The sequence below is a fragment of the Alteromonas aquimaris genome (assembly GCF_026183695.1).
Classification (GTDB): Bacteria; Pseudomonadota; Gammaproteobacteria; order Enterobacterales; family Alteromonadaceae; genus Alteromonas; species Alteromonas aquimaris.
Genome location: NZ_JAPFRD010000009.1, coordinates 115,344 through 173,014 on the forward strand (window position 1 = coordinate 115,344; position 57,671 = coordinate 173,014).

Genomic DNA, 57,671 nt, shown 5'->3' on the forward strand with positions numbered 1-57,671 from the left:
AAATAGTGGTTAACTCGAGTACATGATCACTGGTTTTACCATACACCAACGAGCCTTGCCCCGACGCATCAGTATTGATCATCCCGCCCACTGTGGCCCGATTACTGGTGGATAGATCAGGCGAAAAAAAGTAACCATACGGGCGCAGGGCATCATTTAACGCATCTTTTATCACGCCAGCCTGCACCTTCACCCACCCCTCTTCGGGATTAATTTGCAAAACTTTGTTCATATGGCGTGAGATATCCACCACGATCCCGTCAGTTAAACTTTGACCATTCGTACCCGTACCACCGCCGCGCGCGGAAAATTTAACCGCAGGATGCGCGTTGGCCAGTTGACCAATGATTTGCAGATCGCTGGTAGTCTTTGGAAAAACCACCGCTTGCGGTAATTTCTGATAAACCGAATTATCGGTAGCCACAGCTAACCGACTGCCGTAACTATACTCAATGTCACCGGAGAATGAGGAAGTAGAAAGCGCAGATAAGTACGTACGGTAATCTGATTGGACGCTGCTTTGCGGGACAACTCGTGGAAAACTCAAGAACACACATCTCCTTTCTTACGTTAGCTCCTAGTATAACTGGCCCACCACCCCTACTCCAGCCTAATGTTGAAACCGACAGACACATTTAATTACATAGTAGATATTGCAATTCATGGATGCAGCATTAAGCTAAGGGGAACACAAAAGGAAAAAGAATGAAATTAGCAAGAACAATAATCGGCGGTACGCTCGTGCTTGGCGGCATAGTGTTGACGATTCTTCCCGGTTCGACCTTTTTAATCCTCGCAGGTCTGGTTTTGCTTAGCGTTGATTTTCCACGCGCCCGAATGTGGCTTAAGCGCTGCCAGACGGGCATGAGTAACGGTGCACGTAAACTTGACCGATATTTGCTAGCCAGGAAGCTTCGTTAAGCTTCCTGTCGGTTTAGCTGAAACCCCATCCAGCCTACCATGGCACTCATCGCGGTGAGAATAATCCCCCATCCCCAGTCAACCATTGCAATCTTAAGATCGTAATCTTCTATGACGCTGAAATTAGTAAGGTTATACGCCCCATAACTGGCAAGCCCTAATAATGCACCATCAATACCGGCGTAATAAAGCGGTTTATCTCGGTTTGCCACCACCGCCAGCACAAAAATGGCACCAGCATAAATAAGATAAAATACCACCCATGGCCACACGATAAACTCTTCTCTAAGTAACTTACCTAAACTGGCGCGATACCAATCCCCGGCAATTAAAGTAAACCAGATACTCTCAAGAATGCCAAAGCAAATAAAAATAGCCAACATAGATAAGATAATGTTGCCTGAAAAACGAATGATATTTGCCAGCACTGAATGACTCTCCCAAAACGAATACATCAATTTTTTCCTGCCTATAAAGCACGATAAATTAGGTGGTTTTGCTTTTCAATCTATAAAACATTGAATTACGGTGAAAACCGATTACTCTGAACACATCCTCTGATTAAAATAAAAGCAAACGCGAAGATTCAGACATGACGTTCCTTGATAGTGCTATTTTCATTATTTATGTCATTGGCCTTATCGCTGTGGCGATGTGGGTATCACGTACGGAAAAAGATCATGTTCGAGATACTAGCGATTACTTTTTAGCGGGAAAGTCGTTACCCTGGTGGGCAATTGGCGCATCATTAATTGCGGCTAACATTTCTGCTGAACAAATTATTGGTATGTCTGGCTCGGGCTTCGCGATTGGGCTGGCGATTGCATGCTACGAATGGATGGCGGCCATTAGTTTACTCGTAGTAGGTAAATACTTCCTGCCTATTTTTCTTGCACAAAAAATCTATACTATGCCGCAGTTTCTCGAGCAGCGTTTTGATCATCGAGTAAAAACCATCATGGCCACCTTTTGGTTGGGAGTGTACGTATTTGTCAATCTCACCAGTATCTTGTGGCTAGGTGCATTGGCAATTAATTCCATAGCTGGCATCGATATGGTGTATGGCATGGTATTCCTGGCCTTGTTCTCTATTGCATATTCTTTATATGGCGGCTTAAAAGCGGTTGCCCTTACCGATATTATTCAAGTGGTGATGCTTGTGGCTGGGGGAATTATTCTGGCGTATTTAGCATTAGATGCAGTAAGTGAAGGTAAGGGTGCTATTGCAGGTTTTGATCGTTTACTGACTGCTCTACCAGAGAAATTTGACCTCATTCTTGAACCTGATAACGAGCACTATATGAGCCTGCCGGGGATTTCCGTACTAGTAGGCGGTTTGTGGATAATGAATCTGTCTTACTGGGGCTGTAATCAATATATTATTCAACGTGCACTGGGCGCGAAGAGTATCAACGAAGCGCACAAGGGGATAGCGTTTGCGGCATATCTGAAACTCTTTATGCCCATTATTGTTGTGCTTCCGGGCGTAGCAGCGGCGCTGCTATATCCAGCGCTGTCTAAACCGGATATGGCCTACCCTGTAATGATGAATCTGATGCCGGCTGGTCTTAAAGGGTTGGTGTTCGCTGCACTTATTGCCGCCATTGTTTCGTCTATTGCGTCAATGACCAACAGTATCGCCACCATTTTCACCATGGACATCTACACCCGTTTCAAACCAAATAAGTCGCAACATCACTATGTGAATATCGGCCGTATGGTAAGTTTCACATCCCTGCTCATCGCATTGATGGTGGCGCGCCCCCTGTTAGGCCAATTCGATCAGGCATTCCAGTATATTCAGGAATTTACGGGTTTCTTCACCCCAGGGATTGTGGCCATTTTCCTTATGGGAATGTTCTGGAAAAAAGCGACCGCAAATGGCGCGTTAGTGGCAGCTCTGGCCTCAGCCGTTCTGTCATTGGTATTAAAGCTTGGGTGGCCTGCACTGCCGTTTATCGATCGTGTGGGGCTTGTATTCTTACTGTGTTTAGGTGCGGGCATTATGGTTTCGCTGCTTTCCCGACAAGTTTCAAGCAAAGCCATCGACCTCAATAAAGTGTCCTTTATCACGCATTCCGGGTTTAATATTGCATCTATTGGTGTGATCCTGATCGTGGGTGCTCTTTACACCGTGTGGTGGTAGGGTTACTAAATACAAAAAAACCCGCAAATGCGGGTTTCTTAACTTTTTCTTCTTATGTGTAGGGTAAGAAGTAAAAAACTATTTTTGGTTTTCTGCCAAGTATAACCAGGTTTCCACCACAGTGTCAGGATTAAGCGATACCGAGTCAATCCCCTGCTCCACCAACCACTGAGCAAAGTCTTCGTGATCAGACGGGCCTTGTCCACAGATACCCACGTATTTGCCACGCTTCTTGGCCGTTTGAATAGCCATGGCTAACAGTGCTTTTACTGCTTCGTTGCGCTCATCAAATAAATGGGCAATCAAACCAGAATCACGATCAAGGCCAAGGGTCAACTGAGTCAAATCGTTGGAACCGATTGAGAACCCATCAAAGATATCCAAAAATTTATCGGCTAATAGGGCATTCGATGGTAATTCACACATCATAATAATGCGCAATCCATTTTCCCCTTTAACCAACCCTTGCTCAGCAAGTAATTCGATAACCTTTTCGCCTTCTTCCAGCGTGCGTACAAACGGGATCATGATTTCAACATTGGTCAGCCCCATCTTGTTACGTACACGCTTGATCGCTTCACACTCCAGTGCAAAACAATCGCGAAAGTCTTCAGAAATATAACGGCTGGCGCCACGGAAGCCCAACATAGGGTTTTCTTCATCCGGCTCGTACTGATATCCACCCACTAAGTTAAAGTACTCATTTGACTTAAAGTCAGACATACGCACGATGACTTTTTCGGGTGCGAATGCCGCCCCGATGGTGGCAATCCCTTCGACCAACTTTTCAATATAGAACTCAGTCGGTGAGTCATAGCCAGCGATCATATCGCTAATCTCTTCTTTTAACTCTTCAGGCTGACTGTCGAAATTGAGCAGGGCTTTCGGATGTACACCAATCATACGGTTGATGATGAATTCCAAGCGCGCGAGACCAACACCTTTATGCGGCAGACGGGCAAAATCAAACGCGCGATCAGGGTTGCCTACGTTCATCATGACCTTTAGTGGAATATCTGGCATTGAATCAATGCGCGAAGTAGTCACGTCAAACTCAAGCTCGTTGCCATAAATAAACCCTGTATCACCCTCTGCGCAGGACACTGTAACTTTATCGCCGGTCTTAATAAGATCAGTGGCATTTCCACAGCCGACTACCGCTGGGATACCTAATTCACGGGCAATAATAGCGGCATGGCACGTGCGGCCCCCACGGTTAGTGACGATTGCAGACGCTTTTTTCATGATCGGTTCCCAATCAGGGTCCGTCATATCTGTGACTAGCACGTCGCCTGCCTGAATTTTGTCCATTTCTTCAATCGACGCCAATACCTTTGAAGTACCCGCGCCAATCTTATGACCAATGGCACGTCCTTCGCAGACGATATTACCCTGCCCTTTCAGCTGATATCGTTCGATGCTCTGACTGTCTTCTCGGCTGCGCACCGTTTCAGGTCTTGCCTGCACGATATATAGCTTGCCGTCAGTACCATCTTTCGCCCATTCAATATCCATAGGACGTTGGTAATGTTCTTCGATAATTAATGCTTGCTTCGCTAATTCCTGCACTTCGTCATCAGTGAGCGAGAATTTCATGCTCTGGTCACGGTCGATATCAACAATAGACACCTGCTTACCATGCGACTGATCATCCGAATAGATCATTTGTACAAGTTTACTGCCCAGATTACGGCGCACAATCGCAGGTTTTCCTGCTTTCAACGTGGGCTTGTGCACATAAAACTCGTCCGGGTTTACCGCTCCTTGCACCACCATCTCACCTAAACCATATGAGCTGGTGATAAAGACCACATCTTCGAAACCTGATTCGGTATCTATAGAGAACATAACGCCCGAAGATGCAATATCACTACGCACCATACGTTGTACACCAGCTGATAACGCCACGCCTTTATGGTCGTAGCCCTGGTGGACACGGTAAGAAATAGCGCGATCGTTAAACAAAGATGCGAAAACATGTTTGATGGCCACCAACACACTTTCATATCCTTTTACATTCAGGAAGGTTTCCTGTTGACCGGCAAACGAAGCGTCCGGCATATCTTCAGCCGTTGCGGATGAACGCACAGCAAATGATGCTTCGTTACCCGCGTCTCCCTGGAGGGTCTCAAATGCAGATTTTATTGCCTCTTCAAGCTCTGGCTGGAAGGGTGTATCGATAATCCACTGACGAATATTTTTGCCTGCTTCCGTAAGCGCACTGACGTTGTCTACGTCTAGCGTATCCAGTACTTCATGGATTCTTGCTTCCAATCCGCTTTGTTCAAGAAACTTATTAAATGCATCTGCTGTGGTAGCAAAGCCACCGGGGACCTGTACCCCAGCGTTCGCAAGGTTAGAAATCATTTCACCTAATGATGCGTTCTTGCCCCCAACACGACCAACGTCATGCATTCCCAATTCCTGATACCAAAGAACGTAATCTTGCACTGCCGAAGCCTCCAGCTAAAAAATGGTTTCGTTCACATGAAATTAAGGTGAACATTTACATGTTGTCTTACGCCAATTTTACAGGAAAGTTCTGCAATACTGGCTTTTCGACGAAACCATCATAGAATGGGCAAAAAATGAAAGTAAAATTTTTATTACTTTTGTAATTAATTTACAACAAAAATGAAGGACGAGTTGTGCGTACAGCTTTTTATATTTCAGATGGCACCGCCATTACTTCAGAGGTATTTGGCCACGCTTTGCTGTCAAACTTCCCTATTCAGTTTAAACATATCACGATTCCATTCGTGGAAACGGAAGAGGAAGCATATAAAGTATTAGAAAAAATTTCTGAAAGTTTTCAAGATAGCGGCGAACGCCCGCTCGTTTTTTATACAATTGTGAATGTGGATGTTCGGAAAATAATTTCCCGTTCTGTGGGGATTAACTATAACTTTCTTGATCAGTTCGTGGCGCCGCTGGAAAAAGTCCTTGGGGTCTCATCAAAACCAGAAAAACATCGTACCCATAGCATTCACGAAACTACTTACGATATACGTATCGAAGCGGTGAACTATGCCCTGGCCAACGACGATGGGTCTAACATTAAAGAATACAAGCAAGCAGATATCATTTTAGTCGGCGTTTCACGCTCGGGTAAAACGCCCACGAGTCTGTATTTGGCGCTTCAATACGGTATTAAAGCAGCTAACTATCCTTTTACTGAGGAGGACATGGGCGATATTCTTAGATTACCCCCAGCGCTTCGCCAATACAAAGATAAGTTATTTGGTTTAACCATCCACCCGGAGCGTTTGCATCAGATTCGGTCTGAACGCCGAGCCAACAGCAAATACGCGTCACTGCAACAGTGCAGGATGGAATTACGAGAGGTGGAAAACCTATATCGCCGTGAAAAAATTCCATTCTTGAATAGTACCAAATATTCTGTGGAAGAAATTTCAGCAAAGATTTTAGCGGAAACAGGTTTGCAACGCCGTAAATATTAATAGCGTATAGCAAAGTCTGGAGAGGTGAATTTTTATCCTGATTATGTCAACGCATAATATAAAAACAGCGGACGCGGGTGAACGGGTTTCCTTGCAACTTGGATTAATATAGAGGAGCATAGACCTTAATCGTAATCGAAGGGTTATGTCGTTAAATAAGGTTAAATTTTATCTGATGCGCAAAGAAGAAGAATTATTAGTAGCCCTGCGCAGGGTTATGCGAGCAGTTGACTTACGTAGCAAGCAATTGAGCAAGGATGTCGGTTTAACCGGACCGCAGTTGCTGGTGATGCAAAACATCGATCAAAAGCCAGGTATTATGGTGCGTGAAATTGCTGAAAATATTAATTTAAGCCCTGCTACCATTACCAACATTCTGGACCGCCTGGAAGCAAAAAACCTAGCCAACAGAATTCGCAGTACCCAGGACAAACGCCGAGTAGGCGTATTTCTTACCGAAACGGGTCAAGCAGCCATTGAAGATGCCCCCCGTCCTCTCCAAGAGCATTTCATTGAACGTTTCCACCAGTTAGAAGAATGGGAACAAAGCCAAATGGTTGCTACGGTACAACGAATTGCCGCCATGATGAATGCGCAAAGCATTGACGCCTCACCCTTTTTGGAAGTGGGTAGCTTGGCAGATAAGCTGCCAGAATCCTGAATTTGAGTTAATCGCGGAAATTAGTAACGAAATAGTCTGATTGATATGTCATATGTCTTTCACTTCAACTGCTTCGTTCTACGAGCCCTATATTTTCATCTGCGCATCGATTACATATAAATGGGGGTAATAACGCACGGCTTATACCGCGCATTTCCTCTTGTGGTGCTGCGACTGGCAATCTGAATCTTACAAGAGTTCCTGCCCCCTAATTATCGAAACCAATAGCCTGAATTTCTAGCAGTTATCCAAGCGGCTTGATTATTGTTCGGCCCACCCTGAGCTATCTCTTCTTACAAACGTATGACCATTTACGTTCCTTATTGATTTGAATTTTCAATTCAAATCAAAATGTTAAATTTTGGACTACACTTAGAGCAACGTTAATCTTAAATTAAATTTTAGCGTACTGGATGAGTATAAAAGTTAATAATACGGGTTAGGTGAACCTCTATGTACTTAAATAAACTCACGTACGTTGTGGCATTAGCGCTGGTTTTCCCAGCGCTCGCAAATAGTCAGACCACCCAGATTGATGAAGAAGAGCTTTCCATTCTTCGCCAGCAAATAGAAAAGCTACAACAACGCTTAACCGAGCTTGAGCAAATCCAGCGACAGCAAGAGCAAAAAATCGTGCAGGCAGATCTGTCGCAACAATCTAAAGACACAGATATTGAAACTGAAGTAGAAGAGAAGCGTACAGTGAGTTTCGGCGGGGCAATCCGCACAAACTATAGTTATACCTCGTACGATGATGATAGCAAAAATCGAGGAGGAGACTTTGATTTCGATATCTTTCGTATCAACATGGATGTGAATATTGATGATGTCTTTTTGGCGGGCGAAATTCGATTTTTTGATTACATGACCACCATAAAATACGCCTACGCGGGCTATGATTTTAACGATGACTGGCAAATCCTGCTGGGCATTACCCCCGTCCCGTTCGGTAACCGGCCTTATAATTCACAAAACTGGTTCTTTAGTACAAATTACTATTTAGGATTAGAAGATGATCATGATTTAGGTCTTCTTGTGCGTCGAAAATTGACTGATAACTGGCAACTGGATTTAGGTTTCTTTAAAAACGATGAACTTGGCGGTGTAGATGGGTTCGTCGATAATAGAGCGGATCGCTACTCGTACGATATTGTTGGGATCCGCGCGGTTGAAGAAGGTATTTTTGCTGAGCCCGAGACTCCCGTGGGCGAATATAATACGTTTAATGGCAGACTTGCTTATCAATTTAATGCGCTGGGAATTAATTCCCAAATCGGAGCCTCTTTGCTGACTGGCGGAATTCATGGCACTGATGAAAAAGTTGGAGACTACCACGCCTGGGCTATTCACTGGGAGGCGGATTGGGACAACTGGCTAATGCAACTTCAACACACGCAATACGAATACGATGTCAATGGTGCAACCCGTATGGCGGTAGGCGCTTATTCTTTCTTTGATACCATAGCAGCCGAAGCAAAATCGACCACCTTTAATCTTGCTTATACTTTTTCGGTTGACTGGGGCCCGATCAGCAGCTTGCAGATATACAACAACTACGGCCTCGTTTACGACAAATCGGATCGTTCCCGCGATACGCTAATGAATGTGACAGGGCTAGCACTGTCTGCGGGCGGACTTTATACCTACTTTGATGTAGTAACGGCCCGCAACCAGCCGTTTGTGGGGGGTACTGCGGTAGGAGATTCAGACGAAACCGAGCACCGGTTTAATATCAACGTTGGCTACTATTTTTAATGACAGTACCCTCTCGTAACTACAACCAGTAACAGGCATACCGGAGAATGTATGAAGCAGCCAAATGATCCTTTGCGTCCCGATGGCAAAGTCAATCCTATAGATACGGATTATCAGGTAGGCCAGGACAATATTGTCGTTAATCTAGGCCCATTCGGTCTTGATATCCATAACCGGGTGTTCGCTATTTCAGGTCTAAGCGTCATTTTGTTTGTCATTCTGACACTCGTATTTCAAACCGAAGTAGGGCCTTTGTTTGAAGACATAAGAGGGTGGCTTACTACCAACTTAGACTGGTTTTTCTTAAGCGCTGCAAATATTTTCGTCATCATTTGCATTGGCATAGTGGTATCCCCGTTAGGAAATGTGCGACTGGGGGGAACCGAAGCCACTCCTGACTATGGCTATTTAGGCTGGTTTTCCATGCTCTTTGCTGCGGGTATGGGAATAGGTTTGATGTTTTATGGGGTGTCAGAACCTATCTCCCATTTTTCCAGTAGTATTGGCGGCGTTGTGGATGGCGAGGGCTTGCGTACTGATTGGTCCCCCCTAATGGGTGCAGCGGATGACCCCGAAGCGGCCCGCAAGCTGGCCATGGCCGCTACGATTTATCATTGGGCGCTTCATCCTTGGGCTATTTACGCCATTATGGCGCTTGGCTTAGCCCTTTTCTCCTTTAATAAAGGGCTTCCGCTGACAATTCGTTCAGTTTTTTATTCCGTATTAGGTGAGCGTGTATGGGGATGGCCTGGACATGTTATTGATATCCTGGCGGTATTTGCCACCTTGTTTGGTTTGGCTACCTCATTGGGCTTGGGTGCATCTCAGGCGGCCTCTGGTCTGCATTTCCTGTTTGGCTTACCGTTAGGCACGACTACTCAGGTTGTACTGGTTATTTTTATCACCGCAATTGCTTTAATTTCCGTGGTGGCGGGTCTGGATGCGGGCGTCAAAAGACTTTCCGAATTTAATATGATTTTGGCCGCTGCCTTGCTGTTGTTCATTATCATTGTCGGGGCGACCTCTTCTATCTTAACCGGATTCTTCGAGAACTTACTCTCTTACATAACATATCTTCCTGCGTTGTCATCTCCGCTTGGTAGAGAAGATATTAATTTTTCTTCTGGCTGGACTGCATTTTACTGGGCTTGGTGGATATCCTGGAGCCCCTTTGTTGGCATGTTTATCGCGCGAGTATCACGTGGACGTACTGTAAGAGAATTTATCATATCAGTATTGATTATTCCTTCTTTGGCATGCGTATTATGGATGACCGTATTTGGTGGCACCGCCATAACCCAACTCGTTGATGATGGCTACCAAAAAGTTGTGGAGGCGGAGCTACCTTTGCAACTTTTTTATATGCTCGACGCCTTACCGCTGGCCAGTATCACCTCATTTATAGCCATTGTTCTGGTTATCGTGTTTTTTGTCACCTCTTCCGATTCAGGCTCTTTGGTGATTGATGTAATTGCTGCGGGGGGCAAAGTAGAATCGCCTACCCCACAACGTGTGTTCTGGTGCACATTTGAGGGGTTAGTGGCGATTTCATTAATTCTTGGCGGGGGATTGGTAGCACTACAGGCGATGGCCGTGTCCACAGGGCTTCCATTTACCTTGGTATTGCTGGTCGCAACCTTTTCGATACTTAAAGGGCTGGCGAATGAACCTAAGATAAAGTGACCATTATGCAAGCTAACAATTCATAGGTTGCGGCAAGCACAAGTTATGCAAGCTGACTTTCCTGAGCTATTAGGTTTTTTAAAACAACACCCACCTTTTAATGAATTGCCCGAGCAAGCATTAGAAGAATTGGGTGGGCATGTTGAGATCGCGTATTTTAAAAAAGGATCGGAAATCCTACCCCTTGGTGAACACAACGATAAATGGTGTGTGATCCGACAAGGCGCGGTAGAAATATTCAGACGCGACGGAACCCTGCATAACAGACTTAGCACAGGTGGCTTCTTTGGCGAATTAAGTTTGTTGCAAGGCAAGCCGGTCAGGTTTCCTGTGAAGGCGCTGGAAGATACCCTGTTATATTTAGTTAGTGCAGAAGAATTTCACCATCTTTTCGACAATTACGATTCGTTCGCGGATTTTGTGGAAGTAGAAGATCGCAGACGCTTGCGCCATGCCGTTCAAAAATCTCAAAACGTACAAAATTTACTGACCGCCAGGGTGAGTGAAATACTTAGTTCCACTTTAGCACCACTTTCTCCGGATACTACGGTGCAAGAAGCGGCAGTTTACATGTCAAAGGAAAACTCTTCCTCTGTATTAATTGAAGGACGCATTGATGACAATGAAATGATAGGGGTATTGACCGATGCTGATATTCGCGAAAAAGTTGTTAGTAAAAACTTGCCCCTAACTACGCCAGTATACGAGGTAATGCAGAGTGACTTTCCTAGTATCGCTGCTGATCGTTTTATATATGAAGCGATGATGTCGATGCTGAAAAATAACGTTCAGCATCTGGTCATTTTACCTGAACGGACGCAACCTGAACCTAAGGAATCCGTGTCTGCTGCTATTGACGTCTCCCACCACGGTACGCATTCTCCACTGGGTATCATCAGTAATCTGGATCTCATTCGCTACGAATCGCAAAACAGTTTATTTGTGGTGAGTAATATTTTCGCAGCAGACTCAGTAGAAGCCTTACAGGTTCTTAGAGAAGACGTGGTAGCCAGTTTTTTACGCATGGTCAATGAAGACGCTAATTCCGCAATGATAGGCGCGGCGTTGTCAGCTATCGGTCGAAGTTTTAAACAACGTCTTTTAGAATTAGCAGAAGCTCGCCTTGGCCCGCCCCCCATTCCCTACTGCTTTATCGCGATGGGATCCATGGCGCGCGAAGAACAATTATTGGTTACTGATCAGGATAACGGCATTATTTTAAGCAATGATTTTGTCGAAAAGCAGCATGACACTTATTTTGCCGAATTAGCGCATTTTGTGTGCGATGGATTGGATAAGTGTGGGTATCCTTACTGCAAAGGGGATATCATGGCCACCAACAAAAAGTGGCGACAACCGTTAAGCCAATGGCAAAGTTATTTTAAAGAATGGATAGAGCATCCCACGCCGGAGTCTTTACTCAACAGTAATATCTTTTTCGATCTCAGCGGCGTGTTTGGCAAACTAGAGTGGGCTGAAGAGTTAAACCGTTTTGTTCAACTCAGTGCTTATAAATACCCTCGTTTTTTGGCTAGCATGACCCGCAATGCGCTAAGACGCACTCCTCCCCTGGGCTTCTTTAAAGATTTTGTGATGGAATCTGATGGCAGACATTCCAAATCAATTGATATGAAAAAGCGCGGTACTTCGCCAATTTCCGATCTAGTTAGAATTCATGCACTGGAAGTTGGGTCGCTAGCTACAAATACTAATTCGCGTTTGCAGGATGTTATTCGAGCGCAAATATTACCTAATGGTAGAGGAGAAGATTTGCGTGATGCGATGGAATTGATTGCTATGGTTCGAATTCGACACCAGGCAATGGATGTTAACCAGGGAATACAACCTGACAACAATATTGAGCCTGATAACCTATCGGAATTTGAGAGAAAGCATCTAAAAGACGCATTTGAGGTGGTCACCAACGCTCAACGCTATCTTAAGTTTCGCTATCAAGCGGGTCGCCAGTTTAGTCGATGACTTACCTTCCTTTTCACGAATAGGACAGACGCCTAAGCAAGCATGTTTTATCTATCAAAAAAAGACATCCAACATAAGCCGGTCGCCGTGCGCGATTGGGGCGCCTATTTTGACCAACAGCGAGACAACATCAGTAATGTAGTGTTAAAACGCTTTTATTCGCAGCCCCCACCCGCCCCAAATGCAGACATTTCACTAGTTCCTCTGGTCGCTCTTGATCTGGAAACCACTGGCTTGAATTGGCGTACAGACAGTATCGTGAGTATGGGACTTGTAGAATTTAGCACCCGGCGAATTCGCCTCAACTCCGCCAGATATTGGGTAGTTAAACCAAGTACCCAGCTGAAAGAACAATCTATCTTAGTACATAATCTGACGCATACCGAGTTTGGCTCCGCACCGTCGGTATCAGCTATATTAGAGAAGATGATACCCCTGCTGGCGGGAAAGGTTGTGATAGCGCACCACGCTGCTATCGAACGAAACTTTCTTTTACGATCGGTAATGAATGCCTACCACTGCGAGTGGTACTTCCCCATGATTGATACGTTAAAATTGGAACGCAGGCTTGTGTTTGAAGAGCAACCATGGTGGAAACGATGGCTGATATCTAAGCAAACATCTCTTCAGTTAAGAGACTGCAGAGCACGCTATGGTTTACCTGCTTATCGCCAGCATCATGCATTGAACGATGCGATCGCTTGTGCGGAGCTATTTCAAGCGCAAATTTCATACCTTGGGGAACACATCCCATTAGCAGAACTTTTGGACAATTGATTTAACTGCGTAAGGTTTGTTTATTATTTTTTAATTAGGGCCGCGCGCAATTTAAGCACCGTCACGATAAATCGCTCTCAGGTAATAAGAAAAAAGATTAAGGCTTGATGGCTTTTAAACCTTGCCTTTTGCGTACGTGAATAACTTCATTTTTCTTCCAGGCAAGACAAAACGTGGTTAAATTTTAAGATTATTCACCACGATGGCTTTTAAGAGGATTGGGTCTTCCGCCGGTGACTTTGTCTGCTCGGCCTTCCTGTTTGGCCTTTTCTGCACGGCGCTTACGCACTTCTTTTGGATCAGCTATCAAGGGGCGATAGATTTCAATGCGATCCCCATCTTTTACTTCATCTTTTAATTTGGCTACCCTGCTCCAAATTCCTATTTTTTGTTTATCTAAATCGATATCAGGATAAAGTGTTTGAATATTTGACAGTTCAATTACCTTTTCCACGGTGGCACCCTGTGCGATAGACACTTCTACAATAGATTGCCTGTCAGGTAAGGCGTAGGCGACCTCTACTTTGATCATGCTCATGCATACACCCTACGCGCACGCTCAATAAACGCGTTAACCATGCTGGTGGCTAAAGAACTAAAAACCTTACCAAAGGCCATTTCTGCCAATTTGTTACTAAACTCAAATTCTAGATTTAACTCTATCTTACAGGCCGACTCTGATAACGCCGAAAAGGTCCAGCCGCCCTGCAATTGCTTAAAGGGTCCATCTACTAACGTCATCTCAATGCGCTTTGCCGGATGCAATATGTTGTGGGTAGTAAACCACTGCTTTACGCCGGCTTTAGTCACTAACAAGGAGGCCCGCATTTTGTCCTCGTCAGCATCAAGTACTTTACTGTCTGCACAACCGGGCAAAAACTGGGGATAGGATTCAACATCATTGACCAATTCGAACATCGCCTCGGCGCTATACGCTACCAACGCACTACGTTGAATACTCGGCATACACTCTTATCTCTTAAACTATATAAAGCAATACTCAAATCTGCGCTGAGTGTACCACGAGAATTTTCTGCCACCTACCCTTCTGTTTTAGTGGGACATCCCCATAATGCTTTTTGTAATCACCTAAAGACTTTAGCGAATGAGTGAGTATAATAAGGCGCATGAAAAAGAATAAAGACAACAAAAACAGTTCCGGTACTATTGCGCTAAACAAAAAGGCTCGTCACGACTATCATTTAGAAGATAAGTTCGAAGCGGGCATAGCGCTGCAGGGCTGGGAAATTAAAAGCCTGCGCGCAGGTAAAGCAAATATAACCGATGCTTATGTCATCATTCAAAATGCCGAAGCCTACTTAGTGGGTGCCCGCATTTCACCCTTAACGCAGGCTTCTACCCACGTTATCTGCGAGCCTGAACGTTCGCGCAAATTGTTGCTTAACAAGCGAGAAATCGATAGGTTAATGGGTGCGCGTGATCGCCAGGGCTACAGTATCGTTGCCACGGCTATGTACTGGAAAAAATGTTGGGTTAAACTGGAAATCTATCTGGCAAAAGGCAAGCAGGAACACGATAAGCGTGACACGATTAAAGATCGAGATTGGCAGCGGCAAAAAGAACGCGTGATGAAAAATTCGCTCTAGCGCACTATCTCATGTGAACAGGTATGTTAATTAGCCGGCACTAAGAATGAGAGAGATGTAGAGGTTATAGTATGCGATTGTACATTCATGCTGGAACGTTTAAAACAGCTAGCTCTGCGATCCAGAACAGCCTATATTCCAGACGTGAGGCGTTACTAAAACATCACATTCTTTATCCCGAAGCTGGTATTTCGAAAAAGATGTCAGAAGAAGTGGGCTTTCGACACAGCCGGATTGTTTATCATTACGGCAAATCGGACTGGGACAATATTGTTGCGAACTTAAAAAAAAGCCTGTTTCATCACAATCCTCACACCGTCATCCTTTCGAGTGAAGCCTGGTCTACTCCGGGTGCATCGGAAACGTTATTCAGTCTTATTGAACATCTGCAAGAATTTGATGTAGACAAGATTGATATCGCGTTTGTGGTCAGGAATGTTTTTGACTATTCAATCAGTCATTACCGTGAGTTTGTTAGGCGCTGGGGATTTAAATACGATTACCTCGAATATGTTGAAAAACGCCTTGATTACTTTGATTACAACGCCCTCTTTTCTCCCTTTTTAGAAAACAACAAAGTCACCGTCAAATTTATCCCATATAGCAAAAGTTGTGTGGATGCGGTACTAAAAGATATGAATGCTGCGCCGACTGGATTCTGGAATAAACCTGAAAAGAAAAAAGTAAACAAAAGTTTGTCAGCGCTGGATATAGAGATTCAGCGCAAGTTTAATATCCTGCACGGCGGAAAAGGTTACGTCGCGCCACAAGCCACAGAACTTTTAGCCCGTATTGGATTAAAGCCCACTGGTGAGAAAATTTTAGAAAGCACGCCGCCAGTTTTGTTATCTGACTCTTTACCGATCTGTATAAAGAAAAGTTTACCGAGCTGACCAGATTACCCCCTATGTTATTGGAGGTATCCGGCTCTACTTACTTTGCGGACAGCTATATTACATTAGATAAGCTATCGCTATTTTTGGACGACCTGACCAGAGAATATTATCAATCTCACCCCATAAGCAACGATGAGCTTAGCAAGACTTATTCAAATAAAAGTTAGCTGTTTCTATAGCCTGGCTTTCTTGTAACCAAATGTAGTTCTTAACCGTATTAAAAGCACCTGTCAGGTCGAACTTACCCTTTAAACAAATGATTCTGCACCCCTTAGCAATATATTCGCTTCAATTTTTTAATAGCTTAACGCTACTTAGCCTTCAATTGATTGTTTCTGGAAGTTATTGCGCGATTGTTGATGCCCCTTTCTTACCTCGCCATTCGATTACACCTAGCCAAAACAACTATGACGGCGAAAAAGCAGCGAGGACTTAAGGAATGAAATGAATTTAGTAAAATGTTTTGTATAAGCAAACTGACAGGACGTACTATGCCTGCACACAAGGGGTAGTCCGATAACGAGTTTATCAAAAGGCACAAGGAAAAATTGAGGTAATTAAAGCGATATGCATGTATACATACACGCCGGAACCTATAAAACAGCAAGTACTGCCATCCAGCAAACCTTGTATTCCTTGCGCACGAATTTAATAAAGCAAAAAATCCTCTACCCTACAGCTGGTATTTCCGCGCAAGCAGAAGAAATAGGTTATCGGCACAGTCGTTTTGTTTATGAGTACGGGCTGTTAGCCTGGGACGCTGAAGTAGATAAATTAAAAGCTGAAATTCGCACACACAAACCTGATTTACTTATTTTGTCCAGCGAAGCCTGGTCTAAACCGAAAGGTACTAAGCGATTGCTAGCGTTACTGGAGAAGCTGGAAGCTTTTAACGTTACCCGCGTAGATGTTACCTTTGTAGTGAGGAATGCATACGACTATTCCGTTAGTTTTTACCGCGAATTTGTCAGACGCTGGGGGCAACGCCGGGGTTATTCAGATTACACTAACAAACGCATACCATACTACGACTACAATAACCTGTTCTTACCGTTTATAAGTGAACCCAAATTCAGGATGAACTTTCTTCCTTACTGCGACGATAGCGTTTTGCACGTTTTGTCAGCTATGGGTATTGAGCAGCATACACCGAGTATTGCGCGCGCAGTTAATTCTAGTCTGTCCACATTAGATGTAGAAATTCAGCGGCGTATCAATATTTTGACCAGAAGCAAGGCCCACCCTTCCCCTTCGGCTAATGAACTGTTCAGTAACATTGGCGTAAAACTGGTTCAGGATAAAATTATCGAAGATACTCCACCCGCGTCACTCAACCATCTTTATTCCGATGCCTACCAAGATAAATTTACCGCTTTGACAGGGTTAAGTCGCGACTTATTACGAATTGAGCAATCACGCTATTTCACTAACAATAAGGTACCACTAAGGTTATTTGAACCAATATTAGATCACCTGCTACCGCTACCAGCCAAACGCTAAAAAATTTGTTCGTTCTCTATTATTATATTGCGACAACATGTGGTAAACTTAGCGGTCTGAAATAAAACTGTTTCACCAAACCTGGGGCTGATTAGGATTCGACAGGATCTAGGAAGCTGGAGGTGCATGCAGAGGTGCGGTTTGCCTCTTAAAAAAGCCGCATTTAAATAGTCGCAAACGACGAAACTTACGCACTAGCCGCTTAATAACCGGTATAGGCCCTTCCACCACAGCTTTGTTTGCTAGCGTGGATTCGGAAGGTCATATAAGCAAACTAGCGAGGGAAACTCTCCTGAGGTTGAACCGCGAAACAGTATCAGGACCGCTACGAGGAATCCTGTTTGCCGGAGTCCGAAGTAGTTAAAGAAAAGACAAACTAAGCATGTAGTACCAAAAGTAGACATTTTCTGGACGCGGGTTCAAATCCCGCCAGCTCCACCATCTTGTAAATAGCCCTAATGAGCCCTCAGCAGCCATTTGGGCTTTTTATTAACCCACAACTTTACTATCAGGAATTTAGTGCTGATGCGGGAAGTTACGTACTAACTCACCATCAAACAGCTTCAAAAGTACTCTTTCTTAAGCAACTGGCCTCATACTCCAGCACATCCTCTCGTCTGTACCTGACTTGGCCAACCAATTTCACGTAAATTGGACCAATGCCCTCCGACCGCCATCGCTCCAGTGTCGCCTCACTTACCTGCCACTTACATAGCTCTCTTTGTGTCATAAGTACTTGATATTCATTCATATTGACTCTCCTATATATTTTAGTTGATAAGGTCCCATTTTGGGACTATTATTAAGTCTATGAGAATCATTGCCCTATCGACACTGAAAGCTTTCTGGGAAGAACACCCAGAATACATGGATGCCAAGGAACCTACGCTTGCTTGGTATCGGCATGCCTTAGCGGCTGATTGGAACGCACCAGCTGACGTAAAGCAGGGCTTCAGAAATGCCAGCATCCTCAAAGATGGGCGTGTGGTTTTCAATATTGCGGGTAACAAGTACCGTTTGGTCGTGTGGATCAACTATGCCTATCGCGTGGTGTACATCCGGTTTATCGGCACCCATGCGCAATACGACAAAATTGACGTGCAAACTATTTAATTGCCCCCCAGATAGAAACGAGAGGTAAAAATTATGGACATCAAACCGATCAAAACTGATGCCGACTACCGAGCGGCATTAAAAGAAATTGAAAGCCTGATGATGGCTGGCCCTGACACACCTGATGGCGAAAAGCTGGATGTCATGGTTACGCTTATCGAAGCTTATGAGGCCAAGCATTTCCCTATGGAACTGCCTGACCCTGTTGAAGCTATCAAGTTCGAGATGGAACGTAAAGGTTTAACAGTGAAAGACCTCGAGCCCATGATTGGTAAAAGCAACCGAGTCTATGAGATTCTCAATCACAAACGCTCGCTCACGCTAAAAATGATCTGGAAGCTGCATGAAGGCTTGGGTATTCCTGCTGAATCCTTAATCAAACCACCTCAAGCGCATGCTTAAGAGTGATGGATTTCAAAGCACAGCCGAGATTGATGCTCGGCTCGCAGAGCTTGAGCAAGAGAAAAAGCAACTTTTAGCTCTCAGAGAACAACTTCAACAACCCCCATCAAATACATCTGACTCGCCCCTATATTCACCAGAACAAAAGATTGCCATTTTTAGGGGATTGTTTCGGGGCCGAGCCGATATTTTTGCTACCCGCTGGCAAAACAAACAAGGTCGCAGTGGTTACTCTGTTGCCTGCAATAACGAGTGGGTACAAGGAATCTGTCATAAGCCTCGCATCAAATGTCAGGATTGCAATCACCGTCAGTTCACAGAGTTAAATGACCAGATCATATATCGCCACTTAGCCGGGCAACAAGTGGTCGGTCTCTATCCTTTAATGCACGATAACACTTGCTACTTTCTTGCGGCTGATTTTGATAAAGGCCAATGGCAAGAAGAAGTGAAAGCAATGTCGAAGGCTTGCCGTAAATTTGCAATACCACATGCCATTGAGATTTCTCGTTCTGGCAATGGCGCACACCTTTGGATTTTCTTCAACGAGAAAGTACCAGCCAAAGAAGCTAGGCTACTGGGATTTGGCCTGCTCGACAAAGCGATGGAATTTTATCCGAATCTATTGTTTGATTCCTATGATCGCCTTTTCCCCAACCAGGATATTTTACCCGAAGGCGGATTTGGAAATTTAATCGCTCTACCACTTCAGAAGGAAGCGCGATTGTCGGGCAATAGCTCCTTTGTCGATAACGAACTTAATGGCATCCAAGGCCAATGGCAGTACCTTGCCAATATTAAGCGTGTTTCATGCAGCACACTGACAAAGCTATTGACACAGATTTCGCCAAACTCAGCGTTATTTAAAGAACAAGAGGTTATAGAGAACCGTCCACCCTAGGAGATGACCGCCAAGGCCTTACCTCTCTTATTGGAAAATCCACCAGAAAAGATAACCGCCACTCTCGCAAATCATGTCTATTTTGATTTAAGTGAGCTACCAACTGCATTAGCGGCAAGGTTAAGGCGACTCGCGAGCTTTTCCAACCCTGTTTTCTTTAAAACACAGGCATTACGATTTTCAACTCATGGCATACCGCGGTTTATCTCCTGCGCTCGTATCGAGCAAGGCTATTTGGCAATACCCCGCGGCTGCTTAGACGAAGCAATAGAGTTGTTAACCGAGAATCAGATTGAAGTTCAATTAGACGATCACCGTGAACGTGGCACTAAACTTATATCCACCAAGTCACTCGTCAAGCTCAGAAAGAATCAGCAAGCAGCAGTCCGCGCCATGAGTAAGCACGATGCTGGTATTCTGCATGCACCGACTGCATTTGGTAAAACAGTTACCGCTATTGGCATGATTACTAAGCGCAAAACTAATACGCTAATTTTAGTCCACAGTCGACAACTGCTCGACCAATGGAGAGAACGATTAAAATCGTTTTTACCCGATACGGATGTCGGCATCATCGGCGGCGGCAAGAAAAAGCCAACAGGTGTCGTCGACTTCGCAACCTATCAAAGTCTAATCAACAAAAAGGACAACACCGTATCTGAGATCGTTCAAGATTATGGACATGTAATCGTTGATGAGTGCCATCACGTTTCTGCGCCGCGCTTAGAAATGGTGTTAAACGAAGTTCGAGCTAAATACGTACTCGGCTTGACCGCCACCCCGGAACGACAGGATGGCCACCAGAAAATCATCTTTATAGCCGCAGGGCCTATTCGTCACAAGGTTAAAAGCACAGCAGAAGAAAAATTTGAGCAACAAGTTGTTGTTCACCAACTCTATGACAACCCTCCAAGGCAGTTAATCAATTCAGAAGAGCGGCCTAAAATCTCAGACGCTTATCGATGGATCATGGAGAATAATGAAAGAACACAACGAATAATCATTGATGTTTTAGCCTGCCTTAAACAATCAAAACACCCAATAGTTCTGACCGAACGCAGAGAACATGCTGAAACAATCAATGCCATACTGCTCGATAGAGATATCGATTCAGTCGTTTTAACAGGCGCAATGCGCGCGTCTGAGCGCAAGGCCGTTGAGGAACAGCTACCCACCGCGCAAGTCGTCGTTGCCACTGGTAAGTATGTGGGCGAAGGTTTTGATTTGCCAAGACTAGACACGCTGTTCTTAGCCATGCCCATTGCATGGAAAGGTTCACTGGCTCAATATGCCGGGCGTATTCACCGAGAGTCTGATGGCAAAGACCGTGTCACCATTTACGATTATGTCGATTGCTCGCTCCCTATGTTGCAACGAATGTTCAACAAACGAGAGAAAAGCTATAAGGCAATGGGATACCAAATTTCGTTTAATAGCAAAGCGCCAGCGCACAGCCAATTGTCAACCGAGTTTCTGCTAGCTTCTGACAAACGACGTTCCGAAGCTCCTGCGTAAGCATAGACCCGCATTGGCTTACTGCAGCAATTGAGGGACTAATTCAGTTCCTATTGAGGGAACCAAACCGGCGTCCCGCTCCACCACCACCTTGTAAATAGCCCTAATGAGCCTTCATCAGCCATTAGGGCTTTTTATTAACCCGCAAACTTTACTATCAGGAATTTAGAGCTAATGCGGGAAGTTGCGTACTAACTTACCACCAAAGAGCTTCAAACGTACTCCATCTCGTGAATCGATACCAATAGTTAAGGTACTTCTCAGCCCATCCTATAAGAAAATAAACTGCGATGCAGCGTGGATGCGAAGCCTTTTAAGCTCATTTATCCGAAGCAGCGAATCCCCAGCTACTACCAAGTTCGGCAACTAATGGCTTCAAATGCAGGGGAAATTAATTAGTCTCTTCAATTCGATTCCGGCCATTCTCTTTTGCTTGATACAACGCTTTGTCAGCCAAGTCGATTAGTATGCTACTGCTTAGCTCGTTACTGCACTTTTGTGTGGTGATACCGATGCTTATGGAAAGCACATTGTTACCGGGTGAGCCTTCGAAAGGAATTGCCAATTTATTCATTTTTTGCATGATAAGTTCGGCGATATAGTGGGCTTGCTTGGCATCCGTATTGGGAAGAATGACGGCAAATTCTTCGCCACCGTAGCGGGCTGCCAGGTCATCATAGCGTCGACAGCACTCATCCAATGTACGTGCTACTAGTTTCAACGCTTCATCCCCGGCACTGTGTCCGTAGGTATCATTAAACTGCTTAAAGAGATCCACATCGATAAAAAGTAGACTTATTAAGTCATTGTCTCGTATGCCACGGCGGATCGCGCTCTCTAGTTTAGTGTCAAATTGTCTGCGATTTGCAATACCGGTTAAACCATCAGAATTGGCTAAATGGTCCAACTGTTTGTTAGCAATGGCCAATTCGTTAGAGACCTGCTCGAGCGATTGTTTATTGGACATAGCAGCCAATGTATTACTGACAATTTCACCAATGAGTTTCAAATATCTGACATCGTGATCGCGCCATTTATACGTACTTCCGACAATGTCGCAACCTATAAAGCCAAAAAGCTTTTCGTCCAGATAAATAGCTACACATAATACTGCACCAATCCGTTCGCGCTCAAACTCTTGCTTCTCCAGGCTGGCCGCCGCTGGTAGTGTATAAATATCGTCTACTTTGAATAAATGTTGGGTTTTGATTACCTCGTGAAAGTAGGGTAAATCGTCCGCGCTGAGCCCTTTTAATTCTTCTTTATGCGGGGTGATGCCGGGTGCAACCCACTCATGGGTATTGTCCATCAATTTACCGTTTTGATAAAACTGAAAAATATAACAACGGTCGACACCGCTAAACTCCCCAAAGGCACCCAACTTCTTCTCAATGAGCGAATCTAAGTTTTCTGCATTGAGATTGATAAGTTTTGAAGAAATTTTGGATAACAGACGATTAAACGCTAAGTGATTGTCCAGGGGGGAATTTTTTGCAGCTCGCTGATCAGTAAAGTCATTACTTTGAGCATTACTTAAATGCAGCACTACCCATTGTTGATCCTTGTTACAGATCAACGAACCTTTAACCTCGCACGTTAAATTCCTTACTGGACTGCAAATACGTACATTAACGTCGACGGTCCCTTTTGAAAGACACCTTTCAAAAGGATCAGAGGCTTCACTCAAAAGAGCGCCCGACTCCACATCATAGAAGCGAAGGTTCTGCGGGAAATCTCTATTAGAGGTATCTACTCCAAAAAGGTTGAAGCAAGCTTCGTTTGCGTTAATTACGTTGTCATTAACGCGTTTAAATAGCAGGCTGGCAGGTATTTGCCCTAACAATTCCATGTCACAATTAGTGATCAATTCGCCACCTTAGTGCTTAACGTCTTGGATACAAATAGTATAGTTAACAAACCAATCTTAACTTTCAAATATAGTAAAGATTGTATAAGTATAGATGTTAGCAGATAAATCAATTTAATATCTCCCGCTTTGTGTCTTAATTCGAAATTTTAGTATAAACAGCGTCATTTTTTGTTCTGTTACAAATTAACTTTCCACAATAAACTTTGGGAAGAATTAGCCGAGTTGGGAATAAAAAATGATTTATTTAAGGCGCGCCGACGAGCGAGGTTTAGCTGATTTTGGCTGGCTGTGTAGCAGACATTCGTTTTCCTTTGGCCATTACTATGACCCCGTGCATTTGGGTTTCTCTGTATTACGCGTACTGAACGAGGATGTTGTTGCTGGGGGAACGGGATTTGAGTCCCATGGGCATCGCGATATGGAAATTATTTCGTATGTCCTTGAAGGTGCCATTGAACATAAAGATAGTGAAGGAAATGCCTTCATAGTGCCTGTAGGGGATATACAGCGCATGAGTGCTGGCACGGGAATCAAACATTCTGAATATAATCACTCCAAAAGCGACCAACTGCGCTTCTTACAAATTTGGATTAAACCCGATACGCTTGGAACGAAACCGGCTTACGCACAGAAAACGGTGCGCCAAAATGGAATGCTTACGCCGTTAGTGACAGCTGATGGAAGGGATAACTCGTTAACCATGCAGCAGGAAGCCAGTATATATCGCCTGGCCATGAATCAACATGAAACAATTAGCCTATCTGCTAACTCGAGTTGGGGCTATTTACACATTATCGCAGGTAAAGCTCAGGCTGGTGATGTTGAGCTTGATAGTGGTGACGCTATGGGTATCACAACAGGCCACTTGGAAGTGAAAGCCGAGAAACCACTTACCGCTTTATGGTTTGAGCTGCCTCCTCAATAATAAAAAAGCCCAGCTAGTGCTGGGCTATATTTTCGAACTTCTAATTCTTAATTAGCTGGGCTGAATGCAGCGCCGTGACCATGTACGTCATCACGTCCAGGCTTGCCAAGATCCAATGCCAGTTTACGCATTTCGGCTTCAACTCGGGTTGGATCCATGTCACCACCGTTAGCACCGATAATTAGCGCAGCCACACCTGCCGCGTGAGGTGCTGCCATAGAGGTACCCACTGACCAGTACCAGCCACCGTTACCTGTGCTGAATACGAAGTCCCACACGTAACAAATGCGCGTAGCACCATTTACCGTACAGTCATCTCTTCCGCCAGGTACAAATGCGCTGGTATAGTCACCACCTGGAGCAGAAAACTCAATTTCAGATTGACCATAATTTGAGTATATCGCTAACTGGCGTAAGTCAGTGTCAGCATTTTTACCCCACAAGGTAGGGCCCGTTGCTGAAATTGACATTACCGACGGTAGACCAGAAGGCAAGTGTACTAAGCTATCAGTTTTATCATAGTCAGTTGCATCGTTACCTGCAGACGCGATCAAGGTTACGCCATTTTTCTTAGCATAAGCGGCGGCTTTACTATACGCACCGATAAACTGAGCAATACCTTCCTCACCACCCACTGCAACACGAATGTCGTCAGAAGTGTCGTAAGGTGTGCCTTCAACGTCAAACAAGCCGTTGCGACGAACTGATAAACCCAGACTCATATTAACAACATCTGCACCAATGTCGGCAGCGTAAACCATAGCCTGCATGGTTCCATATGAGCTACCTGAGCCAGTGTCTGCCGACAGTGATTTTAGAATAACTAATTCTGCTTCTGGCGCGACACCAATGGTACCAAAACCGTTGTCAGCAGCAGCGATTGTTCCAGCGGTATGTGAACCGTGATTGAACACGTCAGCTCCAGCATAGTCCCACGCTTCACCGTCTACAAACGAGCGGCTTAACTCAACGTTAATGTTGGGTTGTAAGTCTGGATGGGTCGCATCTGCGCCGCTATCGATAACCGCAACACGAACGCCGTAACCGCGATGGCCCGCGTTCCAGGCTTCAACAGCGCCTACCGATTGGTGACCCCATTGACGATTGAAAAAGAAGTCGTCATCGCCACTTGCAGGTGGATTCGCATATTCTTCAGTGACGGCCATATCAGCCGTCATTTCTATTTCTACTTTGGGGTTGAAGGCGGTGGCATCAGGAACCATGTTTAAGCCAGAGTTTAATGCAGTATCTACATTATCAAAACTAACCTGACAGACGCCGATTTGTGGGATACAGCTTTTTAGGGTACCGCCGGCTTTGGCAACTTGTTTCTCAACTTTGCTTTGATCAAATTTCCCATTGGTATCTAAAATAAAGTTTACAGCCTGGGCTTGTCCAAACGCTAAAGACATTCCAAGACACAGTAGTGTTTTTTTCATTATTTACTTCCTTTTTACTTCAACTGAGTTACCCGCTTTATTATTTTTATTCGGGGTCGACCGTATAGTTATTGATCCTTCAATATATGTCAACATACCTTAGTTATAACTTATTATTAACTTTTTAGTTACATCGATTAAATTAATGTAAGAACTTGTCCAGTGAATCAGACATAGCCGGGAGCAAGGAAACATCGGGCTTATTAACAGCAAGCCCGTACGTTTAATAAAAATGAGTTAAAAAGAAAGATACGCAGGTGCGAACGCCTTGAAAAATACTTCAAAGCGTGAGGACTTGGCTCATGGGTTAATTAGACTCTGCCAGGTTGCATAAGCATTGCCATTCATTTTCTGGAACCGGCATAATGGACAAGCGGTGTCCCTTTTTCACTAATCCCAGTTGGGTAATCTGAGGTAGTGCTTTAATAGTTTTTAATGGAAGTACCTTAGTAAACCTTTGCTTAAACTTTACGTCTACGCGAAACCAGCGTGGGTTGGAACGATTCGCCTTTGGATCAAAATAATTTGACTCTGGATCGAACTGGGTCTCATCGGGGTAGCCAGCTTTTACCACTGTAGCGATGCCCGCAATTCCCACCACTTTGCAGCTGGAATGGTAAATAAATACTTCATCTCCGACCACCACCTCATCACGGAGAAAATTTCTGGCCTGATAGTTACGCACACCATCCCAGGGTTCAGTTTGATTAGGACGGCTGTAAAGATCATCGATACCAAAGGTGTCAGGTTCCGTTTTAAATAACCAGTAATTCATAATAAGTATCATAAATGAGCAATTGAGATATTGATAGCTTAAGTCAGCGAATTGATTTCTCAATATATTTTTATTGCATCCCACTAAACTGGTTAAAATTTGAGTAATACCTAGTCGGTAACCACCCTCACCTGATATAATACGGCCCCGTTTTTTACTGGTTTTCACTATGCAAGCAACTATCAAAGCAGATCGAGGTCTGTTTTCTTACCCCAAATACTGGCCTCATTGCTTAGGTACAGCACCGTTTCTGCCCATGTCGAAAAAAGAAATGGACGAATTAGGCTGGGATAGTTGCGACATCATTTTGGTAACAGGTGACGCATACGTCGATCATCCGAGCTTCGGTATGGCGGTGGTGGGGCGTGTACTTGAAGCTCATGGTTTTCGGGTAGGCATCATTGCGCAACCAGACTGGACCAGTAAAGATGACTTCATGAAGCTGGGCGAACCCAACCTGTATTTTGGGGTCACGGCCGGCAACATGGATTCAATGATTAATCGTTATACAGCGGATAAAAAAATTCGCCACGATGATGCTTATACGCCCGATAACATCGGCGGCAAACGCCCTGATCGCGCGGTGACGGTATATAGTCAACGATGTAAAGAAGCTTACAAAGGGATACCGGTAATAATTGGTGGAATTGAAGCCAGCTTGCGTCGAATTGCTCATTACGACTATTGGTCTGAGAAAGTCCGCCGCAGCGCGCTGTTTGATGCAAAAGCTGACATGTTAATGTTTGGTAATGCTGAGCGTCCGCTGGTGGAAGTTACCCACCGCTTAGCCGCGGGTGAAGATATTGCAGACATACGCGATGTGCGTGGTACCGCTATAATCGTAAAAGAAGCACTTCCCGAATGGCAGGGCGTGGACTCTACCTCTATCGACCGCCCTGGCAAAATCGCTCCTATTCCAAGCCCCTATATGGAAGAGCCGGAATGCGATAAGAAAGAATCTATTCCAGACGAGGCAGGTGCTGCAAAAGTGGTGGTGATACAACCTCCACAGCGTCGAAAACCGTGGGAGAACGTTTACGTAAAGCTTCCCGCGTATGAGACAGTGAGAGAGAACAAGGTTCTTTACGCACATACCTCGCGCATTTTACATCAGGAAACCAATCCTGGTTGTGCCCGAGCGTTAATGCAACGACATGGCGATCGACATATATGGATTAACCCGCCTGCCATGCCGCTTGAAACGGAAGAAATGGATGCGGTGTTTGATTTACCTTATCAACGCGTGCCACATCCTGTTTATGGCAAAGCTAAAATTCCAGCCTATGACATGATTCGCTTTTCAGTCAATATTATGCGCGGTTGCTATGGCGGTTGCACATTCTGCTCTATCACTGAGCATGAGGGACGTATTATACAAAGTCGCTCGGAGGATTCGATCATTCGCGAAATCGAGCAGATCCGCGATAACGTTCCGGGATTCACCGGTGTAATATCTGACTTAGGTGGCCCTACCGCCAACATGTATCGTTTGCGCTGTAAAAGTCCCAAAGCCGAAGCGACTTGTCGCCGTCCTTCTTGTGTATATCCTAGCATTTGTGCACACATGGATACCGATCATACTCCCACCATTGACTTATATCGTCGGGCGCGAGACCTACCAGGGATCAAAAAGATTTTGATCGCCTCTGGCGTACGTTACGATTTGGCAGTAGAAGACCCTGCCTACGTTCGTGAACTTGCCCTGCATCATGTGGGCGGCTATTTAAAAATAGCACCTGAACATACCGAAGAAGGCCCGCTGAGTAAGATGATGAAGCCCGGTATGGGCAGCTACTACCGCTTCAAGGAACTGTTTGACAAGTACTCGCAAGAAGCGGGTAAAAAACAGTACCTAATTCCCTATTTCATTGCTTCCCACCCGGGGACAACAGATGAAGATATGCTAAATCTGGCTATTTGGTTGAAGGAGAATCGCTTCAAATTAGATCAGGTGCAAAATTTCTATCCATCCCCCATGGCGACAGCTACGACCATGTATCACACTGAAGTCAACTCGCTTCGCAAAGTGACAAAGGATAGTGAGTCGGTCCCGTCTGCTAAAGGCGAAATTCATCGCCGTCTGCATAAAGCTATGTTGCGTTATCACGACCCTAAGAACTTTGCTCAAATTCGCGAAGCCTTGATTAAAATGGGTCGCGAGGATTTGATTGGTCGAGGACCGCATCATCTCGTACCTCCGGCCTCCGCAAAAGAAAAGCAACAGAAAGCGCGACCAGGAAAACGCGGAGAGCGCGCGTTAACTAAGCATACGGGCTTACCACCTCAGCCTAAGATTAAAAAGCCTGGTGGAAAAAAGAGGGCTAAAAGTTAAAATCAGAATTTATATAGGCTCTCACATCGCGAGTTATAGATGCCCGTCTGCACGGGCATGACGATGGTAATGTGTTTGTTTCTTACACTCTATACCAAAGGGGCGCGTCTCTAACCCAAAGGGGCACGTCTCTATGCCAACGGCGGACGTCATCACCGCGGAGGCGGTGATCTTTCAATCCTTACACCACCGTTATTTCACACACCGTGACTGACTTAAGGATTTCAATTTGAAAAAGATGCCCGTCTGCACGGGCATGACGGTGGGAATGTGTTTGTTTCTTACACTCTATACCAACGGGACACGTCCCTATGCCAACGGCGGACGTCATCACCGCGGAGGCGGTGATCTTTCAATCCTTACACCACCGTTATTTCACACACCGTGGCTGAGTTAAGGATTTCAATTTGAAAAAGATGCCCGTCTGCACGGGCATGACGATGTTAATGTGTTTGCTTCTGACACTCTATACCAACGGGGCACGTCTCTATGCCAACGGCGGACGTCATCACCGCGGAGGCGGTGATCTTTCAATCCTTACACCACCGTTATTTCACACACCGTGACTGAGTTAAGGATTTCAATTTGAAAAAGATGCCCGTCTGCACGGGCATGACGATGGTAATGTGGTTGATTCGCCATATTTGTGTTTAAGAGGTATGGCGATACAATCACTTCCCTTTCACCATCACGACTAATTTGGTAATCCTTTGAGCTGAATTAATCATAGACAAACCTCACAATAAGCTAGGGTATAGATCTGTCCATTCTGGATTTAATTGACTGATTAACCGGTTCTTCCAACTTCTATTCCATTTCTTTAGTCTTTTTTCTCTAAGGATCGCATTTTCCATATCATCAAAAACTTCGAAATACACAAGCTTATTTACGTTATATCTGCTACTAAAACCTTCTACCTGCTTGTTTTTATGTTGGTAGATTCGTTGTATTAAATTACTGGTCACCCCTATGTAAAGAGTAGTGTTGTTGAGGTTTGAAGTTATGTAGACGCACGGTTGCTTCATCATTGAAATCCTTTTCAATTTTTATCTAAAATACAGATAGTTTGTGGAGTGTGAAAGTACAGTTTTTGAATTGATTTCTATTCGAATTATGCTGTAGATACCCGTCTGCACGGGCATGACGGTGGGAATGTGTTTGTTTCTTACACTCTATACCAACGGGACACGTCCCTATGCCAACGGCGGACGTCATCACCGCGGAGGCGGTGATCTTTTAATTCCCACACCACAGTTATTTCACACACCGTGGCTGACTTAAGGATTTCAGTTGGAAAAAGATGCCCGTCTTCACGGGCATGACGATGATCGATGTGTTTGTTTCTTACACTCTATACCAACGGGGCACGTCCCTATGCCAACGGCGGACGTCATCACCGCGGAGGCGGTGATCTTTTAATCCTTTCTCCCAAAGTGTTTTCACACTCCGTGGTTGACTTAAGGATTTCAGTTTGAAAAAGATGCCCGTCTGCACGGGCATGACGGTGGGAATGTGTTTGTTTCTTACACTCTATACCAACGGGACACGTCCCTATGCCAACGGCGGACGTCATCACCGCGGAGGCGGTGATCTTTTAATTCCCACACCACAGTTATTTCACAGATCGTGACTGACTTAGGGATTTCAGCGTGAAGGAGATGCCCGTCTTCACGGGCATGACGATGATCGATAGGCAGTAAAAACCGGCGTGCCGGTGAGTGATAGACTGTAAAAAACGCTGTGACGGTGAGCGATGCACAATGAAAACCGGTGTGGCTGGCACGCCGGCAACTAAGTAGCAGTGCGCAATGTCGCGTTATGCCACTTCTGCTATATCTTCTTCCACTTGATGTGTCAGTAAGTACTCAAATGCCGCCAGAGAAGCTTTAGCACCCTCCCCCATAGAAACCACAATTTGCTTGTAAGGTACGGTAGTCACGTCCCCGGCTGCAAATATCCCTGGTTCAGATGTTAAACATTTCTCATTAACAATAATTTCGCCATGTTTCGTGGTATCCACAACGCCCTTAACAAACTGGCTGTTCGGTACCAATCCTATTTGTACAAACACCCCGGCAAGCGGCAGCGTGTCGACTTCTTCCGTAGCTCGGTCTTTATATTCTATACCTACGACCTTACCATCCTGGGCCACGATTTGCTGGGTTGCGACATTTTTCTTGATTGTGATATTGCTACGCTTTTTGGCTTGTTCAACTAGTACACTGTCAGCTTTTAACTCTGGCATAAATTCGAAGACGGTAACCGATTTAACGATACCAGCTAAATCCAATGCCGCTTCTATACCTGAATTACCACCACCAATAACCGCAACGTCTTTCCCTTTAAAGAAGGGACCATCACAGTGCGGACAATACGCTACACCGTTACCAATATTTTCTTTTTCCCCTGGCACGCCCAGCTCTCGCCACCTGGCTCCGGTGGCCACAATAACCGAACGACTGGTCATAGTCTCACCGGAGGATAGTTTAATCGTTTTTATTTCGTCACTCTCTACGCTTACCGCATGCACATGCTCTTTAAGAGTGATGTCATAGTTTTTCATATGATCAGCAAGATTTCCTACTAATTCCGGACCTGTGGTAACGGGTACAGAAATTAGATTTTCTATTCCCATCGTATCTTTTACCTGACCACCGAAGCGATCAGCCACAACGGTGACTTTCAGACCCTTTCGTGCACTATATATTGCGGCACTGACACCAGCAGGCCCCCCACCTATTACTATGACATCCTGCATAGGCAGACTTTCACCTTTATTGACTTCGGTGAGTTGTGGGTAATTTTCCACAAGCTTATTAATTAAAGTAGCGGCATCTATTTTACCATTCGCGAAACGCTCGCCGTTTAGGTATACACTTGGTACACCTTGGATATCCCGTTCTTCAATTAGATTGGGGTATAGGCCCCCATCAATCATTTCAGTAGAAATGTTGGGATTTAACAGGGCAAATTGATTAAGTATCTGCACCACGTCCGGGCAGTTGTGGCAGCTTAAACTGACAAATACTTCAAAGTGTAATTGATCAGACACCGCAGTCACCATTTTTTGCACGCTCTCATCCAGTTTTAAATTCGTGCCTGAAGCATGCAGGATAGCTAATATCAACGAGTTAAATTCATGTCCACTTGGGATTCCTGAAAAACGTATTCCCGTATCAACGCCATTAACTTCTATGAAAAAGCTAAGGGCGCTGCGTAATTTTTCGTGCGTATCACGCTCTTCAAGTTTAAGATTATCACTGGTCTGAACGATGCTAGTTAAAAACGCTATTAATTCGTTTCTTTTACTGTGTTCGCCGGTTTGCAAAACAAACGTGACATCGTTTTGCATCGACTCAAAATAACCTTTTAATGTGTTAACTATATCCGGGGTTAGCATAACGAAAATGTCCTTTCACTAATTAGAGGAATGGCGCGGCTGGGTAGCCGCGCAACGAGCACGTTTGGGTTGAACTTAAATTTTGCCAACAAGGTCAAGAGACGGTGCCAGTGTAGCTTCACCTTCTTTCCACTTGGCTGGACATACTTCGCCTGGATGGTTAGCCACATACAGTGCAGCCTTGACCTTGCGAACTAAGTCATCTGCATCGCGACCGATACCTTCTGCAGTAATTTCCATGGCCTGAATAATACCTTCAGGATCAACGATAAAGGTTGCACGATCGGCTAGACCCATAGTTTCACGCATACAATCAAAGTTACGCGTAACCTGGCCTGTAGGGTCGCCTATCATGGCGAACTTAATTTTTCCAATCGTTTCCGATGCATCGTGCCAAGCTTTGTGAGTGAAATGCGTGTCAGTGGAAACCGAAAAAACTTCTACGCCACGCGATTGCAATTCTTCATATTTGTCAGCGACGTCACCAAGTTCAGTAGGACATACGAAAGTAAAGTCTGCTGGATAAAATACGAACACAGCCCATTTACCTTTAATATCTTCACTACTTACCTCAATAAACTCACCATTTTTAAAGGCATTCGCTTTAAAGGGTTTGATTGCTGTATTAATTAACGCCATATGATTACTCTCCATTAAATATAAAAGGCTTTATGCCAGATGGTTTAAAACACCAGTAACGCGGGGTTACTTAATTCGATGGGGTAAGGATAATGAGGTGCAAGAAAGAAAGACAATTGATTAAATAGAACGATCCAATCATAAATATCGATTAGACCATGGAAAGGTGAACTATTTTTCCTATCACTATAGGATTATATACGGAATGGTAACTTAACCTAGCTGACTGCTTTATCAGGCATAGTCGCGTCATTTTCGGCTTCAATTGAAATTCCAAGCGAATCTAAAAAATGATTCCGTTTTTGAATGTGCGCAGCCGGAAGATCATCGCTCATAAGTGACCGACCCGCTTTTTTCGCTAGCTCTAACTGCTCCAGATTTAAAGTTTCCTTGAGATTAAGTTGTACTAATACTTTAAGTAAACTTAATGCGATTTGTTTGTCTGTTGGGGCCAGGGTATATGCCTGTTTGAGATTATTATAAGCGGGTACCATACGATTTTCTTTATAATTCGTAGCCGCCATGGCTTTTAGTTCTTTGGTCGTAAAGCTGATTTCTTTACGCTCGATTGACTCTTGTTTCAAATACTCATCTACCACCTGGCTGGTAAAGGTGTCACCTTCTATTTGTTTTCTTAATTCATCAAGCACTTTCAGACAATGTTCTTTCATTCCCATCTCGTGGAATGCTTTCATCTTATCTAAACAATCTTCCATAGACAGGTTCGAGGTAGTCGGTTTCTGCCCTTTCATTATTTCTTCAGCTTTTTGTTTGTCCTTCTTAAGACAAAGAAGTCGGGCTTCAACAATAGTAAATTGCGGACCCAATTGAGCAAGCACGCCTTTTTGCAGTTTAATCTCATTCAGTTCTAACTCTAACTTCTGTAGTGTTTTTTGAGACTGTTCGCCAGTTTGGGTGGTGGCCAGATCGATGGTCGAACGCACTACATTTAACTGTAATTCAGGCGAGTCATGAATAGAATTTTTCGCATATCGGGCCATATTTTTTACGGCGGCTAACTGACCTTCTTTATCGCGGTTTAATCGGGCTAGATCCCACAATTTCTTGTTACGATTAATATTACGCGGAGCAAGCTGACTAGCGTATTTCATCTGCTCATAGGCGGCTTCAAATTGCTCTTTTTCAATATAATACTGCGCCATCAAATCGTACATTTGAAAACGCGTATCTGAACGCCCCATGAGATCTTCGATTAAGTCGCTGGCTTCTTCTATTCTGTTCTGCTTTAACATGGCGCGAACCAAACCGATGTTCATCCAGGCGTGGTCCTGTTTTGATAACAACTGAATAAAATAGCGCTCAGCCTCTTCATATTGAAATAACTGAAATAAGCAATTGCCAATGATTCTCCGTAATTTCGGATGGTATTCAGCTAAAGACTTATCTAGCAGTTGACGCTCAGCCTGATAAATGGCGCCTGCAAAGTCGCGTTCTGATAAACAATGATATACTCGATTTAATTTGGCTCGTATGTTGAGCAAATGGATGAGTCGCTGTTGAACACGAGTGCGGGCAAGTGGTTTAACCCAAAAATCATCAGGTTGTAGCTCGACGATACAGTTAACTAACGCTTGACTGGTTTCTGCACTTAAGAAAATGACAGTAGTGTTATCGGTGATAAATCGTTTGTGTTTCAACTCTTCGAATAAATGGAAGCCGTCCTTGTCATGACTGACATTGAAGGCAATGAGAATAAAATCAAACTGCACTTGCTCGCACAACCGAATTGCGTGATAGGCATTCATTGCACTACTGACTTTCTCGATACCTATTTCTGCCAAGGCCGCCTTAATCGTATCATGCACTAAGCTTTGATTGTCAATTATCAGAATCTTGTGGTCTTGAATGGCAGGAGGGGACGAGAATTTTTCCAACATGGCAGTGATCGAAGCTTCAATTTATTTCACAAATACCGGCCTGACTCTGCTATTACGAATACAGACATCAACCAACGCATACGCTATCTATATGGTAAATAGCACAATATGGTAAATGGTAACACCAATTATCATTTTGTCTACGCGCAAAAATAACGTGAACCTAAATAATCCGCGCTACGTAGGTTGTGGCGCACGGTTGTTCTACCGGCATACAAAATTCAATCTTTGAAATATTTCGCTTGCTATCGCGCGATCATTTTAGCTTAAATTAGGGTATAAATTATTGTTATAAAAGTGCTATTTTCACACAGTTGTATGACTGTTTTTGTATATGCGCTTTTCTTTTCAGTTCGTTGGGGAATTTTTAAATGAGTCAGGACCAAACTGTTATCGAAGATACTGAACACCACCTTGAGTTGAGGAAGCTTCGACTTGATGATTATGAGCATGTAAAAGAATTGATGGATCAGGTGTATGCGAGTGTAGGGGGCGCCTGGCCATATAAAAATTTTAAAGCACAAGTGACCACCTTCCCAGACGGTCAAATCTGTATAGAAGATAAAGGAAAAGTCGTGGCGTTTGCCATTTCGGTCATTGTGGATTATGAACAGTTTGGTGATAAACATAGTTATGATGAAATCACAGGCGATGCGTACCTCACCACCCATGATCCGAACGGCGACGTTTTATATGGTGTGGAAGTAATCGTTTGCCCTGATTATCGAGGTCTGCGCTTAGGTCGACGCTTGTATGAAGCACGTAAAGAACTTTGCCGGAACCTGAACTTAAAATCCATTATGGCAGGTGGACGCATCCCTAATTATGCTAGTTATGCCCATGAGATGACACCTTATGAATATATCGAGCAGGTTAAGTCTAAAGATATTTATGATCCGATTTTAACGTTTCAGCTTTCCAACGGCTTTGAAGTCAAACAAGTTCTGCATGCATATCTTCCTGAAGACGAGGATTCCCATGGGTACGCTACCCTGTTGCAATGGCATAACATCTATTATGAACCGGGTAATCCGAAATTATTTGGTGGCTTAAAGCCCAGCGCCAGGATTGGCTGTATTCAGTGGCAAATGCGTTATTTTGAGAACGTAGCAGAAATGCTTCAACAGGCCGAATACTTTGTTGACGCACTTTCAGATTACAAATGCGATGTGGCTTTGTTTCCCGAGTTTTTCAATGCGCCATTAATGGGACTGAGCCCTTCGGAGTCGTCTATTGATGCAATTTGGCATTTGGCTACCTATACAGACGAAATACTTACCGCCATGTCGCATTTAGCCGTCTCCTACAATATAACCATTATTGCAGGTTCAATGCCGGTAGTAGAAGATGATGAGTTGTATAACGTAAGTTACATCTGTAAACGTGACGGAACTATTGAAAGCCAGTACAAGCTGCACCCTACTCCGCATGAAAAATCTGACTGGATTATGAAAGGGGGTAACAGTTTACGGGTATTCGACACAGATTTTGGCAAAATTGGCGTTCTCATATGTTATGATGTTGAGTTCCCGGAACTTGGGAGAATACTGTCTGAACAGGAGATGCAAATTTTGTTTGTTCCTTTTTGGACAGATACCAAAAACGGTTACTTAAGAGTGCGCCGATGCGCCCAGGCAAGAGCCATTGAAAACGAGTGTTACGTGGTAATCGCAGGTAGTGTCGGCAATTTACCCAAAGTAGATAATGTTGATATTCAGTACGGCCAAACAGCTGTATTTTCGCCTTCTGATTTTGCTTTTCCTCATGACGCTATTGTGTCGGAAACGACACCTAATACAGAGATGACTTTAATAGTAGACTTGGATTTGGAAAAATTACGGCGCCTTCAAAATGAAGGATCTGTGCGTAATTATCTGGATCGTCGGCGTGATTTATACCGCGTGGAGTGGATTGGAAATTAATAATGCAGGTTAAGTATTTATGCATTAGCGTGTTTTTGTATGTGTTTTCGCTGTCAGTTTATTCATTGACAGTTGAGAAAACGTTCTACGAGGAGCATTCTGATCCGTTAGAGCAATTTCAAACGACACTTCAACAGGCTAAAAAAAATAACACGCTGATATTAATGGTGATTGGTGCCAATTGGTGCCATGATTCCAGAGCGTTGGCAGAGCAGTTAAATTCTGATGCCGTGAAGGAAGTGATTAATCAACATTACTCCCTCATGCTTGTCAACGCGGGCTGGTTAACTGACTTGTCCACTCTACTGGGTCCGCTAGGCCACCCTGTCTACTTTGGCACACCGAGCGTATTTATCATCGATCCTGTTCACGAAATAATTCTTAACCGCCCCTCTGTCCAACGCTGGCAAAGTGCACACAGTGAAAGTGACTCCTCATTAGCGCACTATTTGACGCTACAGAATGAAAAAGCCTCTGAAAGAACCAAACTTGTGCTGACGCGTAAATCAGAAAATAGCCAGAGAATAGCTCAGGTTCTTGCGTTCGAGGAGCAACAAGCCAAACGGCTCTATCACGCTTATTCCATTCTTGGCCCCAAGCTGGCAATTGAGTCGCAAACGGGCCATGCCCAAGAACTGGATCATTTGTGGGAAGAGGTAAGAAAATACCGTTATAAGCTACAACGTGATTTGGTCGTATTATACCAGTCGATGGATAACGAAGAACTTTATATTCCAGAATATCAGAGGTTGTCGTTCGAATAAGCGACTACCTCCTAAGTAGCTTTCAGTTAAAAATAGCGCTAACATCGCTAAATTAAGTATATAAAGCCAAAAGTAACTAATTTGTAAAGAGAGCTTATGTCAAACGATTCACGTGATGATGATTTTCCAAAAATTTTGGTAGATGAAGAAGATCGTCGAGCCTATCATCAAAAAAAACAAGTTGCGGCGCATACCATACGTAAAGACTCACCTGAGCAAACTGCCACAGGCAATGGGGTAGCTGAAAACCGTTCGAAAGGAAACGGTATATGGCTAATTATCATCGCTATGTTTGCCTTGGCGGCATGCGCAGGATGTTATTATTTATACACATTGTTTCAAAATCAACAAATTATAGCTAAGCAAGCAGAGGCGAGAATTGTTGAACTGGAAAATAAATTATCCGCTACAGGTGAAGAAATCGGAGAATCCACTGTTGCTTTGCAGGTCAAAGTAACTGACTTATCCAAGAAGACGAATGATCTGTGGGAGCAGATGGATAAACTATGGGCTTCTGCATGGCGCCGAAATCAAAAAGAAATTGCTGATTTGGTTGAAAAAACGAATGACATGCAAAATTCCTTATCGTCATCTGTTAGATCGGTAAGCCAAAATGTTGAAGGTCAAAAAAATCAGATTGCTGCATTAAAAAATGAAATTGCCGCGATGGCTGATGAAGTACTTGCGCTAAACGTTCGCCTCGAACAAACGTCGGGCGATAAAGCAAAACAAGCTCAAACCGTCAAGAATCTCACTGATAAGCTAACGGTACTGGAGCAACGTAACAATGCCTTAGCCAGCCGGATCAGTACGTTAGAAAGTGAACTTAGAACAATGGCAACCAAGGTTGTGAGCAGCCCTAACCCCTCAGGACAATAACAGCCTCGAATACTCATACCCCTTTTTGTTTGGAAGATTCCCGCCTGCGCGGGAATGAACTGGGCAGCTGCGCGTTAATTGCAAGTTGGTAAGCGCTAATCGCGAGGTGTCGGCCGGGAATGATGAAGTAGAGACTAATTCAGGTAAGGTAACGTGAGCAAAACTACTTATCTTCGTTTTCAGAAACTGGCGTAAGCATATCTATCCCTTTATTGGGAACATCTTCAAAATGCTCGGCGTCGTTTCCAGAGCCTTCAGTTAAGTATACAGCCCAGTATTCTACATGCGGAGAATCATGCTTCCTGATAAAGGCCACGCCTATTTTATCCTGCTTAAGGTAAACAGGATGCTCGCCCAGTAAATGTTTGCGGTGATGTTCAGAATTTTTGAAGGCACGCCACACTTTTTCAGCGTTGCTATATCCGCCCGCAACAGCTTCAACCTGGTTTGCCATAAATGTGCCATAATACTTTGGCAGTTCAAAGCCTGCACTTCTTAATCTCTGATTAGGGCTTCCACCTAGATTGTGCATAACTAAACCATGGTTTGCCATGATTTCTACTTTATCCAGCGCTACCTCCATCAGAACACTGTTGCACTGTATAGTTGAACGCAATTGATTTTCATCATTGGCAATCAGTCTGACTAATTCTCTAGCTTCCTGGCTGTTGCCGCATTCCGAAAAATCGCTCGCAACGCTGTTAACTGATACTACTATTATGAATGCGGCGATATGTTGTAGATACTTCATTATTTCATCCTGACCTTCACTCTATCCTTTTTTATTAATCACTTTTTCACATAAAAAAAGCGCCCTTGGGCGCTTTTTTCAAAAAACACGTACTTAGCGGCGTAGGCCTAGACGCTTGATAAGGTCAAGATAACGCTCTGCGTTTTTACCTTTCAAATAATCAAGCATTTTACGACGTTGACTAACCATACGTAATAAACCACGACGAGAGTGGTGGTCTTTTTTATGGCCGGCAAAGTGATTTTGCAACTTGTTGATGTTATGAGTCAACAATGCAACTTGCACTTCTGGTGAACCAGTATCACCGTCTTTAACGCCGTAATCAGCAATAATTTTTGCAGTTTCTTCTTTAGTTAGTGACATATTCATCTCCTGTAATTAAAAGTTTGGCCAATCACTAATTCAGCCAAACAGATGAGAGCGCGTATTATAGCGGCAAGCAACTAATTTGCAAGGGCTTGCTTCAATACACAACTCTTCTTCGGGGCATTACATATAATCCATTTTTTCGCAAGTTTTCAGGTTGGTCTTTAGGCCGACTAATAGCTTCCCCTACCCCCAAAAAGTGCCCTGTTTGCTGCTGATAAATGCGGTAAAGATGACCCTCACTCAGTGCAGGTGATTCAGGCTGAATACTTTGCCCGTGTTCAAATCTTGCCACCTGTTCCTCATTTAACACTATCTCGTCAAGTAACATCACGGCCTTGTCCATCGGCAGTAATAACGCATCCAGGTCAGTGAAATCTTGTTGCGCATGGGCTTTCTCAGCCAAATTTACTAAATCTTCCAAGCCAATCATTCGCTCGGCAGGATAATTTGCGACTTGAGTTCTGTGCAACATAGTCACGTATGCACCACAACCCAACTGCTGCCCTATATCATCGACCAGAGAGCGTATGTATGTACCTTTGCTGCAATGCACGGTCATGGTGACCTCAGGTAAACTAATGTCGTCAATAGTCAGCGCGAATACCGTGATATCTCGAGGTTTACGTTCGATTGTAATGCCCTGTCGCGCGTACCAATAAAGCGGTTTTCCCTCATGCTTTAAAGCAGAAAACATCGACGGGATCTGCTTGCTCTTTCCTTTGAACGATAAACAAGCTTCGATTACCTCCTGCTCGTTTACTTTCACTTCTTTTTCTTCCACCACTTCGCCATCCGCGTCGGATGTGGTAGTGCGTATCCCTAGTTTGGCGGTGACTTGGTAGGTTTTATCCGCCTCTAACAAGAACTGTGAAAATTTGGTCGCTTCGCCTAAACAAATGGGAAGCATTCCGCTCGCTAACGGATCCAGGGCGCCTGTATGTCCCGCTTTTTCAGCTTGGTAAAGCCATCGGACTTTCTGCAGAATATGGTTGGAAGAGCCCCCTAGCGGTTTATTTACCAACACAATACCGTTAACTTTGCGGCCTTTCCTACGCCTTGCCATTACACCTACTCGTTTTCATCTGACTGTTTTTTAGCGTTATCTTTGGCTACGGTTTGTGAAACCAGATTAGATATGCGCATCCCTTCCTGAATAGATTTATCTTCAAAAAAGTGTAGATGCGGCACCGAACGCATTCTGATGCGCTTTGCCAGTAAGCTTCTGATAAACCCTTTATTATCGTCAAGCTGTTTAAGCTGCGCATTGACTTCGTCACCCTCGCAACTATATAACGTAATAAAGATTTTCGCATGCGCTAAGTCCCTCGACACTTCAACATCAGAGACGGTGATAAGTGGCAGGTTTCCTACTTTATGCTTATATTCGTTTTGTAAAATACTGGCTATTTCTTTGTGAACTTGTTGAGAAACTCTATCTGTACGCGAAAATTCACGTGCCATAGTCATTCTCCTTATCATGAGCTAATAGGCAGAAAAATGGGGGCTAGCATGCCCCCATTCAATCTTAATTTAAGTGGCTGCTCTTATATCTGACGCGCAACTTCAATGATTTCGAAGACCTCGATCTGGTCGCCGACCTTAACATCATTGTAGTTCTTAACGCCAATACCGCATTCCATTCCCGCACGTACTTCCTGTACATCATCCTTAAATCGACGCAGTGATTCTAGTTCACCTTCGTAGATAACTACGTTGTCACGCAGTACGCGGATAGGATTGCTACGCTTAACGTTACCTTCAGTAACCATACAACCAGCAATAGCACCCAGTTTTGGAGACTTAAATACGTCACGTACTTCTGCAAGACCAATAATTTCTTGCTTAAATTCTGGTGCTAACATACCACTCATGGCTTGTTTGACTTCGTCAATCAAGTCATAAATTACGCTGTAGTAACGTAGATCAATTTCTTCAGTTTCAATGACGCGACGGGCCGTTGCATCAGCACGCACGTTGAAACCTAAAATAATCGCTCCTGACGCGGCTGCCAAGGTAGCATCTGTTTCGGTAATACCACCTACACCAGAGCCCACAATGTTAACTTTCACTTCGTCAGTAGACAGTTTCACCAATGAATCAGAAATTGCTTCCACCGATCCTTGAACATCCGCTTTAAGCACAATGTTCAAGTCGCTGACATCACCTGATTCCATGTTGGCGAACATGTTTTCAAGTTTCGCCTTCTGCTGACGAGCAAGTTTTAGTTCACGTTGTTTCTGATGACGTTTGGCGGCCACTTCACGCGCTTTACGCTCATCTTTAACAACGACTGCATCCTCACCGGCGGTGGGTACGCCAGATAAGCCCAATACTTCAACGGGGGTTGAAGGACCAGCTGTTTTGACTTCTTGACCAGTTTCGTCGCGCATTGCACGAACTCGTCCGTACTCTTCACCACAAAGCAGAATATCGCCAGCGTTCACCTGCCCTTGCTGGATAAGTACTGATGCTACTGGCCCACGTCCCTTATCAAGACGGGATTCAATAACGATGCCACGGCCAGGACCTGTGTCTACCGCTTTGAGATCCAATAGCTCAGCTTGTAAGTTGATGGCTTCAAGTAAGGTGTCCACGCCCATACCAGTTTTCGCGGAAACGTTGACAAACTGATGCTCACCACCCCATTCTTCTGAGATGACTTCTAACTGAGACAATTCAGTTTTCACGCGATCCGGGTCAGCGGTTTCTTTATCCATCTTGTTGACAGCAACAATCAGGGGCACATTGGCAGCGCGAGCATGTTGAACAGCTTCTTTCGTTTGCGGCATAACACCATCATCGGCAGCAACTACCAGGATAACAATATCAGTGGCAGTAGCACCACGTGCACGCATTGCCGTAAACGCAGCGTGTCCAGGTGTATCTAAGAAACAGATTTCACCATTATCAGTTTCTACCTTGTAGGCACCAATATGCTGAGTGATCCCGCCAGCTTCGCCAGCTGCAACTTTAGCGCGACGAATATAATCGAGTAGTGACGTTTTACCATGGTCAACGTGACCCATGATAGTCACAACCGGGGCTCGTGTGATGGCTTCACCTTGCTCGCTGTTCGCTAACAATTCGTCTTCCAGCGCGTTGTCATTTACCAACTCGTATTTGTGACCCATTTCTTCAATCACTAGTACTGCGGTATCTTGATCAAGCACCTGGTTGATGGTGGCCATTTCACCCATCTTCATCATAGTTTTAATGACTTCATTTGACTTAATCGCCATGCGATTAGCCAATTCACCTACTGTGATAGTTTCACCGAGTCTGACAATTCGTTCCACCGGTTGCGCCGGTTTGTTAAAACCTTGCTTAAGATGCTCACCCGCATTCTTTTTAGATTTCTTGCGGCGACGAGAAGAGCGCTCAATTTGCATATCTTCTTCATCTTCTGCTTCCTGAGCATAGCGATTTGAGTGCAAGTGCACTTCTTCAGCTTCCGCTTTTTTGCGACGCTCTTCTTCTTCTTTCCAGCGACGCTCATTTTCTTCAGCCAGTTTGCGTGCCTCTTCAGCCGCTTTTTTAGCTTCTTCTTCCAATTTCCGTTTGGCTTCTTCTTCTTGCTGCTTGCGTAAACGCTCTTCTTCCTGGCGTGCCTTTTCTTGAGCTTCACGCTCTTCGCTGGTCAATCCTTCGTCTTGTTTTTTACGCGCTTCTGCTTCTTGTTTCGCTTTTTCAGCTCGTTTGGCTCGTTCTGCTTCAGCGGCCTTTTTCGCCTCTTCTGCTTTCTTAGCTTTTTCTTCAGCTAAACGCTTAGCTTCTGCTGCCGCCTTTTCTTCCGCTTCACGACGAGCGTCTTCTTCTTTACGACGCGCCTCTTCTTCAGCCTGACGTTGCTCGTCCATTTCACTGCGTTTAACATAAGTGCGCTTTTTGCGTACTTCAACTTTCACCGCTTTCGATTTACCAACGCTCAAAGTGCTGGTCGTTTTTCGCTTAAGCGTCATGCGCGTAGGTTCCTCAGAGCCTGCGCCACCGTGCTGTTTACTCAAGTGATCGAGTAATCTACGTTTTTCATCTTCCGTTACTTGAGAATCAACAGCTTTCTTGATCCCAGCATCTTCAAACTGGCTAACCAGCCGGTCAACGGTTGTACCAATGTCACTGGCGAGCTTTTCTATAGATACTTCTGCCATTACGTGTTTATCCCCCTGCTGACCTATTCTTCATTAAACCAAACGATGTTACGAGCAGCCATAATGAGAGCCCCCGCTTTTTCTTCGCCTAGTTCTTCAATATCACTAATATCGTCTGTGCCTTGCTCGGCTAACTCTTCCAAGTCAGTGATTCCGCGACTTGCTAACACAAACGCAACATGACGGCTCATACCTTCCAAATTCAGCAATGCTTCAGTAGGTTCAGATCCATCAAGCGATTCTTCATTTGCCAGCGCGCGTGTGGTTAACGCTGCACGGGCACGAGTACGTAATTCTTCAACCGTATTTTCGTCAAGACCTTCGATAGCCATTAACTCATTTACCGGTACATACGCAATTTCTTCTAATGTGCTAAAGCCTTCGTCAGCCAACACACCTGCGAACTCTTCATCAATGTCTAATGCATCAACAAAAATTTGAATAACCTTGGCATTTTCTTCTTCATGCTTGTTATTCAAGTCTTCAATAGTCATCACGTTTAGCTCCCAGCCAGTTAATTGACTGGCTAGACGTACGTTTTGACCGCTGCGTCCAATTGCTTGAGCAAGATTATCGGCTTCTACTGCAACATCCATTGTATGGCTATCTTCATCTACTACGATGGAGGCCACTTCTGCTGGTGCCATAGCGTTAATGACAAATTGCGCCGGATTCTCATCCCACAATACGATGTCCACACGCTCTCCGCCTAACTCGCCAGACACTGCTTGTACTCGAGATCCTCGCATACCAACACATGCCCCTACCGGGTCAAGACGCTTGTCGTTTGTTTTAACAGCTATTTTAGCGCGTGAACCAGGATCCCTTGCAGCAGATTTAATCTCTAGTGTTTCTTCAGCAATTTCTGGTACTTCCAGACGGAACAGTTCAACCAACATGTCCGGATGCGTACGGCTAATGAATAGCTGTGCACCACGAGCTTCGGGGCGAATAACGAATAGCAAGCCTCGTACACGATCGCCGGGACGAAACGTTTCGCGTGGCAGCATGTCATCACGGAAAATAACCCCTTCAGCATTATTTCCCAAATCAATGATGATATTGTCACGATTAACCTTTTTAACCGTTCCTGTAACTAGCTCGCCCACTTTGTCCTGGTACTCAGCAACCATTTGCGCGCGCTCAGCTTCTCGAACTTTTTGCACAATAACTTGTTTAGCCGTTTGGGTGGTGATGCGATCAAATGCAATGGATTCTATTTGTTCTTCAACATAATCACCGACCTGAATTTCAGGCTCGTCAATCTGCGCCGCAGATAAGGTCATTTGTGCGTACGGATTTTCCTGTTCCTGATCATCCGCTATAACTTCCCAACGACGGAAAGTGTCGAAGTCACCGGTAGTACGATCGATACTTACCCGAACTTCAATATCGCCTTCATTTTTCTTTTTCGTAGCACTGGCAATTGCATACTCCAATGCTTCAAAAATCTTTTCTCTAGGCACTTGTTTTTCATTTGAAACGGCTTCAGCCACTAACAAAATTTCTTTATTCATTTTCGCCTCACTCATGCTTTCTATAACGAAAGCGATGCTGTTCCATTAGTCGAACGTGGGAACAACGTTACCTTTTTCGATATTCGCCACAGCTAATTGAAACTGCTGGCCATCCACTTCAATACTGACATTGCCGTTTTCACACGCCAGTAATTTACCTTTAAAATTACGTCTGTTATCGACAGGCATGCGTGTACGAAGTTGAACAACTTCACCTATCGAAGCAACATAATGCTTTTCTTTAAACAACGGGCGATCCATACCCGGTGAAGAAACTTCGAGGTTGTATTCAGTGTTGATGGGATCTTCAACGTCAAGAATTGCACTTGCCTGATGACTGACATCGGCACAGTCGTCAACTGTGATCCCATTTTCATGGTCAATAAACACGCGCAAAATAGAATGCTTACCAGCTCGCACGAATTCTATGCCCACCAGTTCAAAGCCTAGCGCTTCTACCCCTGGTTCGAGCATTTCAGTTAACTTGTCTTCAAGCCTTGACAATCGTTACCTCCAAAAACAAAAAATGGGCATATAGCCCACCTGAAACTGTGCAAAGTGAAATGTACATACGCACATAGCAAAAACACAGATTAAGATACAACAAAAAGCCCCGTACTAGCGGGGCTTTGTAAAAATATGGACCCAAAGCTGCTCACTAGCAGCTGCAGACTAATGGGTAATTCGCCATCTGGCAAAGCCTGCTTTAGCAATGCGTTTCTGTTCTAAATGCTTAACAGAATGCCCGCTATTGCTAAAAAGTGCGGGTATTATACTGGTAACCCATCGATTACGCAACATGCAGTTTTACCTTCCCTGCGGGTTAACCCAGAAACACACGAGGCGACGTCGTTGTTAAACTGGCTTAAATCCGAAATCTATTATTTGCGTTTTTATCAAGCATAAACACAAAAAAATCCGTTTTATAGATAGCCGTCAAATTTCCTTGGAAATTAACATTTACGATAGAATCGTTTACTCATTAAAATACGACAAAGTCGCTTGGTGCCCACATGCATGAGTTGACTCGTCAGAAACCCATCTCGCGCTTTCCACAATAGAGCACTAATTGAACTGTAATGCAACTTACTGCCATTAGCGGAAATTCCTAATATACTTTCATGCTAAAGTATATTAAGAGCCACCTGTATCCAGCCGGATCAGTTCTATATACTAAACTTAGTCGCAATACTCACTTCGCCACCTTCTTACCCCAACTTGAGTAGAAGGTAAGGCTGCACAAATAACATTTTTTATAGATTGTGCGCTAGGTAAACTATTTACTCTATTTACATTAAGATTATCCAACTCATTCATAACATTTAACCATAATTGATAATCAGCTAAATCTGACGTTTGCACTTCTGGGATTTTATTAAATAGATCATCTGGATTCTCAAATATATTTGCTAAAGATTTCGGTAGATCAGAACATTGCAGTAACGATGAAATATATTCATCCTTTAAAAATCCTACTCTATTATCACTCTCACTTTGAATTGCTTCACGAAGAATGCCGTCAAACGAATCTTCTACACATTGTAGGTTTTCTCTTCTATCTACAACGTTTCTCGCATATTGAAGTAAATTACTTATTCGTCTTTGAAAAGCATCGTTAGCGTCTGCTGATAGTTCCCTGAGCTCATTTAATAGCTCTACGCTTAATGTAATAGGTATTTCTAAACAAGTGCTATGTCCTCTACTCATATTTGCCCCACCTGTAATACTTCCTTCCGTAGGAAGAGGTGGACCAAAAATAACTCCAACTGGCATAGATAAAGGTGCAGGCAAGATGATAGGAAACGCTGGGACTGTGGGCATCTCTGCTCCAATTTGAAGACCAATAGTTGGACCTATATCCCACCCAGCTCCGGCACTTAGTTCTGTTTTTAGCGCCAGACCATAAGCCATTTCAGCGCCAATTTCGTTACCTTGATCAATACAATAGCTAACGGTAGTTACCACAGGTACATCATCACATTCTTCATTATTAATAAATTGTTCAAGAGTACACGAACCGCTATCTGACGCTAATAACTGATCTAGCTTTTCATTAATTAACTCTTGTTGTCGGATAATCTCTTCCATTTGACTTGGAATACCATTTTGGTCATTATTTTTAGCTAAAACAAAGGTCGGAACTAGCAGTATTGCGATAATGATTAATACTATCTGAATGTTCACTTTACTAACTCCTCGTAGTATTTATTTTGAGCAGATAAGTCTAGTTAGAAAAATATATTTGCGCCAATTGTAAAAATGCCACTTCCTGAAATATCAATCAGTCTTAACTAGAGTTTTTGAACTGTTCATTTTTCGTTAAATATTTTAACGGGGTCAGAATACTTAAAGTATTGTGAGGACCTTCCTTGTTATATTCGGCCACCCAATTTTCGGCTAGATTTCGAAATTAGTTTAAGGGTTAAAATGAGTACATATCGAGAATTTTAGTCCGGTATTTTCGGTTAAATCGCTCCAGTTAATTATCCTGTGTGGATTTACCTGGTCTAATAAACTGACGTTTAATGCGATGGCCCTCAGACCAAATTATAAAAGCAAGTGAGATGAATACGGGCTCACTATCCACGCGTGATTTTAAGGATAACCTCGCCATGCGACCTCCCGCTCCTGCACCCGACTGAGGCGCAATACGGAAAAATTTTATTCGATCGATATTGCCAAAACTTCATGATGAAAAGGGTCCTCATGATTGAAGGTCCGGAACCGTCCTCCTTATTGGAAACTGTCACTGATAAAGTCCAATAATGGCTCGTCTCATTTAGAACCACTAACAGTTTAGGGTTGCGTGTATTCAAACGCTTCATCCTGCGTCAAGGCGTGTTGAACTTAAACCCGCAGTAAATACGATGAATACGTTTATGATTCCAGCCATGCCCTCTTAAATGCGCCTCTTATCTGGCTGATATCAATATACTGAATCGCTGGGACCAACTAACCGATAAGCCATACGCAGATTTACACCATACTGCTGCCGGAGATAGTCCACCCATTCGCGCCTTATCGTCGGCTTTACAGTTCTTTATCAACGATCTCTTTAAGTATTCGATGTACCAAACCTAAACCAGTAAAAGTGGACTTCAGCTAGTAATGCGCGTTTGCCAGTTTTTTCAGTCGCCTAATATCTCGTTCAATAGATTGGTATTCGAAATACGTAACACCCGTACATCGCTTTTCCAATTGTAATATATGGTATTTGAAGGGTTGTATACTCGACATAACTCGTTTATCAATTTATCACCCCCCACTTTCTTCACGATTTAAATGATTTCGCTTTCCTTGGATCGAGACTTTTTTCTTTCAGAGTTTTTCTTCATAGCTCAGTGTAAGCGTAAGAACTCTAAATCGACTTCAAAGGACACAACATCCGTAAATTTGAGGGGGGATAAACTGCAGAAACAAAAAAAGCCCTGATTTACATCAGGGCTTTAAATGTGGTTGCGGGAGCAGGATTTGAACCTACGACCTTCGGGTTATGAGCCCGACGAGCTACCAGACTGCTCCATCCCGCGTCTGAACTGGTTTTGAAGGCTTGCCGTTGTTTGACTGTTGCCGTTCAAGTGGTGCGTATTATACATAGGGAATTAAGCTTGGCAAGCGGTCTTTTGAATAAATTTCAAATTTACTTACTGTTTGCCTACTTAACACCCAACATGCTCAAGAATCCCGCAAAATTACGTGAATTAGCGAAATTTTTCCATCTTTTCAGCCATGGTAAAATCTAAATCACTTAATCCGCCGACATCATGAGTCGTCAATGTCACCTCTACTTTATTATAGACGTTAAACCACTCAGGGTGATGATTTAATTTTTCAGCCCAAATGGCGATTTGTGACATCCAGCCAAATGCACGTATAAAGCTTTTAAACTTAAACGATTTAGTAATTTTATCGCCCTCTAACTGCCATTGTTCATCAGTGTCTAGTGTCTCATTCAACTTTTGCAGGGCTTCATCAACCTGTGTTGTAGTTAGTTTCTCTGCCATCTTGTATCTCCAACATTATTATTTGCATTGTTTATATAGTTACCCACCGCTCCCTCGTCTGGCAAACTTAATAGAGGAAAAATCGAGATAAAATGCGTGGTATTAGCTTTACAGATAAATAAGTAAGAACATGCAGTTTGGTTTAATTGTAAAAATCGACGCTAGCCAGTTCAAAACAGTACGTCGGGTGGATAGTTTTAAATTAGCCAATTGTACAGGCGAGGTTTCGTTAACCGCTGTTTATTACAGTCGCACTACTGTTTCACTGCGCAATCTGCCCCTACAAAGTTCGTCTAAAGGGTAGCAAAAATGTTCAAGGTATGATTCTTAAAGGGACACAGCGTAAGAAAAAGTGGGGTGCACAGGTTTATTTAACTGGCTACTCGTAAGTAAATTGAAAAGAAGTAGAAAAATCGCACAATCCAGCCTGAGGGTTAAATTCTTTCGCACATTGTCAAAAGGGATTATTGAAAAATAGGTGTCATTTTCTATACCTGGGTATCGAAGCGGTTATTTTTTAATCGTGTAAAGTTATCTTTAATAAACTCGAAATAATTATTAAGGCGGAAGCGAAATATTAGCATCCACATTTGAAGTTCGAGGAATTAACCATGTTGAAAGTAGTTAAATCATCACTAGTTATAGCTGTTGCATCGTTAAGTTTTATGGGTGTGGCAAATGCCAGTATTGAAGATGACCTGGCAAATATATGCACTATCGTTCAGGCAGACGATAAAGGTGAACTCCGCAAAAAAATGCGTAGTGTACAATCTGACTACCGTCTGAAACTTAACGATTACTATTCAGGAATTACGTGTGGCGGTAACAGCCTGATCCGCACAGCTATTCTATCAAATGCCATAGAAGTCGGCACATTGATGGTTAAGAAAATGCCAAAATCAGATCTGGCAGCTCCAGAAAAAGATGGTAAGACGCTGCAAGCCTGGATTAACGAGAAAGGTTTACAAGATAACCCTATACATGCAGCTTTAGTGGACCGCATGTAATCACCCAAGTACATACACTTCGATTGTCCCCGATTCCATTGCCCCACTTATCTGTAAGTGGGGCTTTTTTATACTCTTGTTTCCAGGTTTTGCAGCGCACTGGCTAATAGTGCTGCTACTTAAGGTTACGCTGTTAAATTAAACCGCGAACAGGCATGGCTATTTATTTAATTGCAATATCAGACGCGATTTCATTTTTGGGACATTACAAATTTCCCGCATTAACGACTCCCGAGTGAGCACGATTCACGGGATGGTCATTTACAACACGCCTTCAATAACGCTTTCTTGCTATTTTCTTCTCTACGCTATGTTTCTTACTATCGACAATCATTCAATCTGCTAAGTGTTCAACCGGGGAGATAATAAAAGTCCACTTTTTCCCGCTTATAAGATAACAGCTTAACCTAGCGCAAATGTATAAAAATCTATCACCGTTAATCGAAAGTAAGCGCTTATTTTAAATAGGAATTTCTTCCGCAATAATGATGTGCAATATTTTCGCCTATTAAATCAACCATCACAACATCTACATCAAGAGCAATTTATCTATTATTTATCAACAACATACCTCACCAGCAAGCGTCATTGCAGAAATAGGTCTCCGGGAATATACGTATAACTTCACATACCATGTTATTGAGTACTATGTTTTTTAATGGGTTCATTTGACGTTTAATACGTCCCGAACAAAACAAACACCGAACCCAATTTTAAGGAACTTAACCATGTTGAAAATTGTTAAAACTTCCCTAGCTATGGCCGTGGCGTCTCTTGCTTTTGCAAACGTTGCTCAGGCTTCCATCGAAGATGATTTAGCTAATATCTGTACCATTGTACAAGCAGACGACAAAGGTGAACTGCGTAAAAAGATGCGTCGCGTTCAATCTGACTACAACCTGAAATTACACGATTATTACACAGGTATCAGCTGTGGTGGTAATAGTCTAATTCGTACAGCGTTAACCAGTAACGCGGTTGAGGTGGGTACGTTGCTAGTGAAAAAAATGCCTAAATCAAATCTTCAAGAGCCTGAAAAAGACGGAAAAACTCTGCAAGCTTGGATCTCTGAAAATGGTTTGTCAGGCAACCCTATCGCTGTTGAGCTTGAAGGTCGTATCTAAACAGATTACATGATCACCATGTGAAAAATTTCAACATGGTCGCGGACTTATCTCCGCCCCCAGTGGCTCCCTATGGGAGCCACTTTCTTTTGTATTACCCGCACGTATTGAGTTTCATACTCAAGTATTGTTCTTCTAGTGGCTCAGCTTTCAATATTCGTTTCTAATGCGCTCGATTTCGCCACACCTAAGTGGCCACTTTTAGGAATAATCATGTTGAAAATTGTTAACTCTTCTTTAATCACTTCAGTGTTGGCTTTTGGACTGTCGTCTCAGGTTAATGCTGCCACAAACGTCAATGAAGCATTAGCCAATATCTGCACCATTGTCCAGGCAGATGATAAAGGTGAATTACGTAAAAAAATGAAATCAGTAGAAGATGATTTCAGACTAAAGCTACAGGATTATTATTCTGGTATTTCGTGTGACGGCAATAGCCTTATCCGCACCGCAATGCTAAATAACGCTGAAGAAGCCGGTACCTTGCTAATCAAGAAAATGCCAAAATCTACGCTAAACGAACCAGAAAAAGATGGTAAGACGTTGCAAGCCTGGGTTAGTGAAAAAGGGCTGGGTAGCAATCCTTTGGCCACAGTTTTAGCTGCCCGCATTTAAATAAATTTTTCATACTTAAGAAAAAGAGCTGGCTTTGATAAGCCGGCTCTTTTTTTATCCTGAGGGGCATTAGCCTTATCGCCCAAAAGGTAAAAAAATGTATTTATTGAACATTCACTTGCGCAAAAAGAGGACGCATAGCAACGTTTGGGGCGTCGATGATCCAAGACGCTCCCGCGGTATGAACGTGGCACCGTTAAAAAGTACTGGATTAAATTTTGAATCGTTTCAGCCACTGGCAACTACACACCAATGATGCAATGCCCTTCTGTCGACTTCCAGCGCACAAAGTGACCTCACTAAAAGCATTAAGAAGAGATATGGAAATTGACTAGATCCTAGGGGAGCTCTACATGTGGTAAACGCCCTACATGCAACCCTTTGACGTGTCTTATTTATTGGAAAATAAAGTGAACATTAAAGTGATGGGTATACTATTTAATACGCGGGTATTGCGCCCCAGCTATCTTTATTTAGCGTTTTATCCTTTAATGACTTTGCACACTAAAGAATTCGGAACACAACGTCCGAAAAGGAGCAAACTGAGATGACACCTTTTTCTAAAAGCGTTTTGATGGCATCGTTATTAGGTGCAAGCATTTCATCTTTTGCACTCGAAATGACCGACACCAAACAATCCCTAACACCCTCTGATTTTAGCGTGAAAAAAATTCGTCAGTCTTCATTAACACAGCTTACGACTTTTATAGAAAGTAACAATACAGTTTTAAAATCTACTGTCCGCGACAGTGACTCAATTTTACAATCTATTCAGCAAAATTCTTTAGGTCTCAAAAAGTTACCAGAAAATCTTATCGCCGTAAGGTGATAGTGTTTAGGCGCAAGCCGATAAACGTTCAATCAGTTTTAATGTTGTAATAGTAACGATTCAACATGGCATGCAGAGCGATCTGCAACTTCAAACGGCTTCTTCTGAGAAGCCGTTTTCTTTTTGTGATTTACTGTTCAACCTTGAGTATTATCTTACCTTTCACCCGACGGTTTACCAATTCATTAAGTGCAGTAGCTGCCTCACTAAGTGGGTAACTTTGTTCGATATGCACGGTCACATCACCCGCCATAGCCCAGTCAAACAATTCATGCATATTTTGGCGGAACACATCAGGCTCTTTCTGTATAAATTGCCCCCAGAATACACCCACTAGTGAAAACCCTTTTATAAGGGCAAGATTTGCTGCCAGTTTAGGTATTTCTCCGCTGGCGAAACCAACTGTTAAAAGCCGTCCGCCCCAGGCCATAGCGCGAGCACATGCATGAAACGCATCCCCACCGACACAATCGTAAACCACGTTAATCCCTTTTCCGCGGGTAATATCTTTTAAGGTTTCTTTAAGATCCTGCTCAAGATAATTTATCGTTACCTCTGCACCATATTTTTTGGCAAGGGCTAGTTTTTCATCCGTGGAGCATACTGCAATCACATTTGCCCCCAAACGCTTACCTATCTGCACCGCGGCAAGTCCGGTCCCCCCAGCAGCGCCGGTCACCAGAAGTGTTTCGCCTGGGGTAAGTTGTGCTCTTTGTTTTAACGCATGATGCGCGGTGGCGTGAGCAGTGATCAATCCTGCTGCGGCGAACTCCGTTACCCCCTCAGGGATTGGCATCACCTGCGTTGCCGGAAGGGCTACTTTTTCAGCGAAGCCCCCTAATTGAGAAATACCAATGACGCGATCACCACATTGCAACGAGGTAACATTCTTCCCACATTGAATTACCCTTCCTGCAACCTCGTTGCCTGGAATAAATGGGAACTCAGGCTGCATCTGATATAGCCCCTGCACTAACAGTGCGTCAGGAAAATTAACTCCTGCAGCCGTGACTCCTATTAACACCTCGTCGTCCCCGGGAACAGGGTCATCGACTTCGACAAACGTTAGCTGTTCCACGGGTCCAAATTCATTACATATAATGGCCTTCATTTTTTTCCTTGTTTGATATTAGTCAGAATAAGCAACAAACGTTTACTGCGCAGACATAGGATTAGGTTAGCAATACGCTCCCTTACTTTAGACCACTTTTAGCGTAATAAGCTAGGAATATAAGCAAAAGTAAGTTATAACCGATGGCGAATAAAATAATGTTTTCACTGATGATTCGCATAAAAAGAAGCTTTATACATGGATAAATCGATTTCACTAAATAAAAAGCTATTAGCGGCCTCCATTGCCACCCTACTGTCATCGATGGTTATGGCGCAAGAAGACGATCGTTCTCTTGAGTATATTGAGGTCACGAGTCAGAAAAGAGTTCAAAACTTACAAGAAGTACCTGTGGCTGTTACGGCGTTAAGTGGCGACGATTTACTTGATTCCGTTTCGTTTGATGTTTTTGATTTACAATCATACGTACCTGCATTTGCTGCATTTCAAAGTCAAAGCGCCACCAACAGTGGGTTTTCAATTCGTTCAATTGGTACCTCTACCCAAAATTTTGGTTTTGAACCCTCGGTAGGACTGTATGTGGACGGTGTTTACCGCTCCCGTCAAAATTCAATAATAAATGACTTAGCCGACATTCAACGTATCGAAATTCTACGTGGTCCCCAAGGTACCTTATTCGGTAAAAACACCCCAGCAGGGGCCGTTTCAATTTATACCCGCCCCCCTACGTTTGAAAATGGTGATGGTTATGTCACTGCCACCGTGGGCAACGACAATTTGGTGAGCATTCAGGGCGCCTCTTCATTTATCGCGGTTGAAAATGAATTAGCTTTTCGCGCTTCAGGATTCACCACTCACCGGGACGGCTGGATTAATGACGCCAGTTCAGGCAAAACAATTAATGATCGCAATCGCTCAGGCGTTCGTTTGCAAGCTCTGTATCAACCGGAGGACAATTTAACTGTCAGACTTATTGCAGATTACGCTGAAATAGACGAAGTGTGTTGTGCCGCGTTAACGTTTCAAGGCAACCAGACAGCGCTAGGTATTGAAGATAAATTTGGCAGCGATGCTATGTTCGCTATGCCTCCATTCAACGCAACCCTTTTTAATAAAGGTGATTTTTATAATTACACCACCGCACTTTCGTTTCTGCCAGAGTCGACCATGGAAGATCAAGGTATTTCCGCTCAGGTAAGCTACGCGTTTAATCAACACTGGCAGCTGGAAAGTATTTCCGCGGTACGTAGTTTTAATAGCTTTGATAAGGTTGATGCTGATTTTTCAGATGCAGAAATTCTATTAACAAAAAATGATGCGCACCTGAATTCATTTTCACAAGAACTCCGCTTACATTATGCCTCCACGGACTTATCCGGATTAGTGGGAGCCTATTACTATTCTCAAAATCTGAATTTAGATTACGATATCGCCACCCAGGATGATTTTCCCTTTTTGTTTGCCGGGTTTGCGGCGCAAGTTATGCCTCTTATAGAAGGGTTGAATGGAATCAGTCAGTTGACCGGCGGTATGATACAGCCTGCCGCCATGCCAGCTCCGGGCAATACGCATTTCATCCATAATGCCTATCAGGAGCAAGACAGCTACGCATTATTTGCCCAAACTGACTGGCGTTTTATGCCTCGGTGGGAGCTTACTACTGGCCTGCGTTACACCCGTGAGGATAAAAGCCTTAATGCGGTTTACAACGAACAAGGGCCGGGTATAAACGGTTTGTCCTTCGCTGAAGGTGATATTCCCAACCCCGTCGCAGCCGGCGCGGCATTACAAAGTATTGGTGCAGCGTTGATGGGTGGCGGCATGCCAGCCCCCGCAGATTTGGCGATTATCGCGCCGTTTCAGCAAGCGGGATGGGGCTATTATTTACTTAATACCGCCACAGTTCTCCCCCGTCCTCCCCTTGATGAATCCTTTAAAGATAATCAGGTTACCGGAACCGTGAAGTTAAGCTGGCAACCTACTGAGGAACAGTTAATCTATACCTCCCTATCGACCGGGTATAAATCAGGGGGGATCAATACAGACAGAATTTCCGCTCAACTGGATCCGGTATTTAAAGCTGAAAAATCCAGAAGTGTTGAAGTCGGACTCAAGCAGGATTGGAATGAGTTAAATTTGCGCTTAAATCTTGCAGCTCATATTACCGCTATCAAAGACTTTCAATCATCTACGTTCACCGGCACAGGGTTTAATTTGTCGAACGCAGGTGATTTTGACAGTAAGGGAGTCGAAATAGAACTGAGCTGGAATCCGCTGGTGAACACTTCTGTGGGTTTGAACTTTACTTATAATCAAGCGACCTTTGATTCTTTCGAACGAGGAACATGCTGGACAGCGACCCCATGGCATTTTGGGACAGACGATCCGGGTAGAACTTCTCCAGACCTCCCCTACTGTTCGCGCAGCGGCGACCGAGTAGGCTTCGAGCCAGAGACCTCATTTGCGATCTTGCTTAATCAGCATGTACAATTTTTCGGTTTGGCTACCCTACTCTCCGTTGACTACGCTTATGTGGGGAGCTTAATGATGGATCATTCTAACGATCCCTTGAAGAAGAATGAAGCCTATAATCTGGTCAATTTGCGTTGGCAACTACCCCTAACTATGTTGGACAGTGAGCTAACATTCTGGGCACGCAATGCTTTGGATGAAGAATATGTTGCCAGAAATGCCTTTGATGCTCCTTTCCAAGCAGGGAAGATAATGGCATACCCCGGTCAGCCACGTAGTTTTGGCGTCACCTGGACCAGCCGGTTTTAAACAGCTAGGAGCAGCAACAAAGTTGCTGCTCCTAGCTGTTTATACCTAGTGTTATGCATTGGCCTGTATGGATTCCCGAAAACTGTTCGCGCCTTTTTACCTGTTCCCTCAGCCATTTTCAACGAAGTTTCCAACATCCGTTGATATCTGCAATTTCACGAGATCAGCTTTTGTTTAGCCATAAGAAACTCAACTATTGATTCGGGCGCTTTTAAACCAACAACAAGGATAGCTTGAATCGGTTGAAGGGATGATGCCACTTTTTATACAGCCTGTAGTCACTTTAAAATTTCAGTCACACATCCAGAAAACGAAGCCCTTTATTCTGCGATTACCGCCTGTTTACCTAATCAAGAATAACGCTTCATTCACTCCCTCCACCGATGGGTGTTTTTATTGCTCACAAGAAAGGGAGAATCATCCTGCTCCCCAGCCCTGGAGTTTGGCCAGGCAGCATGATCGGCGTGTGGTCAGCGGTTCAAGAAGCAAGTCCCCTTGTTGCTGGGGTAGTCTGGGGGGCTCCAGGAATGAAACTTGATGCGCTGAGGTCGATCAAACGTAGCCCCGCGAAGCGTCCCCACCCCGAACTGCTTTTACTTTACGCTACGTAGTTGCTCGCAGATGCGATGCCACCTGGCCTAAACGCGTAAGCTTGGATGTTAAGGGGAGTTAATCGTCCATCAACTCCCCGCTTAAGTAAGGGGGCGAGACATACGGGCTGAAGCAATCATTCCACGCAATGCGCTGTGGCCCGTCTCAATCACAGCGGAGGAAAATAGTCTGCCGGCATATCTTCATCTCGAATCTGTGCTTGCAAGGTTTGTCCACCGCGCGATATTTGAGTTAATTGAGCGTTTAAATGGGCGAACCAGGAGGTAATGGTTTCGCATCAAATTTCATCGGCCACTCACCCGTTTGCCAATATTGTTCAAAATATCCCGATAATACTCCTTTTGCAGGGTGACGACTTTTGGATGACAACCAGTTCGAAAACTTTTTAAGGCTGGCCTTCATCGCCAGACGTACCTCAGGAGCAAGCTTTTCAGAATTGGCAGCATCCACCACAGCATTTAAGGCAACCAATTGCAATCTTGCTTTTAATCCATAGTCTGGTTGCTTTTCCTGATACCAGTGTAAATCGAAAATACGATCCATCAAATTGGAGATATCCGGTACGTCACGTCGCTGATGGCGCTGCCAGGACAATCGATTAAGACGTTCAGGAGCCAGCAATAATGAAAAAGCATACGCTGCAGCAGCTTCTGCCGCGCTGACCGGGTCAAACATTCTGCC

50 protein-coding genes, 1 tRNA gene and 1 other RNA gene (2 of these 52 cut by a window edge) are annotated in these 57,671 nt (G+C 44.0%); 27 read left to right on the forward strand and 25 right to left on the reverse strand.

What is annotated here, in order from left to right:
• Nucleotides 1-553, reverse strand: the 5' end (the start) of a protein-coding gene (gene ydiJ, locus OPS25_RS06695) for a D-2-hydroxyglutarate dehydrogenase YdiJ (RefSeq protein WP_265616873.1). It extends 2,492 nt beyond the left edge of the window; 553 of the gene's 3,045 nt are visible here — the first part of the coding sequence; it begins with the start codon at nucleotides 551-553; its stop codon lies off the left edge, out of view.
• Between the two features lie 152 nt (nucleotides 554-705).
• Here ydiJ and OPS25_RS06700 point away from each other — a divergent pair, with 152 nt between their 5' ends.
• Nucleotides 706-921: a PGPGW domain-containing protein gene (locus OPS25_RS06700; protein WP_265616874.1), complete on the forward strand. Its 216-nt coding sequence runs from the start codon at nucleotides 706-708 to the stop codon at nucleotides 919-921.
• Here the strand turns inward: OPS25_RS06700 and OPS25_RS06705 are convergent.
• Nucleotides 918-1,376, reverse strand: coding sequence for a DUF2177 family protein (locus OPS25_RS06705; protein ID WP_265616875.1), 459 nt, complete (start codon nucleotides 1,374-1,376; stop codon nucleotides 918-920). The two genes, OPS25_RS06700 and OPS25_RS06705, sit on opposite strands and share 4 nt — an antisense overlap.
• A gap of 137 nt (nucleotides 1,377-1,513) precedes the next feature.
• Here OPS25_RS06705 and OPS25_RS06710 point away from each other — a divergent pair, with 137 nt between their 5' ends.
• Nucleotides 1,514-3,067, forward strand: coding sequence for a sodium/sugar symporter (locus OPS25_RS06710; RefSeq protein WP_265616876.1), 1,554 nt, complete (start codon nucleotides 1,514-1,516; stop codon nucleotides 3,065-3,067).
• A gap of 78 nt (nucleotides 3,068-3,145) precedes the next feature.
• On the opposite strand, the gene ppsA is transcribed toward OPS25_RS06710, so the two are convergent.
• The gene (ppsA, locus tag OPS25_RS06715) at nucleotides 3,146-5,518 is read right to left on the reverse strand and encodes a phosphoenolpyruvate synthase (protein ID WP_265616877.1); all 2,373 of its coding nucleotides are present in this window, start codon (nucleotides 5,516-5,518) and stop codon (nucleotides 3,146-3,148) included.
• A 197-nt stretch (nucleotides 5,519-5,715) separates the two neighbouring features.
• On the opposite strand from ppsA, the gene ppsR reads away from it, so the two are divergent.
• The 6 genes from ppsR (at nucleotide 5,716) to OPS25_RS06745 (ending at nucleotide 13,384) form a co-directional block, all read left to right on the forward strand.
• Nucleotides 5,716-6,528 carry a posphoenolpyruvate synthetase regulatory kinase/phosphorylase PpsR gene (gene ppsR, locus OPS25_RS06720; RefSeq protein WP_265616878.1) on the forward strand — a complete coding sequence of 271 codons (813 nt, stop codon included), beginning with the start codon at nucleotides 5,716-5,718 and terminating at the stop codon, nucleotides 6,526-6,528.
• 175 nt (nucleotides 6,529-6,703) lie between these two features.
• On the forward strand, nucleotides 6,704-7,189 hold the full coding sequence (locus OPS25_RS06725) for a MarR family winged helix-turn-helix transcriptional regulator (protein WP_265617095.1): 486 nt from the start codon (nucleotides 6,704-6,706) through the stop codon (nucleotides 7,187-7,189).
• A 453-nt stretch (nucleotides 7,190-7,642) separates the two neighbouring features.
• On the forward strand, nucleotides 7,643-8,944 hold the full coding sequence (locus OPS25_RS06730) for a porin (protein WP_265616879.1): 1,302 nt from the start codon (nucleotides 7,643-7,645) through the stop codon (nucleotides 8,942-8,944).
• Nucleotides 8,945-8,995: 51 nt separating this feature from the next.
• Nucleotides 8,996-10,627, forward strand: a complete 1,632-nt coding sequence (locus tag OPS25_RS06735) for a BCCT family transporter (RefSeq protein ID WP_265616880.1) — start codon at nucleotides 8,996-8,998, stop codon at nucleotides 10,625-10,627.
• 45 nt (nucleotides 10,628-10,672) lie between these two features.
• Nucleotides 10,673-12,607, forward strand: a complete 1,935-nt coding sequence (locus tag OPS25_RS06740) for a DUF294 nucleotidyltransferase-like domain-containing protein (RefSeq protein WP_265616881.1) — start codon at nucleotides 10,673-10,675, stop codon at nucleotides 12,605-12,607.
• A gap of 42 nt (nucleotides 12,608-12,649) precedes the next feature.
• Nucleotides 12,650-13,384 carry a 3'-5' exonuclease gene (locus tag OPS25_RS06745; protein ID WP_265616882.1) on the forward strand — a complete coding sequence of 245 codons (735 nt, stop codon included), beginning with the start codon at nucleotides 12,650-12,652 and terminating at the stop codon, nucleotides 13,382-13,384.
• A 190-nt stretch (nucleotides 13,385-13,574) separates the two neighbouring features.
• Here OPS25_RS06745 and OPS25_RS06750 read toward each other — a convergent pair whose 3' ends face one another.
• Both OPS25_RS06750 and OPS25_RS06755 read right to left on the reverse strand, forming a co-directional pair.
• Nucleotides 13,575-13,922 carry an RnfH family protein gene (locus tag OPS25_RS06750; protein ID WP_265616883.1) on the reverse strand — a complete coding sequence of 116 codons (348 nt, stop codon included), beginning with the start codon at nucleotides 13,920-13,922 and terminating at the stop codon, nucleotides 13,575-13,577.
• Nucleotides 13,919-14,350, reverse strand: coding sequence for a type II toxin-antitoxin system RatA family toxin (locus OPS25_RS06755; RefSeq protein ID WP_265616884.1), 432 nt, complete (start codon nucleotides 14,348-14,350; stop codon nucleotides 13,919-13,921). The genes OPS25_RS06750 and OPS25_RS06755 overlap by 4 nt, the downstream gene beginning before the upstream one ends.
• A gap of 161 nt (nucleotides 14,351-14,511) precedes the next feature.
• Here OPS25_RS06755 and smpB point away from each other — a divergent pair, with 161 nt between their 5' ends.
• The 4 genes from smpB (at nucleotide 14,512) to ssrA (ending at nucleotide 17,828) form a co-directional block, all read left to right on the forward strand.
• Entirely contained in the window at nucleotides 14,512-14,991 is a 480-nt protein-coding gene (smpB, locus tag OPS25_RS06760; RefSeq protein WP_265616885.1) for an SsrA-binding protein SmpB, read from the forward strand.
• A 71-nt stretch (nucleotides 14,992-15,062) separates the two neighbouring features.
• Nucleotides 15,063-15,884, forward strand: coding sequence for a hypothetical protein (locus OPS25_RS06765; RefSeq protein ID WP_265616886.1), 822 nt, complete (start codon nucleotides 15,063-15,065; stop codon nucleotides 15,882-15,884).
• Nucleotides 15,885-16,454: 570 nt separating this feature from the next.
• Complete coding sequence (locus tag OPS25_RS06770) at nucleotides 16,455-17,387, forward strand: hypothetical protein (protein WP_265616887.1); 933 nt, start codon at nucleotides 16,455-16,457, stop codon at nucleotides 17,385-17,387.
• A gap of 83 nt (nucleotides 17,388-17,470) precedes the next feature.
• Nucleotides 17,471-17,828: a transfer-messenger RNA gene (gene ssrA / locus OPS25_RS06775) on the forward strand.
• 112 nt (nucleotides 17,829-17,940) lie between these two features.
• On the opposite strand, the gene OPS25_RS15975 is transcribed toward ssrA, so the two are convergent.
• Nucleotides 17,941-18,138: a helix-turn-helix transcriptional regulator gene (locus OPS25_RS15975; RefSeq protein ID WP_407080219.1), complete on the reverse strand. Its 198-nt coding sequence runs from the start codon at nucleotides 18,136-18,138 to the stop codon at nucleotides 17,941-17,943.
• Nucleotides 18,139-18,197: 59 nt separating this feature from the next.
• Here OPS25_RS15975 and OPS25_RS06780 point away from each other — a divergent pair, with 59 nt between their 5' ends.
• The 4 genes from OPS25_RS06780 to OPS25_RS16015 are packed head-to-tail and all read left to right on the forward strand — an operon-like array spanning nucleotide 18,198 to nucleotide 21,318.
• Nucleotides 18,198-18,500, forward strand: coding sequence for a type II toxin-antitoxin system HigB family toxin (locus OPS25_RS06780; protein ID WP_265616888.1), 303 nt, complete (start codon nucleotides 18,198-18,200; stop codon nucleotides 18,498-18,500).
• A gap of 33 nt (nucleotides 18,501-18,533) precedes the next feature.
• Nucleotides 18,534-18,902: a helix-turn-helix domain-containing protein gene (locus OPS25_RS06785; RefSeq protein WP_265616889.1), complete on the forward strand. Its 369-nt coding sequence runs from the start codon at nucleotides 18,534-18,536 to the stop codon at nucleotides 18,900-18,902.
• A complete protein-coding gene (locus tag OPS25_RS16010; protein WP_265616890.1) occupies nucleotides 18,895-19,803 on the forward strand; it encodes a TOTE conflict system archaeo-eukaryotic primase domain-containing protein in 909 nt (302 codons plus the stop codon). The genes OPS25_RS06785 and OPS25_RS16010 overlap by 8 nt, the downstream gene beginning before the upstream one ends.
• Before the next feature lie 30 nt (nucleotides 19,804-19,833).
• Nucleotides 19,834-21,318, forward strand: coding sequence for a DEAD/DEAH box helicase (locus tag OPS25_RS16015; RefSeq protein WP_265616891.1), 1,485 nt, complete (start codon nucleotides 19,834-19,836; stop codon nucleotides 21,316-21,318).
• A 391-nt stretch (nucleotides 21,319-21,709) separates the two neighbouring features.
• On the opposite strand, the gene OPS25_RS06800 is transcribed toward OPS25_RS16015, so the two are convergent.
• Complete coding sequence (locus OPS25_RS06800) at nucleotides 21,710-23,185, reverse strand: sensor domain-containing diguanylate cyclase (protein WP_265616892.1); 1,476 nt, start codon at nucleotides 23,183-23,185, stop codon at nucleotides 21,710-21,712.
• Between the two features lie 238 nt (nucleotides 23,186-23,423).
• Here OPS25_RS06800 and OPS25_RS06805 point away from each other — a divergent pair, with 238 nt between their 5' ends.
• Nucleotides 23,424-24,113, forward strand: coding sequence for a pirin family protein (locus OPS25_RS06805; RefSeq protein ID WP_265616893.1), 690 nt, complete (start codon nucleotides 23,424-23,426; stop codon nucleotides 24,111-24,113).
• Between the two features lie 47 nt (nucleotides 24,114-24,160).
• Here the strand turns inward: OPS25_RS06805 and OPS25_RS06810 are convergent, their stop codons facing one another.
• Together OPS25_RS06810 and OPS25_RS06815 are read right to left on the reverse strand one after the other, a co-directional pair.
• Complete coding sequence (locus tag OPS25_RS06810; protein WP_265616894.1) at nucleotides 24,161-25,552, reverse strand: S8 family peptidase; 1,392 nt, start codon at nucleotides 25,550-25,552, stop codon at nucleotides 24,161-24,163.
• A 307-nt stretch (nucleotides 25,553-25,859) separates the two neighbouring features.
• Nucleotides 25,860-26,327, reverse strand: a complete 468-nt coding sequence (locus OPS25_RS06815) for an EVE domain-containing protein (protein WP_265616895.1) — start codon at nucleotides 26,325-26,327, stop codon at nucleotides 25,860-25,862.
• 169 nt (nucleotides 26,328-26,496) lie between these two features.
• On the opposite strand from OPS25_RS06815, the gene OPS25_RS06820 reads away from it, so the two are divergent.
• Nucleotides 26,497-28,659 (forward strand): YgiQ family radical SAM protein, encoded by a 2,163-nt coding sequence (locus tag OPS25_RS06820; protein WP_265616896.1) that lies wholly within the window; start codon nucleotides 26,497-26,499, stop codon nucleotides 28,657-28,659.
• 737 nt (nucleotides 28,660-29,396) lie between these two features.
• On the opposite strand, the gene OPS25_RS06825 is transcribed toward OPS25_RS06820, so the two are convergent.
• The 4 genes from OPS25_RS06825 to OPS25_RS06840 all read right to left on the reverse strand — a co-directional run bounded on the left by OPS25_RS06825 (nucleotide 29,397) and on the right by OPS25_RS06840 (nucleotide 34,596).
• On the reverse strand, nucleotides 29,397-29,687 hold the full coding sequence (locus OPS25_RS06825; RefSeq protein WP_320411951.1) for a GIY-YIG nuclease family protein: 291 nt from the start codon (nucleotides 29,685-29,687) through the stop codon (nucleotides 29,397-29,399).
• 788 nt (nucleotides 29,688-30,475) lie between these two features.
• Nucleotides 30,476-32,059, reverse strand: coding sequence for an alkyl hydroperoxide reductase subunit F (gene ahpF / locus OPS25_RS06830; protein ID WP_265616897.1), 1,584 nt, complete (start codon nucleotides 32,057-32,059; stop codon nucleotides 30,476-30,478).
• Nucleotides 32,060-32,134: 75 nt separating this feature from the next.
• A complete protein-coding gene (gene ahpC, locus OPS25_RS06835; RefSeq protein WP_265616898.1) occupies nucleotides 32,135-32,698 on the reverse strand; it encodes an alkyl hydroperoxide reductase subunit C in 564 nt (187 codons plus the stop codon).
• Nucleotides 32,699-32,916: 218 nt separating this feature from the next.
• Nucleotides 32,917-34,596, reverse strand: a complete 1,680-nt coding sequence (locus OPS25_RS06840; RefSeq protein ID WP_265616899.1) for a response regulator — start codon at nucleotides 34,594-34,596, stop codon at nucleotides 32,917-32,919.
• Nucleotides 34,597-34,967: 371 nt separating this feature from the next.
• Here OPS25_RS06840 and OPS25_RS06845 point away from each other — a divergent pair, with 371 nt between their 5' ends.
• From OPS25_RS06845 to OPS25_RS06855, 3 genes are all read left to right on the forward strand, one after another.
• Nucleotides 34,968-36,518 carry a bifunctional GNAT family N-acetyltransferase/carbon-nitrogen hydrolase family protein gene (locus OPS25_RS06845; protein ID WP_265616900.1) on the forward strand — a complete coding sequence of 517 codons (1,551 nt, stop codon included), beginning with the start codon at nucleotides 34,968-34,970 and terminating at the stop codon, nucleotides 36,516-36,518.
• 2 nt (nucleotides 36,519-36,520) lie between these two features.
• Complete coding sequence (locus OPS25_RS06850; protein ID WP_265616901.1) at nucleotides 36,521-37,282, forward strand: thioredoxin domain-containing protein; 762 nt, start codon at nucleotides 36,521-36,523, stop codon at nucleotides 37,280-37,282.
• Between the two features lie 96 nt (nucleotides 37,283-37,378).
• A complete protein-coding gene (locus tag OPS25_RS06855) occupies nucleotides 37,379-38,161 on the forward strand; it encodes a hypothetical protein (RefSeq protein ID WP_265616902.1) in 783 nt (260 codons plus the stop codon).
• A 163-nt stretch (nucleotides 38,162-38,324) separates the two neighbouring features.
• Here the strand turns inward: OPS25_RS06855 and OPS25_RS06860 are convergent, their stop codons facing one another.
• The 10 genes from OPS25_RS06860 to OPS25_RS06905 form a co-directional block, all read right to left on the reverse strand.
• On the reverse strand, nucleotides 38,325-38,912 hold the full coding sequence (locus OPS25_RS06860; RefSeq protein ID WP_265616903.1) for a CAP domain-containing protein: 588 nt from the start codon (nucleotides 38,910-38,912) through the stop codon (nucleotides 38,325-38,327).
• Nucleotides 38,913-39,005: 93 nt separating this feature from the next.
• A complete protein-coding gene (gene rpsO / locus OPS25_RS06865) occupies nucleotides 39,006-39,275 on the reverse strand; it encodes a 30S ribosomal protein S15 (RefSeq protein ID WP_265616904.1) in 270 nt (89 codons plus the stop codon).
• Between the two features lie 100 nt (nucleotides 39,276-39,375).
• Nucleotides 39,376-40,344 carry a tRNA pseudouridine(55) synthase TruB gene (gene truB, locus OPS25_RS06870; RefSeq protein ID WP_265616905.1) on the reverse strand — a complete coding sequence of 323 codons (969 nt, stop codon included), beginning with the start codon at nucleotides 40,342-40,344 and terminating at the stop codon, nucleotides 39,376-39,378.
• A 5-nt stretch (nucleotides 40,345-40,349) separates the two neighbouring features.
• Nucleotides 40,350-40,742, reverse strand: a complete 393-nt coding sequence (rbfA, locus tag OPS25_RS06875) for a 30S ribosome-binding factor RbfA (RefSeq protein ID WP_265616906.1) — start codon at nucleotides 40,740-40,742, stop codon at nucleotides 40,350-40,352.
• An 83-nt stretch (nucleotides 40,743-40,825) separates the two neighbouring features.
• The gene (infB, locus tag OPS25_RS06880; protein ID WP_265616907.1) at nucleotides 40,826-43,429 is read right to left on the reverse strand and encodes a translation initiation factor IF-2; all 2,604 of its coding nucleotides are present in this window, start codon (nucleotides 43,427-43,429) and stop codon (nucleotides 40,826-40,828) included.
• Between the two features lie 23 nt (nucleotides 43,430-43,452).
• Nucleotides 43,453-44,946, reverse strand: coding sequence for a transcription termination factor NusA (gene nusA, locus OPS25_RS06885; protein WP_265616908.1), 1,494 nt, complete (start codon nucleotides 44,944-44,946; stop codon nucleotides 43,453-43,455).
• 45 nt (nucleotides 44,947-44,991) lie between these two features.
• The gene (gene rimP / locus OPS25_RS06890) at nucleotides 44,992-45,450 is read right to left on the reverse strand and encodes a ribosome maturation factor RimP (protein WP_265616909.1); all 459 of its coding nucleotides are present in this window, start codon (nucleotides 45,448-45,450) and stop codon (nucleotides 44,992-44,994) included.
• A 675-nt stretch (nucleotides 45,451-46,125) separates the two neighbouring features.
• Nucleotides 46,126-47,130: a hypothetical protein gene (locus OPS25_RS06895; protein ID WP_265616910.1), complete on the reverse strand. Its 1,005-nt coding sequence runs from the start codon at nucleotides 47,128-47,130 to the stop codon at nucleotides 46,126-46,128.
• A gap of 1,269 nt (nucleotides 47,131-48,399) precedes the next feature.
• Nucleotides 48,400-48,476 (reverse strand) — tRNA-Met (locus OPS25_RS06900).
• Between the two features lie 171 nt (nucleotides 48,477-48,647).
• On the reverse strand, nucleotides 48,648-48,950 hold the full coding sequence (locus OPS25_RS06905; RefSeq protein ID WP_265616911.1) for a 4a-hydroxytetrahydrobiopterin dehydratase: 303 nt from the start codon (nucleotides 48,948-48,950) through the stop codon (nucleotides 48,648-48,650).
• A 130-nt stretch (nucleotides 48,951-49,080) separates the two neighbouring features.
• Between OPS25_RS06905 and OPS25_RS06910 the strand changes: the two genes are divergently transcribed.
• The 5 genes from OPS25_RS06910 (at nucleotide 49,081) to OPS25_RS06930 (ending at nucleotide 52,525) form a co-directional block, all read left to right on the forward strand.
• Complete coding sequence (locus tag OPS25_RS06910) at nucleotides 49,081-49,254, forward strand: hypothetical protein (protein ID WP_265616912.1); 174 nt, start codon at nucleotides 49,081-49,083, stop codon at nucleotides 49,252-49,254.
• A gap of 307 nt (nucleotides 49,255-49,561) precedes the next feature.
• Nucleotides 49,562-49,957, forward strand: a complete 396-nt coding sequence (locus OPS25_RS06915; protein WP_265616913.1) for a DUF3718 domain-containing protein — start codon at nucleotides 49,562-49,564, stop codon at nucleotides 49,955-49,957.
• A gap of 728 nt (nucleotides 49,958-50,685) precedes the next feature.
• Complete coding sequence (locus OPS25_RS06920; RefSeq protein WP_265616914.1) at nucleotides 50,686-51,081, forward strand: DUF3718 domain-containing protein; 396 nt, start codon at nucleotides 50,686-50,688, stop codon at nucleotides 51,079-51,081.
• Between the two features lie 213 nt (nucleotides 51,082-51,294).
• On the forward strand, nucleotides 51,295-51,696 hold the full coding sequence (locus OPS25_RS06925) for a DUF3718 domain-containing protein (RefSeq protein WP_265616915.1): 402 nt from the start codon (nucleotides 51,295-51,297) through the stop codon (nucleotides 51,694-51,696).
• A gap of 547 nt (nucleotides 51,697-52,243) precedes the next feature.
• Nucleotides 52,244-52,525: a hypothetical protein gene (locus tag OPS25_RS06930; RefSeq protein ID WP_265616916.1), complete on the forward strand. Its 282-nt coding sequence runs from the start codon at nucleotides 52,244-52,246 to the stop codon at nucleotides 52,523-52,525.
• 130 nt (nucleotides 52,526-52,655) lie between these two features.
• On the opposite strand, the gene OPS25_RS06935 is transcribed toward OPS25_RS06930, so the two are convergent.
• On the reverse strand, nucleotides 52,656-53,636 hold the full coding sequence (locus tag OPS25_RS06935; RefSeq protein WP_265616917.1) for an NADPH:quinone oxidoreductase family protein: 981 nt from the start codon (nucleotides 53,634-53,636) through the stop codon (nucleotides 52,656-52,658).
• 198 nt (nucleotides 53,637-53,834) lie between these two features.
• Between OPS25_RS06935 and OPS25_RS06940 the strand changes: the two genes are divergently transcribed.
• On the forward strand, nucleotides 53,835-56,378 hold the full coding sequence (locus OPS25_RS06940; RefSeq protein WP_265616918.1) for a TonB-dependent receptor: 2,544 nt from the start codon (nucleotides 53,835-53,837) through the stop codon (nucleotides 56,376-56,378).
• 855 nt (nucleotides 56,379-57,233) lie between these two features.
• On the opposite strand, the gene OPS25_RS06945 is transcribed toward OPS25_RS06940, so the two are convergent.
• A protein-coding gene (locus OPS25_RS06945) for a zinc-dependent metalloprotease (RefSeq protein ID WP_265616919.1) crosses the window boundary here: on the reverse strand, nucleotides 57,234-57,671 show its 3' end. The gene runs 1,947 nt beyond the window's last position; the window shows 438 of its 2,385 coding nt (coding positions 1,948-2,385); its start codon lies beyond the right edge, outside the window; the stop codon is at nucleotides 57,234-57,236.

What these genes read in the sequence shown, in the direction of transcription:
- OPS25_RS06920 (WP_265616914.1), top strand. Translation starts at nt 50,686, where the DNA reads ATGTTGAAAATTGTTAAAACTTCCCTAGCTATGGCCGTGGCGTCTCTT.
- OPS25_RS06930 (WP_265616916.1), top strand. Translation starts at nt 52,244, where the DNA reads ATGACACCTTTTTCTAAAAGCGTTTTGATGGCATCGTTATTAGGTGCA.
- OPS25_RS06785 (WP_265616889.1), top strand. Translation starts at nt 18,534, where the DNA reads ATGGACATCAAACCGATCAAAACTGATGCCGACTACCGAGCGGCATTA.
- OPS25_RS06705 (WP_265616875.1), bottom strand. Translation starts at nt 1,376, where the DNA reads ATGTATTCGTTTTGGGAGAGTCATTCAGTGCTGGCAAATATCATTCGT.
- OPS25_RS06910 (WP_265616912.1), top strand. Translation starts at nt 49,081, where the DNA reads ATGCAGTTTGGTTTAATTGTAAAAATCGACGCTAGCCAGTTCAAAACA.
- OPS25_RS06825 (WP_320411951.1), bottom strand. Translation starts at nt 29,687, where the DNA reads ATGATGAAGCAACCGTGCGTCTACATAACTTCAAACCTCAACAACACT.
- OPS25_RS15975 (WP_407080219.1), bottom strand. Translation starts at nt 18,138, where the DNA reads ATGAATGAATATCAAGTACTTATGACACAAAGAGAGCTATGTAAGTGG.
- OPS25_RS06710 (WP_265616876.1), top strand. Translation starts at nt 1,514, where the DNA reads ATGACGTTCCTTGATAGTGCTATTTTCATTATTTATGTCATTGGCCTT.
- OPS25_RS06725 (WP_265617095.1), top strand. Translation starts at nt 6,704, where the DNA reads ATGCGCAAAGAAGAAGAATTATTAGTAGCCCTGCGCAGGGTTATGCGA.
- rbfA (WP_265616906.1), bottom strand. Translation starts at nt 40,742, where the DNA reads ATGGCACGTGAATTTTCGCGTACAGATAGAGTTTCTCAACAAGTTCAC.
- OPS25_RS06700 (WP_265616874.1), top strand. Translation starts at nt 706, where the DNA reads ATGAAATTAGCAAGAACAATAATCGGCGGTACGCTCGTGCTTGGCGGC.
- truB (WP_265616905.1), bottom strand. Translation starts at nt 40,344, where the DNA reads ATGGCAAGGCGTAGGAAAGGCCGCAAAGTTAACGGTATTGTGTTGGTA.
- nusA (WP_265616908.1), bottom strand. Translation starts at nt 44,946, where the DNA reads ATGAATAAAGAAATTTTGTTAGTGGCTGAAGCCGTTTCAAATGAAAAA.
- OPS25_RS06745 (WP_265616882.1), top strand. Translation starts at nt 12,650, where the DNA reads ATGTTTTATCTATCAAAAAAAGACATCCAACATAAGCCGGTCGCCGTG.
- OPS25_RS06750 (WP_265616883.1), bottom strand. Translation starts at nt 13,922, where the DNA reads ATGAGCATGATCAAAGTAGAGGTCGCCTACGCCTTACCTGACAGGCAA.
- smpB (WP_265616885.1), top strand. Translation starts at nt 14,512, where the DNA reads ATGAAAAAGAATAAAGACAACAAAAACAGTTCCGGTACTATTGCGCTA.
- OPS25_RS06765 (WP_265616886.1), top strand. Translation starts at nt 15,063, where the DNA reads ATGCGATTGTACATTCATGCTGGAACGTTTAAAACAGCTAGCTCTGCG.
- OPS25_RS06735 (WP_265616880.1), top strand. Translation starts at nt 8,996, where the DNA reads ATGAAGCAGCCAAATGATCCTTTGCGTCCCGATGGCAAAGTCAATCCT.
- OPS25_RS06730 (WP_265616879.1), top strand. Translation starts at nt 7,643, where the DNA reads ATGTACTTAAATAAACTCACGTACGTTGTGGCATTAGCGCTGGTTTTC.
- ahpC (WP_265616898.1), bottom strand. Translation starts at nt 32,698, where the DNA reads ATGGCGTTAATTAATACAGCAATCAAACCCTTTAAAGCGAATGCCTTT.
- OPS25_RS06810 (WP_265616894.1), bottom strand. Translation starts at nt 25,552, where the DNA reads ATGAAAAAAACACTACTGTGTCTTGGAATGTCTTTAGCGTTTGGACAA.
- OPS25_RS06935 (WP_265616917.1), bottom strand. Translation starts at nt 53,636, where the DNA reads ATGAAGGCCATTATATGTAATGAATTTGGACCCGTGGAACAGCTAACG.
- OPS25_RS06940 (WP_265616918.1), top strand. Translation starts at nt 53,835, where the DNA reads ATGGATAAATCGATTTCACTAAATAAAAAGCTATTAGCGGCCTCCATT.
- OPS25_RS06815 (WP_265616895.1), bottom strand. Translation starts at nt 26,327, where the DNA reads ATGAATTACTGGTTATTTAAAACGGAACCTGACACCTTTGGTATCGAT.
- OPS25_RS06855 (WP_265616902.1), top strand. Translation starts at nt 37,379, where the DNA reads ATGTCAAACGATTCACGTGATGATGATTTTCCAAAAATTTTGGTAGAT.
- ahpF (WP_265616897.1), bottom strand. Translation starts at nt 32,059, where the DNA reads ATGCTAACCCCGGATATAGTTAACACATTAAAAGGTTATTTTGAGTCG.
- OPS25_RS06770 (WP_265616887.1), top strand. Translation starts at nt 16,455, where the DNA reads ATGCATGTATACATACACGCCGGAACCTATAAAACAGCAAGTACTGCC.
- infB (WP_265616907.1), bottom strand. Translation starts at nt 43,429, where the DNA reads ATGGCAGAAGTATCTATAGAAAAGCTCGCCAGTGACATTGGTACAACC.
- OPS25_RS06925 (WP_265616915.1), top strand. Translation starts at nt 51,295, where the DNA reads ATGTTGAAAATTGTTAACTCTTCTTTAATCACTTCAGTGTTGGCTTTT.
- OPS25_RS06805 (WP_265616893.1), top strand. Translation starts at nt 23,424, where the DNA reads ATGATTTATTTAAGGCGCGCCGACGAGCGAGGTTTAGCTGATTTTGGC.
- OPS25_RS06905 (WP_265616911.1), bottom strand. Translation starts at nt 48,950, where the DNA reads ATGGCAGAGAAACTAACTACAACACAGGTTGATGAAGCCCTGCAAAAG.
- OPS25_RS06755 (WP_265616884.1), bottom strand. Translation starts at nt 14,350, where the DNA reads ATGCCGAGTATTCAACGTAGTGCGTTGGTAGCGTATAGCGCCGAGGCG.
- OPS25_RS06740 (WP_265616881.1), top strand. Translation starts at nt 10,673, where the DNA reads ATGCAAGCTGACTTTCCTGAGCTATTAGGTTTTTTAAAACAACACCCA.
- OPS25_RS06845 (WP_265616900.1), top strand. Translation starts at nt 34,968, where the DNA reads ATGAGTCAGGACCAAACTGTTATCGAAGATACTGAACACCACCTTGAG.
- OPS25_RS06780 (WP_265616888.1), top strand. Translation starts at nt 18,198, where the DNA reads ATGAGAATCATTGCCCTATCGACACTGAAAGCTTTCTGGGAAGAACAC.
- OPS25_RS16010 (WP_265616890.1), top strand. Translation starts at nt 18,895, where the DNA reads ATGCTTAAGAGTGATGGATTTCAAAGCACAGCCGAGATTGATGCTCGG.
- rpsO (WP_265616904.1), bottom strand. Translation starts at nt 39,275, where the DNA reads ATGTCACTAACTAAAGAAGAAACTGCAAAAATTATTGCTGATTACGGC.
- OPS25_RS06860 (WP_265616903.1), bottom strand. Translation starts at nt 38,912, where the DNA reads ATGAAGTATCTACAACATATCGCCGCATTCATAATAGTAGTATCAGTT.
- OPS25_RS06915 (WP_265616913.1), top strand. Translation starts at nt 49,562, where the DNA reads ATGTTGAAAGTAGTTAAATCATCACTAGTTATAGCTGTTGCATCGTTA.
- OPS25_RS06840 (WP_265616899.1), bottom strand. Translation starts at nt 34,596, where the DNA reads ATGTTGGAAAAATTCTCGTCCCCTCCTGCCATTCAAGACCACAAGATT.
- OPS25_RS06850 (WP_265616901.1), top strand. Translation starts at nt 36,521, where the DNA reads ATGCAGGTTAAGTATTTATGCATTAGCGTGTTTTTGTATGTGTTTTCG.
- OPS25_RS06820 (WP_265616896.1), top strand. Translation starts at nt 26,497, where the DNA reads ATGCAAGCAACTATCAAAGCAGATCGAGGTCTGTTTTCTTACCCCAAA.